This window comes from Paenibacillus sp. JT22N15 (genome assembly GCF_059383755.1).
Map to the genome: position 1 here is coordinate 346,029 of NZ_JBXENV010000005.1, position 57,671 is coordinate 403,699.

The following is a 57,671-nucleotide window of genomic DNA, read 5'->3' on the forward strand; positions in this document are numbered from 1 at the left end:
TGAGCTATTTGGGTCTAGGCCTGACTCCGCCGATTGCGAGCTGGGGTACAATGGCATCCGATGGATTGCCTGCACTTAAATATTATCCATGGCGTTTGTTCTTCCCGGCCATTATGATCTGTGTAACGATTTTCTCATTTAACGTAATTGGCGACGGATTGCGTGACGCTCTCGATCCGAAAATGCGCAAATAATAGGAGGGAAGCATAAATGGAAAAGCTGCTCGAAGTAAAAGATTTGTGCGTTTCCTTCGGTACGCACGGCGGCGAGGTACAGGCGGTCAGAGGCATTAGCTTTGACCTGTACAAGGGCGAGACGCTTGCCATCGTAGGGGAATCGGGTTCTGGCAAAAGTGTCGCTTCACAAACGATTATGAAGCTCATTCCGATGCCGCCAGGCAAAATTACGAATGGCGAAATTTTGTTTGATGGCGACGATTTGGTGAAAAAGACCGATAAGCAAATGGAGAAGGTACGGGGCAAGGATATTAGTATGATTTTCCAAGATCCGATGACCTCGCTCAATCCAACAATGAAAATCGGACCGCAAATTATGGAGGTGCTGAAGAAGCACCAAAAGCTTTCCGGCTCCGCTGCAAAAGAACGTACGATTGAACTGCTTCGTCTCGTCGGTATTCCGATGCCGGAGACGCGGATTAACCAATATGCCCATGAGTTTTCCGGCGGTATGCGCCAGCGGGCGATGATTGCGATTGCGCTTGCGGCCAATCCAAGATTGCTCATTGCCGATGAGCCGACGACGGCGCTTGACGTAACGATCCAGTCGCAAATTTTGGAGTTGATCAAAGATTTGCAGCAAAAAATCGGCATGTCCGTCATTTTCATCACGCATGATTTGGGCGTTGTTGCAAATGTAGCTGACCGTGTAGCCGTTATGTATGCGGGGCAAATTGTCGAGGTTGGAACTGTGGATGAAATTTTCTACGATCCGCGCCATCCTTATACATGGGGACTTCTTGCGTCCATGCCGAGCCTTGATATGACAGATAAAGCCGAGCTGCTGGACATACCAGGCACGCCTCCTGATTTGACGAATCCGCCTAAGGGCGATGCGTTTGCCCCACGCAACCGCTACGCGCTGGCGATTGATTTCGAGGAAGAGCCGCCGATGTTCCAAGTATCCGAAACGCATTATGCCAAAACATGGCTGCTGCACCCGGATGCGCCGAAGGTGGAGCTGCCGGAGCAGGTTAAACGGAGAGTTCGTAAATTGGCAGCGTCTTTCGATAAGCCGGTGCTTGCGGAAGGAGAGGCTTAAATGGCGAAGAAGCTGCTAGAAATCAAAAACCTAAAGCAATATTTCAATGAAGGCCGCCCGAATATGGTGAAAGCTGTCGACGACGTCAGCTTCGATATTTATGAAGGCGAGACGCTTGGTCTCGTTGGGGAGTCAGGCTGCGGCAAATCAACGACCGGCAGAACGATTCTACGGCTGTATGACGCGACGGACGGCCAAGTGCTGTTCAGCGGTGAGAATGTTCACGGACACAAGTCTAGAAGCGAACTGAAGCGTCTGAACCGCAAAATGCAAATGATTTTCCAAGATCCATATGCCTCGCTCAACCCGAGGATGACTGTTGGCGATATTATTGCCGAGGGCATTGATCTTCATGGGCTTGCGAAAAATAATAAGGAACGCATGGCGAGAGTGCATGAGCTGCTGGAGACAGTAGGCTTGCACAAGGACTATGCGAGCCGCTACCCGCATGAAGCGTCCGGCGGACAGCGCCAGCGGATCGGTATTGCCCGCGCGCTTGCGGTCGATCCTGACTTTATTATTGCCGATGAGGCGATCTCCGCGCTGGACGTATCGATTCAAGCGCAAATTATCAATCTGATGAAGAAGCTGCAGCGGGAGAAAAACCTGACTTATTTGTTTATTGCCCATGATTTGTCTATGGTTAAATATATTAGCGACCGTATTGGCGTGATGTACTTTGGCAAGCTCGTTGAGCTTGCTACTGCGGATGAGCTGTACAACAATCCAATGCATCCTTATACGAAGTCGCTGCTGTCGGCCATTCCAATTCCCGATCCGGAGACGGAGCGCGTGCGCAAACGGACACCTTATGATCCGAATGTGCATCAGTATACACCGGAGGACCTTCCGGAAATTCGTGAAGTGAAGCCTGGACATTTTGTGTATTGTTCGAAACGCGAGATGGAGCAGCTGCAAGCTTCTCATTAAAATGGGTTTAAGCCACTGGGCTTAAAGCTTGCATGAATACAGCTTGCAGCTCTAGTAGAAAGGACTGTTCCAAATCAGTAAAGCCTTACGGCTGCACTGGTTTGAGGGCAGTCCTTTTTTTGCGTGGAGAGCTCTCGATTCCTATCGTTATCTTCAGGTTGGAAGGCGGCAGAAACAGCACACAAAAAGCGAGCTTTTTACCAAAATGGTATTAACATCAATTCATAAACCTAATTTCGAAAACGCTATTGACTAAACAAAATCACGCTGGTAGAATCCTTCCATAACCAACTAAGCGGGTAGGAATAATATTTTATCTACCGGACCACCGGCGGCAAAACGTTACTCATTTATCCAGGACTGCAGGAGCAAAAAGAAAAAAATCAGGGGTGTGAGGATTTATGTTAAAGGGGAAATGGTCGGTTTCATTATTGCTCGTATTGGTGCTCATCTTGTCCGCTTGCGGAGCAAACGGAGGCAACCAGGGAACTGGAGCAGGAGCAGGAGAGTCGCCAGCTGCATCAACAGAAGCGGGCGCCGCAGGAGAGAAGCCAGCAGAACCAGTCAAGCTGCTAAATGTATCGTATGACCCAACTCGTGAGCTGTACGTGGAGTATAATAAAGCTTTTTCAACGTATTGGAAAAATAAAACCGGCCAGGACGTAACGATTAGCCAGTCCCATGGCGGATCAGGCAAGCAAGCCCGCGCAGTCATTGACGGTCTGAAAGCAGATGTCGTCACGCTGGCGCTTGGCTACGATATTGATTCCTTGGTGGAGCCGGGCCTGCTGAGTGCAGACTGGCAATCCAAATTCGAGCATAACAGCTCGCCGTATACGTCAACAATCGTGTTCCTTGTACGCAAGGGCAACCCGAAGGGCATTAAAGACTGGAATGATCTGATTAAAGACGGTGTAGAGGTCATTACGCCAAACCCGCAAACGTCGGGCGGAGCGCGTTGGAACTATCTTGCAGCATGGGGCTATGCGCTCAAGCAGAACAACAATGACGAGGCGAAAGCGCAGGAGTTCATCACACAGCTGTTCAAGCATGTGCCAGTGCTCGATACAGGTGCGCGCGGAGCAACAACGACCTTTGTAGAAAAAGGAATTGGCGATGTGCTGCTGGCTTGGGAAAATGAAGCGTTCCTGTCCATCAAGGAGCTTGGACCTGATCAATTCGAAATCGTCTATCCTTCGGTCAGCATTTTGGCGGAGCCGCCTGTAGCGGTCGTTGATAAAAATGCCGAGGCCAATAAAACGACAGAAGTAGCCAAAGCATATCTGGAGTATTTGTACTCGGATGAAGGCCAAGAGATTGCAGCTAAAAACTACTACCGTCCTATTAATGAGACGATTGCTGCAAAATATGCAGATACGTTCAAAAAGCTGGATCTGCTGACGATCGACGGAGATTTTGGCGGCTGGAAAGTGGCGCAGGAGAAGCATTTTAATGCGGGCGGCATATTCGAAAAGATTTACACGCCAGGCTCGTAATGATCGCTAGGCACAGCAAAATGTGGAATGGAGCTGACTTCACATGAAAGGTTCCAGTAGGAGCAAAGGAAGAAGCAGAGGCGGCAAAGCGCGAAACGTTTTGCCCGGCTTCGGCCTATCAATGGGATTTGCAATTGTGTATTTGAGCTTGATCGTTCTAATCCCGCTGGCCAGCGTATTTATTAAGACGACAGGACTCAGCTTTGCCGAATTTTGGGGCACGGTAACGAATCCAAGGGTTCTGGCTTCTTATCGCATCAGCTTCTTTACCGCTTTCAGCGCCGCAGCCGTCAATATGGTGTTCGGCCTGCTCATTGCGTGGGTGCTGGTCCGCTACCGTTTTCCCGGCAAAAAATTTATCGACAGCCTCGTCGATCTTCCATTCGCGCTGCCGACAGCGGTAGCGGGAATTGCACTGACGGCTATTTATGCGCCGAATGGCTGGGTAGGCAAGCTGCTCCAGCCTCTCGGGCTCAAGGTAGCCTATACGCCACTGGGCATTACAATAGCCCTTATCTTTATCGGCATTCCCTTCGTCGTTCGCACGGTGCAGCCTGTGCTGCAGGATCTCAATAAAGAAATAGAAGAGGCCGCGGTTATGCTTGGCGCCTACCGGATGCGAACTTTTTGGAAAGTGATTTTGCCTGAGCTGATGCCGGCTCTGCTTACGGGCTTCGCTCTAGCTTTTGCTCGCGGAATTGGGGAATACGGCTCCGTCGTATTCATCTCTGGCAATATGCCGATGAAAACCGAAATCGCCCCGCTTCTCATTATGACGAAGCTGGAGCAGTTTGATTACGCAGGGGCTACCGCAATCGCGCTCGTTATGCTCGTCGTTTCGTTCCTGCTGCTGCTGTTCATTAATTTCATGCAGTGGCGGATTAACCGCCGCGTCGTAGAAGGAGGCTAAGCAAGATGGCTGGAGCAATTACAACGCATTTATCGAGCGAGGCCTCCAAGCGGCCTAAGCATATTACGGAACCGGCAATCGTACGGATTGTACTCATAACGGTAGCGCTTATTTTCCTCGCGCTGGTCGTCCTGCTGCCGCTCGTTTCTGTATTTGTTGAAGCTTTTAAGAAGGGCTTTGACGTTTATCGTGCCGCGATCACCGATCCCGATGCTTTATCGGCACTGAGACTGACGCTGCTCGTAGCTGTAATCGCCGTTCCGCTGAATACGCTGTTCGGCATATCCGCTGCGTGGGCGATCAGCAAGTTCCGTTTTCGCGGCAAGCAGTTTTTAATTACACTCATTGATTTGCCGTTTGCCGTATCTCCGGTCATATCTGGACTTATTTATATTTTGATGTTTGGCGCGCAGGGCTTTTTCGGCCCATGGCTCGATTCCCATGGCATTCAGCTCGTCTTCGCACTGCCGGGCATCGTGCTGGCGACCGTATTCGTAACGGTGCCTTTCATTGCCCGCGAGCTCATTCCGCTCATGCAGGCGCAGGGAGTGGCAGAAGAGGAAGCAGCGGCAAGCCTTGGCGCAAAGGGCTGGCAAATTTTTTGGCGGGTCACCTATCCGAACATAAAGTGGGGCCTATTGTACGGCATTATTTTATGTAATGCCCGGGCGATGGGCGAGTTTGGAGCAGTGTCTGTCGTATCAGGCCATATTCGCGGGCAGACAAACACGCTGCCGCTGCATATTGAGATTTTGTACAACGAATACCAATTTTCAGCTTCGTTTGCCGTGGCATCGCTGCTCGTCATGCTGGCGTTCATTACGCTTATCGTCAAGTCGCTGATGGAATGGCAAATGAACAAGCGGGCTTCTGCCCAAAATGCCTGACACTTACGATAAGGTGGATTAAAAAAAGGAGGAGAAGACAATGGCAAAACCTTTGGAAATTGATCAGCAGTGGCTTAAGCGGATTGCGGATCAGGTGGGCGGGCTGCAATATGGAAGTGTGAATATTACGGTGCATGACGGCAGAATCGTCCAGATTGACCGGACCGAGCGGACGCGCTACGATCAGCCCTCCAGCAAGCAGCAGGAATCCCAAAGCGTCAAGCAGCAGGCAAGCAATAGCCATAATAATAGCAGCAACAAGCACCAATCGGCCTGAATAAATAAAGAAAAGAACCTTCGAATCATCCGCCTAATAGCGGGTTCGAAGGTTCTTTCTTTTAAATATAGGTCATTTATAAGTTTCTCTCTTATAAATGGCCTATATTTCTCGGAATGAAACGCGCCACGCCGCCAAAGGACGGCGAGAGCCGTTTCACCTTGAAATATAGGAAAGGATATGATTTCGCCATCCGTTCTCTCTATTTCTCGGAATGAAACGCGCCACGCCGCCAAAGGACGGCGAGAGCCGTTTCACCTTGGCTGCAAAGCTTGCTATTTGTTTACGATATGATAAATTTCACGATAACAGCAGCAGCAAACATGACAGTCATTAGACCGAGCATGCCGCCGAAGCCGAACACTACGTCCATCAAGTCGTGGCGCGGTTCTTCATTATAATGCTCGCGCGGGTCTCTAACGTTCTCCATAACAAGCGTCCTCCCTTGAAAACGATTTAGCTATCAACAGTATACCCAACTATCCGAATAATTGTAAAGCAAAACACGGCAACTATTGTAAACTTGAGGACTCGGCTGCCGGCACCAATCTATGTTACAATAAGGCATGGGAACAAATGTCCGCAAGGGAGGTTTGGAAATGAATCAGCATGAGGGGAAACAGGCAGCCAGCCAGGCTGAAGCAGCGGAATTAATTCGTCATAAGCTAGCGCTGCTTCCGGACCAGCCTGGCTGCTATTTAATGAAAAACAGCGAAGGCACAATCATATACGTCGGCAAAGCCAAAATATTAAAAAATCGCGTCCGCTCGTATTTCAACGGCTCTCATAATGGCAAGACGCAGCGCCTCGTTGCGGAAATCCGCGATTTTGATTTTATATTGACGAAGAGCAACATGGAGGCGCTCATTCTGGAGTGCAATCTCATTAAGCAGTATCACCCGCGCTATAACGTCTTGCTGAAGGACGACAAGTCCTTTCCTTATATAAAAATTACGCATGAGCAGCATCCGAAACTCGAGGTAACCCGCAGGATGGCCAAGGATAAGGGGAAATATTTCGGCCCTTATCCGAATGCTTATGCCGCCCAGCAGACGAAGAAGCTGCTGGACCGGCTGTATCCGCTGCGCAAATGCAAGACGCTGCCTGACAAGGTATGCCTGTACTATCACATGGGGCAATGCATTGCGCCTTGTGAATATGAGATTGAACCCGGCACCTATGAGGCGATGGTTCAGGAAATTACCCGTTTCCTCAATGGCGGCCATGATGTGGTGCGGGCGGATTTGCAGCGCAAAATGGAGGCTTCCGCCGAGCAGCTGGAGTTCGAGCGGGCGAAGGAGTACCGCGATCAGATCATTGCGATTGATGCGGTGATGGAGAAGCAGAAAATTACGATGTCTGACGCCTTGGACCGCGATATTTTCGGCTATGCGGTCGAGAAGGGCTGGATGTGCGTCCAAATTCTTTATATGCGCCAAGGCAAGCTTATTGAGCGCCATGGTACGACCTTCCCTTATTATGGCGAAGAGTACGATGATTTTATGACCTTTGTAACCCAATACTACAGTGAAAATCCTGCGCTGCCGAAGCAGATTTTGCTGCCGTTGCCGCCAGAGCAGGCGGAGAGCGCACAGACAGCGGGCAAGCCGGCCGCAGGGAAGCAGGAGACGACTGCTGCCCATCTTGACCAGGAAGCAGCGTCAAGCGCAAATGAAGCAGCAAGGGATATGGTTGATGCAGCAAGCTTAGTTGTAGTAGTTGACGAAGAGGCGCAAGAAGAAGCCCAGCCGCCCAAAGAGAAGGAGCTGTCCGTTGCGGAGGAGGCCGCTGCTGCGCTGCACCACTGGCTTAAGGTCAAGGTGCTGCTGCCGCAGCGCGGACGCAAGAGCGAGGTCGTCTCGATGGCGACGGAGAATGCCAAGGTAACGCTTGCCGACAAGTTCCGGCTCATCGAGCGGGATGAGGAGCGCAGCGTCAAGGCGGCGGCAGGGCTGGCCCAATGGCTTGGTTTGCCGCAGGCAACCCGAATTGAGGCGTTTGACAACTCCAACATACAAGGTACGAATCCCGTATCGGCTATGGTCGTATTTACGGACGGCAAGCCGGATCGCAAGGAATACCGCAAATACAAGGTCAAGACGGTCGTCGGGCCAGATGATTATGAGACGATGCGCGAGGTCATTCGCAGGCGCTATGAGCGCGTGCTCAAGGATCAGCTGGCTGCTCCAGATCTGATCGTCGTCGATGGCGGCAAGGGGCAAATTTCCGCAGCGATTGATGTGCTGCAAAATGAGCTGAACCTGTTTATCCCGGTATGCGGTCTCGTCAAGGATGCCAAACACCGGACCGCACAGCTCATGACCGGCGATCCCGCTGAAATTATTCCGCTGCCGCGCGACAGCCAGGAGTTTTATTTGCTGCAGCGCATACAAGACGAGGTTCACCGCTTCGCGATTACGTTCCACCGCGAGCAGCGCGGCAAGTCGATGGTCGTCTCGCAGCTCGATGCTATTCCGGGTATTGGCGAGAAGCGGCGCAAGCTGCTGCTTAAGCATTTTGGCTCCATTAAAAAAATAAAAGAGGCCACGGTGGAAGATTTCCGGCCTCTTTCAATAGGAGATAAGCTTGCCGCACAAATTATTGCGGCACTTGGGGAGGAGGCGTCGCCGTAAGCTGCGGCGGCCTTCCTCCTTTTTTGACGTATAGGAAAGGATATGAATGTTCTCATCCTTTCTCTATACGTTTCGCCAAAACGATGGCGTCTAATAGGAAGGACGCCGCCAGGCGTTTTTCTTACGATGCCATACCCGAATGATATAGGCAATTGGAACAGGCAGAACAGCGTAGAAGATCGCTGCTCCGATATTTAAAGCACCGCCTACAGAAATGAGTGAGAAGCCCATTAACAGCGAATCAAATATCGCATGAACGAATATGGCGGTAATGAGGCTGTAACGCAGGAAAATGTAGCTGAAGATCATCCCAATAATAATTAGCTCAATCAGCCTGGTGTAGTACGGGAAGATCGGATAGGAGACATGACCAAGCGCCCACAAGATGGTCGGAATCAAGGCGGCGACATAAATATTTTTGAACCATCTGCGGAACAAGGCAATGCCGAAAAATCGGTAAATGGCTTCCTCGGAAATCGCAGCGCACCAAGCCAGCATCGGCATGAGCCACAGCCATTTGATATTGTAGGGAGACTGAGTCGCATCGCTTGTGCTCCAACTGCCGATCGCCGTTTCGAGCACTAGAAAAATGACCGACTGCACGCCTAGCAAAATAAGGGCAATCAAATAACCGAGTCCCATGCTGCGCCAAACATGCTCGCCGTAATTTTTTTCGCGAAAGCCTGGCCATATCGGACGTTTCCACGAGCGCCACATGCCGTCACCGGCCACGAAGGAGAAATAGACGGCTGCGCCAACCGGGATGAGCAGAAGCGCAGTAAACCATGCCATAAAGGACACCTGGGCATCGCCCATTACCTGTTCGCCTTGCTGGGCAATAACGCCGTCCATAATGCCAAGATTGTTAATAATATAAAAAACGGTGAAAATAAGGCTGATGGCGATCCCGCGTTTGAATGTCGTATGACGGCGGTATAATATCGCATAGATAATAGCTAGCACCAGCGTGATGAAAGTCATGTAAATGAGGCTGATCAACGATAAAGCGTCGGCCGTGCTTTTTTGCTGCTCAATATTGGCTACATAGTCTGCGGGTGGAATAAAGGCTGGCTTATAAGTAGAAATGACGGTTTTGTCGCCATTTTGACTAAAGCCCACACGAAGCTCAAGCTGGGAACTGCCTGCTGCATACCCTGTTGGATGAATGACGACCTGTCCTAGCGAGTTAACGGCAGCGTCGTTCAAATCTTTGGCTTGAAAGCCTTGCGTAGTCGCAAAGCTGGCCGCTGCATCGAGAAGCTGCTTCTGTTCATTAATGGTGTTCACGCCCGAGCCTGCTCCAAGGAGATTCCAAGCGACAACGCTGCCGCTTTGCATATGGAGGTAGACGAACGCGGTGCTGCCATTGTCAAGCGTTACTTGCGTTTGATAGGTGTCGAGCGGAAACTGCTGCATATATTTGGACGCATAATCCTCGTACAGCTTTTCCTTTATCAAATAGCCGGTTTCATCGCTGTCAGTTTGATAAACCGTATGAGCGTCCGTAACGTTAACGCCGAACTGCTTGGCGGCAAATTCCGTTGCTTTTTGCAGGGCTGCTTCATTTCCTATAACGTTGCCCTGGGATTCCGATGCGCCTGAATCAGGACCGCCAAGCATAGGGATGATTTGCAAAAATATAAAAATGACAGCGCTAATAACGGCGGCCCATACAAATTTCTTCCACTCGCGTGGAGCAATAAATTCAATCATAACTCACCTCAATTTCAGTTTAATCGAAAATTTAAGCATAGTACTCATACGATACCATATTAAACCATATGATCGCCAATCTAACAGCTTGGTCACCCTTTAGGCGGCTTGTCAGCGTTGTCCGCATTCATAAAACAGAGAAATAACGATATCCGGCAAGCTAATGGGCGGCTATCCTCCTCGCACGGCTGTTTTTGAATGAAATCAGCTGTTTTTATTGCAAAAGGCTGTTTTATACGCAGTGTGCTTTAAGCTTATAATCGTTAAGTCATGTGTAATGGAAATTGGAAATACAGCTGCTGCAAGTGAAAAGAATAATAGGCAATATGAAGGTGGATGCAATGAATATTTCGTTTTTTTCGTTACTAAAATGGTCCCCGCCACGCATATTGGTCGTTGGCTTTGCGATTATTATTATGCTGGGAGCTCTGCTGCTATCCCTGCCTTTTGCATCGGCCGACGGAAGCGGGCTGCGTTTTCTGGATGCTTTGTTTACGGCTACCTCGGCAACGAGCGTGACGGGGCTTGTAGTCGTGGATTCTGGCACTTATTTTTCGGTGGCTGGTCAGGTTATTATTATGCTGCTTATTCAAATTGGCGGGCTCGGCTTTATGACGATGGGCACGCTGTTCGCGCTTGTGCTGAAAAAGCGCATTTCGCTGCGGGAACGGCTTATTTTGCAAGAAGCCATGAATCAAGGCAGCATGGAAGGCATTATTCGGCTCATACGCAAGGTCATTGTTTACTCCTTATCATTTGAGCTCGTTGGCACATTGCTGTTCACGATGCGCTTTGCCTATGATATGCCGTTTGGTAAGGCGCTGTATTTCGGCGTGTTTCATGCTGTGTCGCTGTTTAATAATGCAGGGTTTGATATTTTTGGCGACTACCGCAGCTTGACGATGTATGTGGATGATCCGATTGTGAACCTGACTGCCATGCTGCTTATTATATCCGGAGGCCTCGGTTTTATCGTAATCTCGGATTTGCTGGAATTCCGCCGCCGCAAAGGGCTGTCCCTGCACAGCAAGGTGGTGCTGGTGATGACTGGCTCGCTCATTGCAGTCGGGGCGGTCGTAATATTTATTTTTGAGTTTTCGAATGCGCGAACGCTTGGCTCGCTCGACTGGGGCGGGAAAATTCTTGCATCCTTCTTCCAGTCCGTCTCTCCGAGGACGGCGGGGGCTAATACGCTGAACTATGCCGATTTGCGGCAGGCGACTTTATTTTTCACCATTATATTAATGTTTATCGGCGCATCTCCCGGCTCAACGGGGGGCGGGATCAAAACGACGACGTTTATGACGCTCATAGGGGCGGTTGTCGCAATGTTTCGGGGGAAAGAGGACATTGTACTGTTCCGCTATCGCCTCGGCAAGGAGCGGGTGCTCAAGGCGCTTACGATTACGATGCTGTCGCTGGCGCTGGTCGTCGTCGTAACGATGCTATTATCCGCGACCGAGGATCAGCGGTTTATTAAAATTTTATTTGAAGCAACATCCGCCTTCGGGACGGTAGGCCTGTCGATGGGCATAACGCCAGAGCTGAGCGATTTCGGGAAAATTATTATTTCGATTACGATGTTCGCTGGTCGTCTAGGCCCGCTGACGCTTGCTTATGCGCTCAATCCGAAAACCAGCAAAGAGCTTTACCGGTATCCCGAGGGCAAAATTACAATTGGATAGGGGAAACACAGATTTATTATGAAAAAGAACCAGTTCGTCATCGTAGGGCTTGGGCGTTTCGGCTCAAGTCTGGGCAGAGAGTTAATTCAGCTAGGCTATGAGGTGCTAGGCATTGATAAGGATGAGGAAGCCGTTCAGGAGCTAAGCGATGAGCTCACCTATACCGTATCAGCCGATTGCACAGACGAGGAGACGCTGCGCTCGATTGGCGTACGGAATTTTGATGTTGGTGTTGTCGCGATTGGCAATGATATTCAAGCGAGCATTTTGACGACGATTTTGCTTAAGGATTTGGGTGTTAAGACCGTAGTGGCGAAAGCGGTGGACGAGCTGCACGGGCGGGTATTGGAAAAAATCGGCGTGGACCGCATTATTTATCCAGAGCGGGATATGGGCATTCGAGTCGCACATCAGCTGGTATCGCCGAATCTGCTCGATTATATCGAGCTGTCCAAGGATTATACGATTGCCGAGATTGTCGTCACGGGCAAAATGCATGGCAAGACGCTCAGCGATCTCGACCTGCGCGCCCGCTTCGGGTGCAGCATTGTAGCGATTAATAAGCCAAATGGCATTATTATTGCCCCGACAGCAGCCGATGTGCTGCACGAGCGTGATGTCATGGTCATTATCGGGACGAATGAGCAGATTGAGCAGTTTGAAGAGGCAGCAACAAGGTGACAATAAAAACAGCAGCGCATGCGGCTATTCACACCTGCGCTGCTGTCTTCTTGTTGTTTCGCTGCTCAGGCCTTCGAGCGGGAGGCAAGCTCCTCAATCCACAGACGGACGGCTGGATGCAGTTGGGCCGGATCGGCATGAATGAGCGAAGTCGTGCGCTTCGTCTCCGCAAGCTCTCTGATCGGAATGACGGTGAGATCATTGTCGGCCAGCAGCTGTTCACGCACATAAGATTGGGGAAGCAGCGTCGCAGCCCGGCAAGTGTGCTGAAGCCGGACGATCGCCTCGAAAGAGTCAATCTCCATGCGTACATCTGGCTGGAGATTGTATTTGGCAAACAACTCATCGGTTAGCATGCGATACCAGGTACCTTTGGAGAAGAGGAGAATCGGCAAGCCGTTTAGGTCCTGAATGCCGAGCATGCCCTTGTCCGTTACCACCATGCTTTTCGGCAGGACGAGCAGCAGATGATCCTCGAACAGCGGGACACAGTGCAGCTGGGCGTCTTCAATCCGCGAGGCGACAATGCCGATATCGGCTTTGCCTTCTCTTACATAAGTAACGATTTCATGGGTTTTGCCCGTGACCGCCTTAATATCGAATTCAGGATGGCTGCTATTGAGCGCCTTGATAAAATCGGGCAGCGTCGTTTGCAGCGTCGTCAGGCTCGCTCCAATCGTAATGGAGGTCCGCCCTGCCGACTCATAATCGGCAACCTTCTGCAGGTAGCGCCGGTGCAGCTGGCGCAGCTCCAGTGCGTATTCATAGGTCATCTGGCCGATCGGTGTCAGCTCCAGCCTCTTGCCGATGCGCCGGAACAGCTGCGAGCCGATATCCTGCTCAAGCTTGGCTACTTTACGGGAGAGGGCAGGCTGGGACAGATTCAGCAGCGCTGCAGCCTTGTTCATGCTGGACTGCTCGACGATGGCGGCAAACATATGCATTTCTTCAATCAAAATAGCCAGCTCCAGTCTGCTTATGTTAAATTGTTATAACAAATTATAAAAAATAAGCAATTCCATTATAAGCCGAAAAGGAGTACGATGGGAAGTGTGACTAAACTGTGTCAACTTTTGTTGACGGAGAAAGAACCGAAGAGTAAAATGTAGAATGATTTGTAGACAAGCATTTGAGGAAAGCGTAACCACAGTCTGGAAAGGAGACACAAAGGCATGAAAGGAAATTCGTATTTTTCCCGTAAGCTTCACTCGCTGCTTGGTATCATTCCGCTCGGAATGTTTATCGTTGTGCATGCGCTTACGAACTATCAATCGTTCGAGAGGGGGGCAGAGGGGTTCAGCAGCGGCGTTAGTCTCATTAACAGCTTGCCATTGCTGCCGATTTTTGAAATTTTCGGTATTTACCTCCCGCTGCTTTTCCATGGCGTGTACGGCTTATATGTAGCCTATCAGTCAGACAGCAACCTGGGTCGTTTCAAGTATGGCCGCAACTGGGCGTTTACAGCACAGCGTTTAACGGGTGTTATCACGTTTATCTTCGTGTTCTGGCACGTATACCAAACCCGTTTTCAAGTGTACTTGGGCTATATCACACATGAAGAGCTAGGCTCCACGATGCACAATATTGCGACTAATCCGCTTTATTTTGTATTTTATGTGGTCGGAGTATTGGCAGCTACGTTCCACTTTGCCAATGGCCTATGGGCATTTTTGATCAGCTGGGGCATTACAGTAGGGCCTCGTGCACAGCGGATTTCATCCATTGTATGCATGGGTGTTTTTGTAGTCGTAGCGGCATTGTTTATTCTTTCGCTGGTTGCCTTCCGCGGCGACGAATTCAAGGAAGCAGCCGATCTCGCATTGGCTTGGAATACTATCGGATAGTTTGAAGACAAGGAGTGAAGCGTGATGGCTAACAATAAAATAATCGTCGTAGGCGGCGGCCTTGCCGGTCTTATGGCTACGATAAAAGCAGCAGAAGCTGGCATGCACGTTGATCTGTTCTCGATCGTGCCGGTGAAGCGTTCCCATTCCGTCTGCGCGCAGGGCGGCATTAACGGGGCGGTTAATACAAAAGGTGAAGGCGACTCGCCTTGGGAGCATTTTGACGATACGGTATACGGGGGAGACTTCCTCGCTAACCAGCCTCCTGTTAAAGCAATGTGTGAAGCAGCACCAGGCATTATCCACTTAATGGACCGTATGGGCGTTATGTTCAGCCGTACGCCGGAAGGCTTGCTCGATTTCCGCCGTTTCGGAGGCACACAGTATCACCGTACAGCATTTGCAGGTGCCACAACTGGACAGCAATTGCTATACGCTTTGGATGAGCAAGTTCGCCGCTGGGAAGCAGCCGGCCTCGTAACGAAATACGAGCACTGGGAATTCCTTGGCGCCGTTCTGGATGACGAAGGCATCTGCCGCGGGGTATCTGCACAGGATTTGCGTTCGATGGAAGTGAAGACGTTCGTGGGCGATGCGGTTATATTGGCATCGGGCGGCCCTGGCATTATTTTCGGCAAAACGACGAACTCGGTTATTAATACAGGTACAGCAGCAAGTGCGGTGTATCAGCAAGGCGTTAATTATGCGAACGGCGAATTTATTCAAATTCATCCAACCGCGATTCCTGGCGATGACAAGCTGCGCTTGATGTCCGAATCAGCTCGTGGTGAAGGCGGCCGCGTATGGACTTACAAAGACGGCAAGCCTTGGTACTTCCTTGAGGAAAAATATCCAGCATACGGCAACCTTGTGCCGCGTGATATTGCGACTCGTGAAATTTTCAGCGTCTGTGTCGATCAGAAGCTCGGCATCAATGGCGAAAACATGGTTTACCTTGATCTTTCCCATAAAGATCCGAAGGAGCTTGATGTGAAGCTCGGCGGCATCATCGAAATTTATGAGAAGTTCATGGGCGATGATCCACGGAAGCTGCCAATGAAAATTTTCCCTGCGGTTCACTATTCGATGGGCGGCATGTGGGTAGATTACAACCAAATGACGAACATCCCTGGATTGTTTGCAGCAGGCGAATGCGAGTATCAATACCATGGCGCTAACCGTCTCGGTGCGAACTCGCTCTTGTCGGCGATTTACGGCGGTATGGTCGCAGGACCGAAAGCGGTAGAGTACATTAAAGGCATGAAGAAAGCTTCCGCTGACGTGGCTTCCTCCGTATTCGACCGTGAGCAAAAACGCCAAACGGATAAATACGAAAGCATTCTCGCTATGAACGGTACAGAAAATGCTTACGTTCTGCACAAGGAGCTTGGCGAATGGATGACCAACAATATGACGGTTGTTCGTTTCAATGACAAGCTTGAAGCAACGATTAACAAAATCAAAGAGCTCAAGCAGCGCTACAACAATATCAACATCAATGACTCGATGAAATGGAACAACTCAAGCGTTGCTTTCACTCGTCAGCTATGGAACATGCTTGAGCTTTCCGAGGCTATGACCTTGGGTGCCCTGCTCCGTGACGAAAGCCGCGGCGCGCATTACAAGCCGGATTTCACAGAGCGCAACGACGAGAAGTTCATGAAATCAACGATTGCGACTTGGACGAAGGAAGGTCCGCAAATTTCGTACGAGGACATCGATGTTTCCCTGATTACACCGCGTAAACGTGACTACACAGCGAACAAGAAGAAAGGAGAATAAAGATGGCTGATACGACTACTGCTACAAAAACCGTTAAGTTCATCATTACCCGTCAGGATGGACCGGAGTCTGCGCCTTACAAAGAGGAATTTGAAATTCCGTATCGCCCGAATATGAACGTCATCAGCGGACTTATGGAAATTCAGCGTAATCCGACGATGGCGGATGGCGGCAATACAGCTCCAGTATGCTGGGAATCCAACTGTCTGGAAGAAGTTTGCGGCGCCTGCTCCATGGTCATTAACGGCAAGCCGCGCCAAGCCTGCAGCGCACTGATCGATCAATTGGAGCAACCGGTACGTCTGGAGCCGATGCGCACTTTCCCGGTCGTTCGTGACCTTGTCATCAATCGCGAGCGCATGTTTAACGCCCTCAAACGCGTTAAGGCATGGATTCCGATCGATGGCACTTATGATCTCGGTCCTGGCCCGCGCCTGGCTGAATCGAAGCGTCAATGGGCTTACGAGCTGTCCAAGTGCATGACGTGCGGCGTATGTCTGGAATCTTGCCCGAACGTCAACGATCGCAACAGCTTTGTTGGCCCAGCGGCTATTTCTCAGGTTCGCTTGTTCAACGTTCACCCTACGGGAGAAATGAACAAGGAAGAGCGTCTGGAAGCCTTGATGGAGGATGGCGGCATCGAGGGCTGCGGCAACTCGCAAAACTGTGTTCGCTCTTGTCCGAAAGGCATTCCGCTTACGACGTCAATTGCGGCAATCAACAAAGATACAACGAAGCATCTGTTCAAAAAATGGCTTGGATTTTAAATATACGGTCTTCCACCTTAGCGGTGGAAGGCTTTTTTTAAAAATATAAGCATTTATAAGTTTTACTTTTATAATCAGCTTATATTTCACCGCGAAACGGCAGCTTTGCCGCAAGAGGACGACGACAGCCGTTTACGATTGTAATAATGATAATCAGTATCAATAATAAAAGAGATTATGGCACTTGTCAATGATCAGCCGCGAATACGACATAAAGGCAGCAAAAAAGAACCGCTCTCACGGTTCTTTTTTGCTGCCTTTATGCATTTCCTACTAGTAGCTCTTAAAGCTGGCTTGTTACAGCCACTCTTCGCCCCACTTTTGAATCGATTCAATGACAGGCTCTAAATGATGGCCTTTGTCACTTAATTCGTATTCAATGCGAACAGGCATTTCTGGATATACCGTTCGTTTAATAATGGAAAGTTGTTCAAGTTCCTTCATCCGGTCGGTAAGCATCTTGTCGCTCATATCCGGAATTTGCTCCTTGATCTCCTTGAACCTCTTTGGTCCAGCTAGTAGCACCCGAATGATGAGACCGGTCCATTTCTTGCCTAAAATTTCGGCCGCTGCTTCATACTTTGGGCACATTGTTGAATAATCCAACCTGATCACCCCGTTTCTTCTTAACCCATTATAACATATCTACTTTGGAAAAGTAAGTGCATATAAACACCATATCGCCATTTAACTTTATTTTAAATATTTACTTTACAAAAGTTAGTTTATATATTAAGATGGGTTCATGAAACAGCGAGCAAGTGTTGCAGCTGTGAAACCAAACAAAAGACGAAGGGTGAGGTTAAAATGTTGGACACAGGATTATTGATTATTCGGGTAGTATTAGGCTTGTTGATGGTTGGTCATGGAGCGCAGAAGCTGTTTGGCTGGTTCGGTGGCTATGGTTTGAAAGGCACTGGGGGATGGCTGGATTCGATAGGCGTTAAGCCTGGCGTACTGATGGCATTGGCAGCAGGATTAAGCGAAGCGGTGGGCGGCTTGTTGTTTGCAGCAGGCTTGTGGACATGGGTTGGCGCGGTGCTGCTGATCATCCCAATGATTATGGCGATTGTGAAGGTGCATGGCGCTAATGGGGTGTGGTCAACGCAGAACGGCTACGAATATAACATGGTGCTTATCGCCGTATTTGTCGGCGTTGCTTTGACCGGTGCGGGAGAGCTGTCCATCGACGCCTTGCTTAAATAAGGGAAGAAGCAGTTCTGTATTGCAAGGTGAAACGGCTGTCGCCGTCTTTTGGCGGCGTAGCGCATTTCAGTCCGAGAAATATAGAGAAAGTATGGCGAAATCATAAACTTTCCTATATTTAAAAAAAGCCTGCTGCCAGCCGCTATAAGCGGATGACAACAAGCCCGATCATCATGCATGCAAATGCCGCCCACTGGGCGGCATTTAGTTTTTCCTTGTAAATCAGGATGGCGCCTGCCGCGACGACGAGGCTGTTCGTGGCGAAGATCGGCGCGGCTAGATTAGCGGGCCCCGTTGCCAGCGCAGTTGCATAAAGCTGGAGGCCGGAGTAGGAGAAGAGGCCAGCGAGCAGTCCGTAAAGCAAGCCCGTCCGATAGGCGGGCTTGCGGTTGCTGCTGTTTTTTTCTTTGCTTAACAAGGCGAACCATAGAAAGGACAGCAAATAGCCCACGAATAAAATCGGCGCGCTGGATAATCCCCATTCCTCCGTCACCTTGAGCCCGCCATTGCGGAAGGTGAAGAAGACGACCGCAGCGCCAACATAGAAAAACCACTGTTTTTGGGCAGGAGCGGTTTGTACCTGTTTTTTATAAGAAATGAGTACGACGGAAAGCAGCAGCAGCAAAATGCCGCAAGCTTGCGTAAAATGCAAAGGTTCCTTATATACAAGCGTGCCTAATACAACGACGAGCACGATGTTCATATTCGTCAGTGGAGAGGTCAGGCTGGCCGGTCCGTAATTCAGCGCCTTCATAAAGACCGCATTGCCGATGGCCGAGCCTGCTCCAATGATCGCTCCAGCGATCCAGATCCGGTAATCGGCTAACGAAGCGAGCGATCCCTCAAAGACGGCATGCACGCCAAACCCGACTGTACCAGAGGCGTAAAGCCCGAGCAGCAGCGCCGAGGTCGTACCGCCGCTCATCTGGCTTCTTTTCATCCACCAGCCGGCTAATCCGAATAAAATGGCGCTAGAGATGGCAACCGTTAGCCACATGATGTTCAACTCCCTGATTGTTTACGGTATTGTTGCATTTGTTACACAAATGAAATGATTCTGTTATACCCCTATTACAATACTCGGTTATTATAATAAACAAGACCCCCTTTTAATATATCGAATTCGGACCTGCGCTCGGTGCAGGTCCACTTTTTTTGTCCATTTGTTCGATGGCGGCGTTCCGCATACGTTCTCCATACAAAAAAAGAGGCTGCTCTGCTGATAAACAGCAAAGCAGCATGATTTGTTCAGATTCCATAAGCAGACGGCTTAAAGCGGTACGATGATCTGCTTGCGCTGGCGGTAGAACACCCATTTGTTGAAGCCAATTTCCTTGAGGCGCTTGCTGACGCGATCCCAATCGTCCCCGACCCTTGCTGGAACGTGAGCGTCGGAGCCAAAGGTCACATTAACACCGAAATGATGGGCACGCTCCAAAATTTCATCGGACGGATACCAGCCGCCTACATATTTTGTGCTGCCGGACGTATTAATTTCAATCGAAACGTCGTTTTCGGCAATGATGCGGAGCGTATCATCAATTTCGGCATCGGCTTTAATATCAGAGAAAGCGGGGTAATAACCTTTCATTGCATCGATATGCCCCAGCACATCAAACATGCCGCTGCGCGCCGATTGGCTGATGAGGTCATAATAACGGCGCTTATCCTCAAATTGCTGCTTCTCGGTCAACTTTTCCCAACGATTACGATTAAAAATGCTCACTCCACTTACCTGATGGACAGAGCCGATAATGTAGTCGAATGGTACACCTTCATAGGCGTCGCGATAAGCTGGAAGCCGTTCAGGGAAAAAGTCTGACTCCATGCCGAGCAGTACTTCAATACGCCCCTCATATTTAGCTTTAAGCTCAAGTACTTCCTTTATGTAGTTGTCAAATTCAGATTGAGCCATGGCGATGCCGGGAAAAGGACGGTCGTCCTTATGGCCGAAATAAGGCGAATGATCAGAAATGCCGATGGCCTGCAAACCTGCGTCCAAAGCGGCAATAATGTAGTCTTCAATCGTTCCGTCGGCATGGCCGCAACGTTCGTGATGGGTGTGCAGATCAAATTTCATAGCTGTTTCCTCCTTGAGTTGAAAATGCGCTGTCAGTCTATTCGCTGCTAATAAATTGATGCTCCGGCATGCCCTTAAGATCGCTTAAAAACTGCTGCATCGCCGTATTCAAATATCTCCCGGACTTGTAGACGACGCCGACCGGATGGCTGATTTCGAGCTCATTCACCTTAATCATCTTGAGCGAGCCCCGCCGCAGCTCCTCGGCAATGGAAAGTTTGGAGACGACGGCGGCGCCAAGATTAATTTCAACCATGCGCTTAACCTCTTCGCTGCTCGAAAGCTCCATCATAATGTTCGGCTGAATGTTGTACTGGCGAAAAATTTTGTCTACGAAGCGCCGTCCTAGTGTGTCGGGTGCAAGCATGATCATAGGAATATCCTTGAGTGCCTCTACGGTAGTATGCTTCAAATCGCTCAGCGGATGCTCCGGAGATACAACAAGCTCAAACGTATCGTAATAAAGAGTGGACGAGTGCAGGTTTGGATTTTTCTCAAATAAATAAGAAATACCAATGTCAATTGTGCCATTTTCGACGCTTGCGGTCACCTGTGATGATGGCATCGTATGGATCGTTGTTTTGATCAGCGGAAACTGGTCTTGAAAGTAGGCTAATACCCGCGGCAAAATTTGAATCGCAATGGAAGAAGTTGTCCCGAGCAAAATATGGCCTTGAGGCGTCGTGTTGAGGTCTGAAAGCTTAGCCTTAAGCTCTTCGACAATAAGCAAAATTCTCTCGGCATGCTCCAGAAAAACTTGTCCATGGTCGGTGAGGGTCACAGGCTGATTGCGGTCAATCAGAACGGTCTTGAATTCCTCTTCAAGCGTTTTGACTTGTGCGGATACAGCAGGCTGGGTCAAATTAAGCAGCTCACCCGCCTTGCGGAAGCTCATCGTTTTGGAAATGGTGAGGAGTGTTTCAAGTTGGCTAATATTCACTACAATCCCCCTCCAGGTTAAGTGAAGCGATTACACGCTTATTGAAATAGGCTTGCAGGCGTAGATGCCTTTCCTCGTGATAGCTTTGCTTACTATTATAAAGCAAATCCGGCACGACGGCAAAAAGGAGAAGAAGCTTTACGTATTATTTAAAGAGGATATGAAGTGGCGTTGTCGAAGTGTGTTGGACGAAGGTACATATTTAGGGAGGCGTTACGACTGGACAGGAAAGCAATAAGAGGCTGGCTCATGTACGACTGGGCCAATTCGGCGTTTGCGACGACGATGATGGCGACCGTCATGCCGATATTTTATTCAGGTGTGGCAGCGTCTAATTTATCAGGTACGAAGGCGGAAGCCTATTGGGGTTACACCCAAAGTATTGCGATGCTGTTCGTAGCGGTGCTGTCGCCTGTTTTGGGCGCAGTTGCCGATTATATGGGCTCCAAAATCAAATTTCTGACGATGTTTATGCTAATGGGAGCTGCATCCTGTGCAGCGATGGCTTTTGTTGGGGAGGGGGACTGGCTGCTCGCCTCCATCCTGCTCATTATAGGAACGATGGGGTTTGCAGGAGGGAACACCTTCTATGATGCGCTGCTGGCGGACGGCGTGCCGATGGAGCGCAGGGATGTCGTGAGCGCGCGGGGTTACGCTTATGGCTACATGGGCGGCGGCTTGCTGCTGCTAGTTAATATTTTAATGCTTCAAAATTTCGAGCTGTTCGGTTTCCCTACCAAAACCTTTGCGACCCAAATGGTGTTTATTACGGTAGGCATCTGGTGGTTTGTGTTCTCGCTGCCGCTGCTTCGTTCGGTCAAGGAGCCTGTGAAAAAGGTCAAAGTTGGCTTCGGCACCGCGCTTGGCAAAGGCTTCACGCGATTGCGCGGGACGCTGCGAACGCTTAAGCGATATCCGGAGCTTCTTAAATATATGGCTTCGTTTTTATTTTTCAACGATGGCATTAATACGGTAGTTATTATGGCAACGATTTATGGCCAAGGGATCGGCATTAATACGGATGATATGATCAAGGCGCTATTAATTACGCAGTTTGTCGGTTTTCCGTGTACGATTGTATTTGGCAGACTGGCCGCGCGCTTTGGCTCGAAAAAGCTGTTATATGTGTCGTTATGGTTCTACGTCGTTATTGTCATTTTGGGTTATTTTATGACGACCTCGCTGCATTTTTATTTGCTTGCGATTATGGTTGGCGTTGTACAGGGCGGCAGCCAGGCGATTTCGCGCTCGATTTATTCGGGTATGGTGCCGCCGTCCAAATCGGGTGAATTTTTTGGCTTTCTCTCGCTGTCCAGCAAGTTTTCCTCCGTTGTAGGACCGCTGCTGTTTTCGGTAGTCGCGACGGTTACAGGCTCTACCCGTATCGCCATCCTCTCGCTAATTGCGTTATTCGTCATCGGCATTGTGCTGCTCATGTTCGTCAATTTGACGAAGGGCAGAGCAGAGGCGCTGGCAGGGGATGATGGGGCAGCTGAAGCATGAACATACGAGGCCCGGCGCTAATCCAATGAAAAGGACTGGCCGCCGGGCTTTGCGTTTTATTTTCAAAGGAACTATAAAGCTGATGACAGCATTTTTAGACAAGTTCTTCTTGTATAAAGGATGGGTCTGGGTCAGCCCGAAAATGACAACATATAAAAGTTTCAAAGCAATTCCAAAATAAACTAAACAAGCCGTTATTAGCTTTCTTTCAAATGGGCGAAATGATACCTTCTTTATGACCTCCCTCTCCTTATCTACTACTTGAAATTCATTTCCTTGTTACTGGATCATATCCAATTCTTAGATTAGGGAATAGTTCTAACTTGTATAGAACTAAAGTTAAGTACACATTCATGACTCGATGATTTTAACGTAGTAGGAGGGGGGGAAGCATAAAAATGGTGTTTGTACGATGGTTTAGTAAACGAGGTTGTCCATGAGCATATATGAAAAGCGAATGCACTCCATAAATAACCGGCACAAAAGCAAATAAAAGCTTTTAAGCCGTAAAAAAGTAGAAGCCTGATGGAAAAGGCGAGCGGAGTAAAAGGTTTGAGATGGAGGAGCGCAGCGTTCGCCTTTGCATCTGCATTTTTACCGCAGCGCTGTATCCATTCAGAAAAATGCAGAGGCATCCCGGAATCCAAACTTTTTACGCAGCGACGGATCTTTTCCATCAGGCTTCTACGACAAGGTCTTAATAGCATTTATATGGTTGTGCCCTACGGTCACAACCATTCCTTTTTACGGAAAATAAAAAACATTCCACAGCCCAGCGCAAGCATAATGCCGAGCAAAATATACGATCCGCCGCGCATATGCAGGCCGGGTATAAAGTCGAAGTTCATTCCATAAATACCGGTTATGAAGGTCAGCGGCATGAATATCGTCGTCATCGCGGTAAACACGCGCATAATTTCATTGGCTCGCGCCGATATACTGGACTGGTAAGCTTCTCGCAAGTTGCCCATCAGCTCGCGGAACGTATCAAATGTCTCGGCGATTTTGACGGCATTTTCATAAATATCGCTAAAATATTTTTGCAGCTGATCATCAATCAGCTTAAGATCGCGTTTGTTCAGCGTAGCGATAACGTCCTTCTGCGGGCCAAGCACCTTCTTGAGCCACAAAATTTCACCGCGCAAACCGATAATTTCGTTCAGATGCGATTTTTTCGTATGCATTAGGATATCTTCTTCGAGCGTTTCGATCCTCGTATCAATTCGATCGGCGACGAGGAAGTAGTTATCGACGACAATGTCGACGAGATTGTATAAAAAATAATCGGGGCGGCTGACTTCCTGCTCCCACAGGACAGGCTTCAGGGAGCGCAGCTCATTAATTTTTTGCTTCGTAACGGTAATAATATAATGGCGGCCGAGAAAAATGTTCAGCGCGCGCAGGAAAATTTCCTCATCATCAAAACGAATGCTGTTAATAACGATAAAATAATGGCTTTCATAAATTTCGATCTTAGGGCGCTGCTCCTCCTCGGTGAGGCAATCCTCTACCGCGAGGTCATGCATGTGGAACAGCGGCTGCAATACAGCCAAATCCTCCACATCGGCATCAATCCAATAAAAGCCCTCCGGCGATGGAATGAGTGTATCAGCAATATCTTCAATAGGGGTAAACAAGCCGTTGTTGACCAGACGGATTTTCATCTGTGCATCTCCTCTCTGAAATGGACAGGAGGCCGCCTTTGCCGCTTGCACAGAGCACTGTTATTTATAGAAAAACAGGGCGCATTACGCAGTGGCTGGGCAGCCGCCATATTCGGTTGTGTTCAGGCCTTGGTCGGTCGCCTTCCATGTCCGTATGCACTCCTTTATCATGTGGATTTTTGGATAAAAAACACCAATTTTTTCACTCGGCGTTTCAATCCTTGTCTAGTATACTCCCGCAGCAGCTTTACATTCAAGCGAAAAAACCGTAAATGAAGCCGAAAGATCAGCCTTCTATAGTATATGCAGTTCACAGGCTTGACGCGCCTGCCCGAATCCATTAAAGTAGGCTTATAAGCAGCAATTCCATAATTGAATAGAACTACTTTCTTATCAAGAGCAGGCGGAGGGACTAGCCCGATGAAGCCCGGCAACCGGCGTAAGCACGGTGCTAATTCTTGCGGAGACATTTCGATGTTTCTGAGAGATGAGAGAGGCGACCGCTTATTTTTTGAGCAAACGACCTTTTCTCTCGACAGAAAGGGTCTTTTTATATTTGGGAATGCTGATAATCTCATTAAAGGAGTGATTCTGCATGCCAATTAAAGTTCCCGACCATTTGCCAGCCAAAGAAATATTAAACAGTGAGAACATTTTCGTCATGGACGAAAGCGTTGCTTATCATCAGGATATTCGGCCGCTGCGTATAGCGATTCTGAACTTAATGCCTGAGAAAGAAACGACGGAGACCCAACTGCTGCGCTTGATCGGCAACACGCCGCTGCAAGTGGAGGTTGTGCTGCTTCGTCCGAAGACGCATACGTCGAAAAATACGTCCTACGAGCATCTGCATGCTTTTTACAAAACGTTCGACGAAATTTCCCATGAGTTTTACGATGGATTAATCATTACAGGCGCTCCTGTCGAGCATCTTGATTTTGAAAACGTGAACTATTGGGAAGAACTGAAGGACATTATGGACTGGAGCGCACGGCGGGTTACTTCGACCTTCCATATATGTTGGGCCTCGCAGGCAGGACTTTACCATCATTATGGCGTTCCGAAATATGAATTGGATGATAAAATTTTCGGCGTGTTTCATCATACGATTGAGAAACAGAACGTCAAGCTGCTTCGCGGCTTTGATGAAGCGTTCCTCGTGCCGCAATCCCGTCATACGGAAGTGCGTCGCGAAGATATTGAACAGGTGGAACGTCTGGAAATTTTGTCGGAATCGGCGGAATCGGGCGTTTACATTGTCGCTTCCAAAGATGGCCGTCAAATTTTCGTCAGCGGGCATTCGGAATACGATCCCTTCTCGCTGAAAAACGAGTATGACCGCGACAAGGCGAAAGGGCTCGACATTGCATTGCCGAAAAACTATTTCCCGGGTGATAACCCGGAAGCGATACCGTACTCCTCGTGGAGGGCGCATGCGAATCTGCTTTTCTCGAATTGGCTCAACTATTACGTGTACCAGCAGACGCCATTTGATTTGGGAGCAAACATCTAACTATATAATAGAAGGAGCAACAGCCCATGTTGAAAATCGAAAGTGAATTAGCGCAAATTGGTTCGCAAAAGGATACGGAAACCGGAGCCGTAAGCTTCCCCGTGTATCAGGCGACGGCATTCCGCCATCCGAAGCTTGGACAAAGCACAGGCTTTGACTACGCTCGTACAAAAAGCCCAACCCGTGCCGTATTGGAAGAGGCAGCTGCCAAGCTTGAGTCTGGCGACGCTGGCTTCGCATGCAGCTCAGGCATGGCCGCTTTGCAAACGGTATTCGGCCTGTTTCACCAAGGCGATCATTTGATTGTATCCCTTGATCTGTACGGCGGCACTTACCGCCTGCTGGAGAAGATTATGTCGAGATATGGTGTTACAGCATCCTACGTGGATACGAACGATATTGATGCGATGAGCGAGCTGTGTACACCGAATACGAAGGCGGTACTAATCGAGACGCCAACCAATCCGTTAATGATGATTACCGACATTGAGCGTGTCGCATCATGGGCGAAGTCCAAAGGACTGCTGACGATTGTAGACAATACGCTGCTGACGCCGTTTTTCCAGCGTCCAATTGAGCTGGGGGCAGATGTCGTTGTCCACAGCGCGACTAAGTATTTGGGCGGCCACAATGATGTGCTCGCTGGCCTTATTGTGACGAAGGGACAAGAGCTTTCGCAGGAAATGGCGTTTTTGCATAACTCCATTGGCGCCGTTCTCGGACCGCAGGATTCGTGGCTGTTAATGCGCGGCATGAAAACACTAGCGCTGCGGATGGAGCGTCATGAGTATAATGCAACTAAAATCGCCAACTACTTGCTGGAGCATCCTTCTATTGAAGAGGTTTATTATCCGGCTTTGCCGCATCATCCCGGACATGAGGTGCAAAACCGCCAATCTTCGGGCAATACCGGCATTTTCTCCTTCCGCGTGAAGGACGCCCGTTACATTGAACCCATTCTGCGCCATATCGAGTTGATTGCTTTCGCTGAGAGCTTGGGCGGCGTTGAATCGCTGATGACCTATCCGGCTGTGCAGACGCATGCCGATATTCCTGAAGAAATTCGCCGTGCAGTCGGCGTTGATGATAAATTGCTTCGCTTCTCTGTTGGCATTGAGCATGCAGATGACCTGATTGCCGATTTGGAGCAGGCGCTTGCCGCAGCTAAGCAAGAGATTGGGGAGGTATAGCAGCATGAGCGACAGACATAACAAAGAGGAATATGCCAAGCGTCATTTTGCAACGAAATTGCTTCATTTTGAAGGATCATTTGATGAGCAGACGGGTGCATCCAGTACCCCGATTTTTCAGGCATCTACGTTCCATCAAAGCGATTTGTCCCAAAATCCGCCTTACGATTATAGCCGGTCCGGCAATCCGACCAGGCAGGCGCTGGAGGATCAAATTGCGCTGCTGGAGGGCGGTACGCGAGGTTTTGCCTTTGCATCCGGCATGGCGGCGATTTCAACGACATTCCTGCTGCTGTCGGCGGGTGACCATGTAATTGTGACAGAGGATGTGTACGGAGGTACATACCGTCTGCTTACGACAGTGCTGAACCGTTTAGGCATGGAAACGACGTTCGTCGATATGACGGATTTTGCAGCTGTTAAAGCGGCATATAAAGCAAATACGAAAGCGGTATTTATAGAGACCCCTTCCAACCCGACGCTGAAAATCACCAACATTTCGGAGGTGGCTTCGTGGGCGAAGGAGCATAACCTGCTGACGATTCTGGACAATACGTTTATGACGCCTTATTACCAGCGTCCGCTAGAGCTTGGCGTAGATATAGTCGTGCACAGCGCGACTAAGTTTCTGAGCGGGCATAGCGACGTGCTTGCGGGCCTTGCTGTAACGGCTGATCCAGAGCTGGGACGCAGGCTGTATCAGCTGCAAAATGGCCTCGGCGCTGTACTGAGCTCCCATGAATGCTGGCTGCTTATGCGCGGCATTAAGACGCTGCAAGCCCGCATGGAGCATAGCGAGCGCAGCGCGCGCAAGCTGGCGGAATGGCTGAATGACCATCCAGAGGTAACGAAGGTTTATTATCCTGGCCTTGCCGATCATCCGGGCCGTGAGGTTCATGAACAGCAATGCTCCGCCTATGGCGCAGTCGTGTCCTTTGATGTGGGCAGCGGCGAGCGGGCGAAAGCGATGCTTGGCCGTGTGAAGCTGCCGCTTGTAGCTGTCAGCCTGGGCGGCGTAGAAAGCATTTTATCGTATCCGGCCATGATGTCGCATGCGGCAATGCCGAAGGAAGTGCGCCATGAACGCGGAATAACGGACGGTCTTGTCCGTTATTCGGTAGGCCTTGAGCATATCGACGATTTGCTCGCAGATTTGGATCAGGCTTTGCGCGGCTAACAGCCTCGTAAAGTGGAGGAAAAGACGGCTGTCATTACTGACAAGCCGTGTTTTTCCTTTTTAGCGGCTATAATGACTGTAAACGAAAGATGACGAATATGAGCATAGTATGATAAAATTGGCCTATACTTAATTAGTTTGTGAAAAAAAGCGCAACATCAAAACTACAGCTATAGATAAGGAGGTCTTGCGTAATGGCAACGTTGGACCAGATATTGGATAAGGCCCTGCGGGGTGAACGAATCAGCTTGGAAGAATGTATTATTATGTTCGAATCCGACGAGATTGAGAAAATGGGTAAAGTCGCGAATGAAATTATGCTGCGCAAGCATCCCGAGCCTGTAACGACTTTCGTTGTAGGAAGAAACGTCAACTACACGAATGTGTGCGACGTTTATTGCAGGTTCTGCGCCTTTTATCGTGCCCCAGGCTCCAAAGAGGGCTATGTGCTCGATAACGAGACGATTATGAACAAAATTCAAGAAACGATTGACGTTAACGGAACCGAAATTTTGATGCAGGGCGGAACGAACCCGGATCTGCCTTTTACTTATTACACGGATTTGCTGAAGGAAATCAAGCAGCGCTTCCCGGACATTACGATGCACTCCTTCTCGCCTGCGGAAATACAGAAGATGAAGGAAGTATCAGACGGATTGTCGCTGGATGAGGTTGTTCGCCAGCTGCATGAGGCGGGACTGGATTCGCTGCCAGGTGGCGGCGCGGAAATCCTCGATGACCGCACACGCCGTAAAATCAGCCGCAAGAAGGGCTCTTATACGGACTGGATCGACGTAATGAAGTCGGCTCATCGCCATGGCATGAATACGACGGCTACAATGGTTTATGGCTTTGGAGAAACGATGGAGGAGCGCGCCCTGCATTTGCTGCGCATTCGTGACGTTCAAGATGAATGCAAAGCGAATGGCTACGACTCCGAAGGGTTTACAGCCTTTATTTCCTGGCCGTTCCAGCCAGACAATACGAGAATGCCGATGGAGAAAGCGAAGCCGGAGGAATATTTGAAAATTGTCGCGGTAAGCCGCATTTTCCTCGACAATATTGACAACCTGCAATCTTCCTGGGTCACGATGGGCCCTGATATGGGTAAACTTTCGCTGGCCTATGGCTGCAACGACTTCGGCAGTACGATGATTGAAGAAAATGTAGTGTCTGCTGCGGGCACAACGCACAAGGTCAACATTGAGCTGATTTTGAAGCTTATTCGCGAAGCGGGCAAAGTTCCGGCGCAGCGCAATACTCGCTATGAAATTTTGCGGATGTACAATGAAAGCGATAAGGCTGAGCAGGATTTTGTAATGCAAAATTAGGTTTTAGTGATCAGCTAATTCGGAGCTACTTTCGGTAATTAAACTTACTAACGCTTGTCTAATATTTTATCCGTTACAGGATAGATATTAGACAAGCGTTTTTGTGTTCTTGCCTCTAAAGCAGCATTTCACACTTCAGACACCTCGACCGATATTTGTATAATATAGTCGTTCGGATTTTTTACCGAAAGGTAGCTGAGCACTTCTACCGCATACGCATTTCCGCATATGGACAAGCCGTTACTTTCCATATATTTTTTTATTATAGCGTACGTTTCGGACATCGTTTCATAAGATCCTCGATGATTCATGACAACATAAAGCCCTTTGGGTTTGATAATTATTCGATCTCCTACTATCGGAGCTTTTAGCTTATTGGCAATGAAGTCCCCATAATAATCGCCTGATTCAAAATGATCCTTGCCTAAAATAGTCCCAATCGGAAAATCGGTTTCAATCAAGTGATTTTCACAGTAGCTGCGATGTTCATTTAATTTGTGAGCAAACTCCTTGTCACCATCGCCCTGTTCCAGTTGAGTGACAATAAAATATTCCTCATCACCTTCCGCCACTGACGGTCCCTCTTGAAGTACTCCTGCAGCTTGCTCCGACATTTCGATGGCGCCTTTCAAAAGTCTTTGCATCCTTTGTATTCTAATCTGTTCCATCTCTAGTTCATGCAGTTTCTGTTCGAGCAGTTCTATGAACAGAGGAGTGTTCTGATTCTGAATAAACCCTTTGATTTCCTGTAGGGAGCTCCCCGCTTTTTTCAGTACATTGATAATATCCAGTACGTAACATTGCTGAACGGAGTAATAACGATAACCTTTTGAGTTTACATATTCTGGTTTTAAAAGCCCGATCTCATCATAATGAAACAGGGTATGTTTGGTAACCCCGCAAGTTTTGGCAAATTCGCTGGTCGTAAGATATAAGCTGCGGCTCTCGGACATCGTTCATTCCTCCGTTATAAGCTAACAAAATGAATCAACCCTATTGTAGCCTAACAATTTAGGCTTGACTATGGGGTAACCCGATACTTTAGTGTTTGAAGCAAGTTAACTTGTATTCATGGAGGAATAACATGTCTAAATTCAAACGTTGGTTGGTTCTGGTTATCGTTTCAAGCGCACTTTTACTTATTGTGATGGATATGACCATCCTGTATACGGCATTGCCCAGCTTAACCCACGATCTCGGTGCGTCCGCTTCGGAAAAATTGTGGATTTTGAATGGCTATTCGCTCGTTATGGCGGGCCTGCTTCCTGCAATGGGAACGCTAGGCGACCGCTGGGGGCATAAAAAAATCTTTTCCGCCGGCTTGCTCGTCTTTACTGCCGCTTCACTACTTGCCGCTTTTTCTCCCGCTCCCTATGTGCTAGTGGCGGGACGGGTTCTGCTTGCCATCGGAGCATCCATGATGATGCCTGCCACATTGTCGATTATCAGAATTACCTTTACAGATGGACGCGAGCTTGGATTGGCAATCGGCATTTGGGGCTCTGTTGCTTCTGGAGGTGCAGGGCTAGGTCCCATCGTAGGCGGACTTCTTCTGGAGCATTTCTGGTGGGGTTCAGTGTTTTTAATTAACCTTCCTATCGCCATTATTGCACTTGTATTGACATTGCTATATGTGCCAAATCATCCGGGCAATAAAGAAAAGAAGTGGGATTTAATTAGTTCGATTCAAATTATGATAGCGATGGTAGCGATTATCTATTCCATTAAGGAGTTTGCTCGGCGCGAAGGGTCGCTGACTTTTGCGGTCATAGGGGCTGTTATCGGCATCGTGGCTTTAATCATCTTTATTCGTCGGCAAAATAGAAATGAAAATCCACTTATTGATCTTTCGCTATTTAAAATAAATGGTTTCTCGGCTGCATTTATTACGGCTTTGGTAGGTACATTTGCGCAGATGGGGGTTCAGTATATGGTGACCCAGCGTCTTCAACTGGTGGAAGGCCTGAGTCCGCTTCTAGCGGGGCTGTATACGTTAAGCATACCGCTAGCAGCACTCATTGCGGGTCCGCTGACTGGATCGATTCTGCATCGCTATGATGTCATTCGTATTAAGAGCGCCGCCCTTCTAATCGCGGCACTGGGAATGGGTGTGTATCTTCTGCAATTTGATTCGGGCATTGCCGGGCAGATTGTTGGACTGGCTCTCCTTGGTGCAGGCCTAGGAGCAGGGATGACAGCAGCATCGCATTCTATTATGAGCTATGCTCCCCCTGAGAAAGCGGGTATGGCTGCATCGATTGAGGAAGTAGCCTATGAGATGGGCGGAGCGTCGGGTATTGCGATCATCGGAAGTATGTCAGGCCTTGTATACACTTTGACTATGAAAATCCCTGCTGGACTCCAAGTTCCAGGTAATGTGAAAGACAGTTTGGATGAAGCGCTTCTAGTTGCAGAAGGATTGCCTGCACAGGCTGCCGAGGCGCTAAAAGCAGCAGGCCGTGCTGCTTTTGATCAGTCCTTTTTCACGATTATTGCGGGTGTTACCTTATTTTTAGTGGCAGCTTCGGTAAGCGTTGGTTTGACAAGAACGCGTTCTAAGAAAAGAAGCTCCGCTCGGTCCTGATCCGGTTAAGCAGCAAGGCATGGTTATTAATTGGGACGAGGGGAGGGTTCGTAGATGATTAATCAAATAATAGTGATTGTATGCATGGTAGGCGGGATCGCCTATTTCATTCTTGCAGGCAGAAACATCATTAAAGAAGACAGCAAGCAGCATGATTTGCTGCTTGAAAAGTTAAAGCAAAGGGACGAGGAACGGATGAGGGTTGGTAGAAATTTGGTCGAGGAATAGATGAAAACCAAGAAAAGAGGTCGGAAAAATAAAATTTTAATCGGAAATGCAAATTTTCCATGCAAATAGACTATTCAAACTGTAATCTTTTGTGTTACAATACGATTTAATCGAATATGAATCTTCAGGGCAGGGTGCAATTCCCTACCGGCGGTAAGGATGCGTTCGGAGCATCCAGAGCCCGCGACTCCTAGCTGCTTGCAGCCGGGACTGATCTGGTGAGAATCCAGAGCCGACGGTATAGTCCGGACGGGAGAAGATCAGAACCAGCTTGTTAAATGACATTCATTTATCAGGTTTGTTGATGATGCCCTTGTCAGTTTACTGACAGGGGCATTGTTTCTTTTTCATAGTGAAAAGAAGGTTCAATTCAAAACTTTCTCAGGAGGTTTTTGAATTGCAGAACACATTAGAGCTGGCTAGCGAGAAAGCGGGCTGGCGAACATCACGCATTGCAGGCATTAACGGGATATGGTATGTGGCGCTTGGCGCGACACTTTGGGGTCTTGACCCGCTGTTCCGTATTTTATTGCTCAAAAGCTTTACCTCGGCGCAAATTGTATTTATTGAGCATATTTTGCTCGCTTTTTACGCAGTCCCTGTATTGTTTAAATTCCGCCGTACATTAGTCGGCAAGCTGTCAATTGGCGTCATCGGGGCGTTGCTGTTCATTTCCTGGGGCGGCTCAGCTGTAGCGACGGTGCTGTTCACCGCAGCCTTCTCCCATGGCAGTGCCAATGCGGTGCTGCTGCTTCAGAAGCTCCAGCCGTTATTTGCGATTTTGCTCGCCAGAGTTTTGCTGAAGGAAAAGCTGCCGCGGAAGTTTTTCGTCTTTTTGCTGGCGGCGCTCGCAGGCACCTATTTGCTGACCTTCGGGTTCGGCTCGCCGTTAGTTGGCCTGCATGATCTTGCTTTGCTCAGCTGCCTGTTCTCAATCATCGCGGCGGCATTGTGGGGCGGCTCGACCGTCATGGGCAAATATTTGCTGCAAAAGAAATTGTCCTTTTCCATAGTGACGTCCCTCAGGTTTCTGCTTGCCCTGCCGCTGCTCAGCGTGATTTTGCTGGCAAGCGGCGACGCGTGGAGCCTCAATGCTGAGGGCAGCCAATTGTCGCTGATTGCCGTCAATTTATTGTTTCAAGCTTTTTTCCCAGGTTTAATCAGCATGCTTCTGTATTACAAAGGGCTTTCCTCAACTAAAGCTGTATACGCGACGCTTGCTGAGCTTTCCTTCCCTGCCGTCGGCGTATTGATTAACTGGCTCGTATTTGGCCAGACGCTGACGTTAGGGCAGCTTAGCGGCTTCCTGCTCATTTGGCTGACCTTATGGCTTATGAGCCGCAGCAGCAATGAACAGGCTGTTCAGCAGCCACAAGCTGCCGCTTAAATCCAGCACATTCATAGCCCCCTTCATTCCCAATGTCTTCATCGTATATCGTTGCTTCGTGCACCATATACTGTTTAGAGGGGAATGAAAGGGGTTGGCTTTTTTATGGAACTATTCACCGTTACGCTGCCTTCCAAGCTTCAATCTACGGCAGCTGGATTAGCGGCCTTAATGGCGCAATATACGAATGAGGATCTACATATTGAAGCAGCATCACAGGGGCGTTTGGTGCAGTTCGATCTGCAGCCTGCCGGCACCATTATGTGCCAGTCGGCAACGCCTTATTTTCAACTGAATAAGCATGGAGAAATGCTGTACCACAGTGCAGCCAAAGCGCTTGCTGAATTTGTTGTAACCAATTTGGAATCGGAAATGCTCATCAGCATCATTAAGAAAAAATATCAGGGCGGCCATTCCACGGACATCTCCGTTATCGAAAAATATTGCAGCCAGCTGATGCAGGATACCGATCTGGATGGCTTGAATGCCAAGTTTCTGGATGCGGACAGAAAGCGCCGCAAGCTTAAGGTAGCCGAGGAAATCGAACTGTATTTAAGTGAAAATACACAGCTCGACCTTGGCGGTATCGCCACCTTCAGACTTCATGGATATCGTCACGAGCTAGGCGATATTGTGGAATATGCCTTGGATGAATATGTGCTGGATAAGCAATATCAGGAGTTTATTTCGCTGCTCAAATATTTTGTTGGGCTGCAGCAATCGAAGGTCGCCATGGTCCATTTGGTTCATAAAGGCAACCATGAATTTATATTGTATAATGACAAATTTCAATTGTTTGAGCCGAAGCCGCATTCCGACCGCTTGGTGGCTGAAATGCTGGAAACGGAAATGAACATTGAGGATATGGTCATCAGCTCGCTTATTGCTGCATCACCGAAGCAAATTGTCGTTCATACGCAGCAGGTCGATATGCAGGTCATTCGGACGATTGAAACGATTTTTGACAACCGGGTGTCGGTGTGCAGTGATTGCGTGTTGTGCTCCCACGCAATGGGGGAATGGAATGATGGTGTTACTCAGCCTTAAAAAATCAGTAATATGAATCAGCAATATGAACTAGCCAAATAAACTAGCTGCAGGCTCGCCGATCAACGGCGAGTTTTTTTCACTTCCATACATAAAAAATACAAATAAGTGTATTACACTATGACATAGAACTGTACTTAAAATCGGGAAGAAGGAAGACGCATGACGACCGTACTCGTAGTAGATGACGATCCGCATATCCGCCAACTGCTCCGTTTATATTTGGAGGACGAAGGCATGGAAATTATAGAGCAAGGCAACGGAGCGGATGCATGGGATTATTTTTGCAATCATCCGGTTGATCTCATTATTCTGGACATTATGATGCCGAAGATGGATGGCTGGGAGCTTTGCCGCCGGGTGCGGGAAGCGGGGGACAAGCCCATTATGATGATTACCGCTAAAGGGGAGGCGCCGGAGCGAATTAAAGGTTTTCGGCTGGGCACCGACGATTATATGGTTAAGCCTTTTGACCCGATGGAGCTGGTGATGCGGGTGAAGGCGCTGCTGAAGAGGTACCGGATTTCAATCTCGCAAATCGTCAGGCTCGGCCAAGTGACGCTCGATAAAACAAGCTATCAAATCCGCTATAAGGATGCAGGCTCAAGTGAGTCCATACCGCTCAAGGAATTTGAGCTGCTGTTTTTGCTGGCAAGCTATCCGGGCAAGCTGTTCAAGCGCGATGCGTTAATTGAGCAAATATGGGGCTACGATTACGAGGGCGACGAGCGGGCGGTGGATACGCATGTTAAACGTCTGAGGGAGCGTTTTGCCGCGTATGATCAGGATTTTAAAATCGTGACGATCTGGGGGCTGGGCTACCGGTTGGAGGTATACCGTGATTAAATCGCTGTATGTCCGTTTAATTTTGGTGTTTGTCGCATCGGTTTTGGCGAGCGTCGTTTTAAGCTTTTTCATGACCCATTTTTTATTTAGCTACAAGCTTCGCACCTACGTACAGGACAATTTAATCGCCAGCGGCAAAACGATTATCGAATCCTACAAACACTCTTATCCGAACAATTTGGATGCTTTAATGGAGGGGATTACTGCGCTGCCGATTTTTACCTTTATCGTTTATGACGAACAAGGCATACCGCTTCATGAAACCGACAAGGTTGCCAATCATAAGCTGCACGTAGAGGGGGAAAGTCTGCGCAGCGTGCTGAACGGCGGCGTTTACCGGGGCGGAATGGATAAAGATTATGACCGGCTCGTCGTAGGGCTTCCTTTTCAAATTGAAGGACATGCTTATGCCTTGTTTATAAAGCCTGAAACGAATGGCGTTGCCAATCTGGCTTTCGGCTATTTCCGCATGCAGCTTATTTTGGTGCTATTAGTCGGAACGCTTCTCGTTATCGTCACCTCCCGTTATATGGTGCGGCCTTTGAAGCATTTAACCTTGGCTACGCGCAAAATGGCTAAAGGCGATTTCAGCATCAGGCTTGCTACGAAACGCAAGGATGAGATCGGAGAGCTGACAGCAAGCTTCAATCAGATGGCGCAGGAGCTCGATTCGCTGGAGCGGGTGAGAAGGCAGTTCGTCTCGGACGTTTCTCATGAAATCCAGTCTCCGCTTACTTCGATTAAAGGCTTCACAATGGCGCTTAAGCAGAAAAAAATGGATGAGGAAAGCCGTCTCCGCCTGCTCACCATTATCGAGGAGGAAAGCGACCGCCTTTCCCGGCTGACGCAGGATTTGCTCAAGCTGTCCGCGCTCGAGCAGGACCAAATTCAGCCGAATATGAGCCATTATCGCTTGGATGAGCAGCTTAAAGATGTCATGATTGCCAGCGAGCCGCTTTGGTCCAACAAAAACATTCAGCTCGATCTGAACCTGGAGCCTGTAACGATTTCGGCTGATGAAGATAAGCTGAGCCAGCTTTGGACGAACCTGCTGAGCAATGCGATTAAGTTCACTGGAGCTGGAGGCGTCATTGCGATTCACTTGTCGGTAAGCCAGCATAGCGTGACCGTGTCGGTTGCCGACAATGGAGTGGGCATTCCGGAGGAGGAGCTACACCATATTTTCAAACCCTTTTATAAAATAGATCAAGCCCGCGAGCGTGCCGTTGGCGGAAATGGCATCGGCCTCTCGATCGTTAAGCGGATTGTCGAGCTCCATGCGGGGGAAATCAGGGTAGAGAGTACAGTGGGCAAAGGGACGACGATGACCGTTGTGCTGCCGCTCGCTCCACCAGATAAATCCAATTAGGGCAGACGGCGGCCCTGTACATAATTAGTACAAAATTACTCGTTATGATGAAGGAGGTTATACAGCGAGAGGAGAGATACACAGTGAATCGATTGACCAAATTTAGTTTGAAAAATAGCGTTGCCGTCATTTTATTATGCGCTTTGGTGCTAGGGTATGGCTTGTATACCTCCACGCAAATTAAGCAGCAGACGTTTCCGGATTTGGATTTCCCGGCCGTATTCGTGCAGGCGGTTCAGCCCGGCGCCTCAACGGAGGAAATCGAGTCGGACGTTGCAAAGCCGATTGAAGACAATTTGAAGCGCGTGCAGGGCTATGAGTCGCTAACGAGCACCTCTTCTGAAAATGCAGCCAGCATTTTTATCCAGTTTCCCTTCGGCACCGACATGGACAAAAAATACAGCGAAGTTGAAGCTGAGGTGAACAAGCTGAAGCTGGCTGATAATGCGAGTGTAACGGTGCAGCGCTTGTCGGCAAATAGCCAGCCTATTTATCAAGCGGCTGTATTTGCTGCCGAAGGAGATTCGGCAAAGCTGGCTGATGAGCTGCAAAACAGCGTCGTTCCTGAGCTGCAAAAGCTAGCCGGAGTAGGAAACGTAACACTGAAGGGCGGTACGTCAAATGAGCTAAGCATTGTTGTAGATAAAAATAAAGCGGCGCAGCATGGCATTACGCTTAGCTCCATCCGCACGGTGCTTCAGTCGCTAGATTACGCCCTGCCACTGGGCTCGGTGTCGCAGGAGGAGACGGTCATACCGATCAGGCTGACCGGCAGCCTAGACAGCTTGAAGCAGCTTGAAGCGCTGAAGCTGACGGCAACGACTGGCGGCGGAGCCGCAGGTTCTGCAACAGGCAGTGCGAGTAGAGCGGGTGCAGGTGGCGTGGAGGGCAATCCAGGCGGAGCGGGTGCAGGTGCTATGCAGGGCAATGCAGGCAATCAAGCCGCTGCTGGCAGTGCCGCAGGTTCTGCATCAGGAAACGCTGTAGGCGCAGGAGCATCAAATGGTTCTGTAGCTTCAGGCGGCGTGGGTGCCGCAGCCGCTATCACGCTTGGTGATATTGCCGACATTAAGACGGTATCTGAGCAAAATGAAATTACCCGCTTTAATGGCGAGCCGAGCTTTGTAATTTCGATTCAGAAGACGCAGGATGCCAACACGGCGGATGTGTCTGACAATGTGAGCGAGCTGCTCAGCACTTATCAAGGCAAAGGCGAGCTGGACTATCATGTCATCGTTGACCAAGGGCAGGAAATTAAAGAATCCGTATCCGGCCTCATTCGTGAAGGGTTGTATGGCACATTGTTTTGCGTGCTCATTATTTTCCTGTTTTTGCGCAATGTAAGGGCGACGATTATTTCGATTTTGTCGCTGCCGATTTCTATTTTTGCCACGATTGCGATTATGGATCAAATGGGCTATACGCTTAACATTATGACGCTGGGCGGCATCGCCGTGTCCGTCGGACGGATCGTCGATGACAGCATCGTCGTTATTGAAAATATATATAGATGGCGGCAGGAAAAAGGCGAGAAAATGAGCGGCAAGGAGCTGGCCTACCAAGCAACCCGCGAAGTGATCGGGGCGGTAGCCTCATCCACGGCGGCGACAATCGTCGTTTTCGCACCACTCGCTTTTGTCAGTGGGATCATTGGACAGTTTTTCCGTCCGTTTTCGATTGCTGTCGTTCTCTCCATTACGATCTCGCTATTGGTTTCGATGATGCTGATTCCTGTGCTGGGCGGCCGCTTTTTCAGAAGCGTGAAGCCGCATACGAAGGAAAGCAGACTTTCGAACGGTTTTGAAAAAATCATCCGCAGCGCTCTAAAGCGCAAAGCGCTCGTATTAGGATCAGCTGTTGTGCTGCTAATAGGCTCGCTAGGGATGATACCTTTAATCGGTGTCGCTTTTCTGCCGACTAGTGCGACTCCGAGCTTAGCTATTGATGTTGCATTGCCAGCGCAAAGCAGCTTGACGCAGACAGACGAAGTCAGCGGCAAGGTGGAGGCATATTTAAGTAAGCTGGAAAACGTAGAGAGCTATGAGGTCTCCGTTGGCGGTGCGGGGGCAAACCCGCTGCAGTCCAGCGGCGGCAATAATAAAGCGACTATTACGGTCCAATTTGCTGAAGGAAGCGATATGGCGCAATTGACTTCGAAGCTGCAGACCGAGCTGCCGGCAGTCGTCACTGCGAAGCAGGCAGGCACAACGCTCAATATTAAAGCAGGCGAACAGCAGGGGCCGCCATCGGGAAACAATATTGATGTCAGCATTTATGCGGACAGTTCGGACAAGCTGGCGCAAACTGCCCTTCAAGTTGAAAATCTAATGAAGGAAAGCAGCGATTTAAAGGATATTACAAACAATATGGATGAGGTAACGCCAAAATGGGTCGTTTCCCTTAACCAAAGCGGAATCGATGCCAATATTAGCCCTTATCTCATTATGCAATTGACCGGCGAGCAGCTGCGACCAGTCGATGCTGGCACTTACAAAATCGATAATAAGGAACAAGCGATAACCTTATCTTATAAACAGCAAATTGCCACAAAGCAGGAGCTGGAAAATATCCAGATTCCAACTGCAGCGGGCATGAAGAAGCTGAAGGACATCGCTGATATAACGGAGCAGAAAGCTTGGATCAAGGTCAGCCACGATGATGGCAAAATGTATGCCCTCGTCAGTGGAACGGTTAAGGATGACAGTGCGGTATCAGCTGTTACAAAGCTCGTGCAGGCGGATATTGATAGTCTGACGCTGCCTTCTGGAGTAGAGCTTAAGGTCGGCGGCGGGCTGCAAATGATCAATGACGGCTTCTCAAGCCTCGGTATCGCTATGGCGGCAGCGATAGGCCTTGTATTTATTATTATGAGCATGACGTTCGGTGGTTTGCGGACGCCGCTTATTATTTTAGCCTCGCTGGTGTTTATTCCGATTGGCTCACTCAGCGCTTTGCTTCTGTCAGGGCAAGCCCTGTCTATGAGCGGCATGATTGGCATGCTGATGCTGGTCGGCATCGTCGTCACCAATGCGGTCGTGCTGCTTGATCGGGTGGAGAAAAATCGCAAAGCAGGCATACCGATTACCGAAGCAATCGTGGAGGCGGCAAGAACAAGGCTAAGACCGATTCTAATGACGGCTTTTGCGACAATGCTTGCGCTTGTACCGCTTGCATTATCGGGCTCCTCGACTAGCCTCATTTCAGGTGGCCTTGCGATCACGGTTATTGGCGGGCTGTTCAGCTCAACGCTGCTCACTCTGATCGTCATGCCAGTCATTTATGAAATGGTGTGGAAAAAGCACAAGGTTAATGAAGCAGATATATTCAATGACTAGGAATGAGGAAGAGGGAGTGAGACCAATGAATGGACGTAAAGGAAGAAGATTTATGGTGTTTGGCGTGGTTGCTGTACTGATGCTTGGGGCTGCTTTTGCTGAGGTGCCCACACGGCAGGGCAGCGAGGTAGCGTTGATGCCGCTCTTCCTCATTTTGCTTACGATCAGCGTGTACCGGATCGTTCGCGTACGCCGCCGCAGCATATATAAAGGAAAAGGCTTGTCGTGAGCGCAGCGGGATAAAAGGGGCTTATGGCAATGTATGTCTTAACTCTTGACCTGCTTGCTATTGAGGACTATAATTATGCTGATATATGCTGAAAAAGCAATGATAAAGACATGTATTTACACGTTCAACTGGTCCAGAGAGAGGAAACAAGGCTGCAATTTCCTTCCAGATATATGTAAATATACCCCTTTGTAGCTGTATAGCCGAACAGGCTTCCATTTGTGAAGCGCCATTAAGCTGTACCGGAAATCTCCGTTACCAGATAAATTAAGGATTGGCTGCTGCCGGGATGAAATACGCTGATTAGCGTTAGGCGAGCAATCGAATTAGGGTGGAACCACGAGCTTACAAGCACTCGTCCCTTCGCGGGATGCGTGCTTTTTTTGCGTTCAGAACGCAGCAGCTTGGAAGCTTAGCGAATGGAAAGGATGATAACAATGGCGATTAAAGTAACTTTGCCGGATGGCGCAATAAGGGAATATGTTGCAGGAACAACAATTGAAGAGGTGGCTGGCTCGATCAGCAGCGGACTGCGCAAAAATGCAATCGCAGGTAAAATTGACGGAAAAACCGTTGATGTTTATACACCTATTAATGAAGATGCAAAGGTTGAAATCGTCACTTTGGATTCAGCTGACGGGCTGGAAGTTTACCGTCACAGCACAGCGCATTTGATGGCTCAAGCGATCAAGCGCCTGTATGCTGATGTAGAGCTTAAGCTCGGTATTGGCCCCGTTATTGAGGATGGCTTCTACTATGATATCGATATGGAACAGTCGATCACGCCGGAAGATTTGGTGAAAATCGAGAAGGAAATGGATAAAATTGTCCAGCAAAATCTCGACATCCGCCGCCGCGTTGTCAGCCGTGATGAAGCGATTGCCGTATTTACCGATATTGGCGACACGCTCAAGCTGGAGCTGATCCGCGACCTTCCTGTGGAAGCGGAAATTACCATTTATGATCAAGGCGAATTTTTCGACCTCTGCCGTGGGCCTCACCTTCCGTCTACAGGACGGATTAAAGCATTCAAGCTGCTCAGCGTAGCAGGCGCTTACTGGCGCGGTGATTCCAAAAATAAAATGCTCCAGCGTATTTACGGAACAGCGTTTCCGAAAAAAGCGCAGCTCGATGAGCATCTTCACTTCCTTGAGGAAGCGAAAAAACGCGATCACCGCAAGCTGGGACGCGAGCTGAAAATGTTCACGTTCTCGCGCGAGGTTGGCCAAGGCTTGCCGCTATGGCTGCCGAATGGCGCGAAAGTTCGCCGTACATTGGAGCGCTACATCGTGGATATGGAAGAGCGTCTGGGCTATGAGCATGTATATACGCCTGTTCTGGCTAACGTAGAGCTGTACAAAACATCCGGCCACTGGGAGCATTACAGCGAGGATATGTTTCCGAAGATGGTGCTGGATAACGAAGAGCTCGTGCTTCGCCCGATGAACTGCCCGCATCATATGATGGTTTTCAAAAGCGATATGAGAAGCTACCGCGACTTGCCGGTGCGTATTGCTGAAATGGGAACGATGCACCGCTATGAAATGTCCGGCGCCTTGACTGGCTTGCACCGCGTTCGCGCGATGACGCTGAATGATGCGCATATTTTCTGCCGTCCGGACCAAATCAAGGAAGAGTTTGCGCGTGTGGTCAACCTCATCCGCAAAGTGTATGAAGATTTTGGCATTAAGGAATACCGTTTCCGTCTATCGTACCGTGATCCGCAGGATACCGAGAAATATTTCCAAAATGATGAAATGTGGGAAATGTCGCAGCGTATGCTTCGCGAAGTTGTCGAGGAGCTTGACCTGCCATTTTTCGAGGCAGAAGGCGAAGCAGCTTTCTACGGTCCGAAGCTGGACGTTCAGATCAAAACCGCACTGGGCAAAGAAGAGACGCTGTCCACAGCACAGCTGGACTTCCTGCTTCCAGAGCGCTTTGAGCTGGAATACATCGGCGAAGACGGCAAGAAGCACCGTCCAGTCGTTATTCACCGCGGCATCATCAGCACAATGGAGCGCATGACGGCATTCCTGCTGGAGAATTTTGCTGGCGCTTTGCCGCTATGGCTGTCGCCGATTCAAGCGAAGGTTATTCCAGTGTCCACTGTATATGAGCAATATGCGCGTGAAGTGGCTGAGAAGCTGCAGGAAGCGGGCATTCGTGTAGAAAGCGATCTTCGCAATGAGAAGCTTGGCTACAAAATTCGCGAGGCGCAAATTGAGAAAGTGCCTTATATGCTCGTAGTTGGCGAGAACGAAATGCAAGCAGGCTCGGTCTCGATCCGCAAGCGCGGCGAAGGCGATATCGGTGCAAAATCGATTGCCGAGACAGCGGAAATGTTAGAGCAAGAGATCAAAACAAAAGCGTTATAAGAGCAGCTAACAGCGGCTCGTCTGCATAAAGCTTGTACCACTTGGGTAATCTTCTTCAGAGGAGGAAGTGCCCAAATGGTTACAAGCTTTTTTCATTATAAAAAAATGCTGCTCGCAATTGCGGCGCTCGTATTGCTTGCGATCTGTTTCAAGCCTTTCCCGGGCAAGACGATGAATCAGGAAGCCCCGCTGCAGCATATGCCCGTCATTGTCGCACCTGAATCGGTTAAGCTGACAGCGGCATTAGTTCACGAAGAACGTACTGAAACCGTCAAGCAGCAGCTAACGCCGCAAAAACCGGCATATGATAAAGTGAAGGTCGTTGCAACGGGCTACACAGCCGGAATAGAATCGACAGGAAAGCGGCCTGGCCATCCGAGCTATGGCATTACGTATTCAGGCGTGAAGGTTCGCCGGGATATGGTTTCCACGATTGCAGCTGATCCGAAGCTGTTTCCGATTGGTTCTCTGCTTTATATTCCCGGATACGGGTATGGCGTCGTCGCAGATACAGGATCGGCTATTAAAGGCAGCCGAATCGATTTGTATTTCGAGACGACGGCGGATGTATTCAAGCAGTGGGGCAAACGCACAGTGGAGGTTGAAGTCATTCGCAAAGGCAGCGGGAAGCTGTCTCAGGCTTGGCTAAATAAGATCAACAAGGCCGCGGAGGCAGGAAAAGGCTTGCCTGAGGCTTATCTGGAATCGTAACAACAGCATGCATATTAGAACCTTAACCCGCCATACTAACATGGACGGGGAGGTGAAAAACCAACATGGCCAAGAACAAAAACAATAAAGCAGCTCAATCGAACCAAAAGCTGAATACCGAGTTTGCAGAAGAATTTGGACAAAATAATGAAACGAGCAACACAGCCGCTAAATCGACACAAAAAAAGCAGAAGTAACAGGCTGTCCCAATAAAGAAGTGAGAAAAGGAGCCGCTACGGCTCCTTTTCTCTAACCTGGCGGCTAGGCATAGAAATAAGGAGATAAAAAACAGTTTTCAAACGAACCTGTTTTATTGTATGATTACGGTGTAACGAATAATCACATGATAAGACAGGTGAACTCTCATGACTGATCCTATAACATTCACAAACTATTCGGCTTCCGAGCATCGCAGAGCTGCTGAGGTGCTTCCGTTCATTGACGCTTATATCGGCAAGAAGGAACAGGAAATTATCGAAATCGAGCAAATGGTTGAGCGTTACGAGAAGCGCCGTCTCAAGGAAGAGCGGGCTTATCAATCGATGTCTGCTTTCAGGCGCATGTTGTCAGGGAAGAAGCCGGATCATCATTTGGCCGTGGAGCATATCCATTTCGTTCGCAAGCCGATGGAGAAAGTTCGTGCGCTAAAGCTTGAAATTGAAAATGTACGTAAGATACAGAACAGCTCAGCTCCAACGGATATGGTCACTGTTCCCTTCGAGCTGGCGAATGATTTGCTCTAAGACATAGAAGAGAAGCTTCATTCCTTTCAAATAAAACAAAACCTCCACATTCCCAGATGCATGGCATCGCTGGAATGTGGAGGTTTTTTGTTAAACTTATATAGCTATGAATTGCCGCTCTTCAGGTGGTCTACATCAAGAAAATCCGTATCGTAGCTGTAAGCGGGAACGCCGTGAATGCCTACATCAAGACCAATTAGCTCCTCGTCTTTGGAGACGCGTACCGGCATGATTTTGCGAATGAGCCATAATACGGCCCATGTAAAGACAAAGCCCCATACAGATACGGTGACGAGGCCAAGTGCTTGTACACCAAGCAGCTTCAAGCCGCCGCCATAAAATAAGCCGTAATAGCCTTGTCCGACCTCGCTAGCGAGCTCTGGCTTGGCAAATAATCCGAGTGCCAGCGTACCAATGCTGCCGCTAATGCCGTGTACGGCGAAGGCGCCGACGGGATCATCGATTTTTTTGCTCTCCATGTATTCGGTTGCGAGAACCATCATAATGCCGCAAAGCGCGCCGATGAAGATTGCAGCGCCGTCCGAGACGAAAGCGCAGCCAGCGGTAATGCCGACAAGTCCAGCTAGCGAGCCGTTAATAACCATCGGAGGATCAGCTTTTTTATAACGAAACATCGTAAACAATATGCAGGTGGCTCCGCCCGCTGCAGCGGACAGCATCGTCGTTACGGCGATATGCCCGATCGATGTGTTCGTGGCGCTCAGCGTACTTCCGGCATTAAAGCCGAACCAGCCGAACCAAAGGATGAAGGCGCCAACGGATGCGAGCGGCAAATTGGATGGCGAAACGATGTTCACCTTGCCATCCGGGCTGAACTTGCCAATGCGGGGCCCGACGAAAATCGCTGCAGCCAGAGCGGCAAATCCACCGAGGGCATGGATAACAGCTGAACCGGCGAAGTCGATCATGCCAAGCTTGCCAAGCCAGCCGCCGGTTGACCATACCCAGTGGCCCGCTAGCGGATAAATGAGTCCGGTCATGGCGATCGTCAGCAAAATGTAGGCACGGAAGTGGATGCGTTCAGCCACGGCCCCGGATACGATGGAGATGACCGCGATAACGAACGCGCATTGGAACAGCCAATACGTTTCATGGGAAATATTAAGTACAATATGAGAAAGGTCGCCGCTTAGCAGGAAGCCGCTGGTGCCAAGCAGGCCGCCTACATCTTTGCCGTACATAATAGCGAAGCCGAAAAAATAAAAAACGAGAGCTCCGAATGCAATATCAACGAACACTTTCATAATGATGCTGACGGCATTTTTCTGGCGGACGAAACCTGCCTCCAGCAGCGCAAAGCCGCCCTCCATCAGCAAAATCATAGCCGCTGTCAAGACAACCCAGATTGTATCGAGACCTCTCGACAGTTCTGACAACTCCATTGTGTAGGCCAACCCCTTATAATCAGATATAAAATGATGTTACATTGCTAATTCGTTGATCATTATAATGATTTCGAGTTAACAATGTCAACGCTTTTATGTAATGTTTAGTGACGCATGTCAGGTTTGTCTGGTGTAATATTCCTTTGTCTCAGTCTAGAGACCGAGCTGGATTTCAATCGGCCGTCCCTTTCTTGTGTTTGGCGGGTCCGTTATACTTAGACGTATGAAGAATAGAACCAATTGAAGGCAGGAGTTGATGATCTCATGAATGGCAGCTTTTTCAATCGATTTATAACAGCTGGCATCGTTATTGCGATAGGTGTTGTCTTTTTTCTCAATCAAACGGGTATCATTTCCACCCAGCTCAGCATTGGAGAAATCATCTCCAACTTCTGGCCGCTTATTTTAATCGTTATTGGGCTAAAAGGAATATGCTCGAGAGACTCCTACAAGCATGGCGTAGGATTTTGGGTGATGATGATTATTGGCGTCGTGTTTCTTGCCCGGAACATGGGCTGGTCGGATTGGTCCTTAGGCGATATTATTCCGTATATTTGGCCGATTATTATTATTTTAGTCGGCATCAATATGCTGCGTAAGCCGAGCCGAAGCAAGCGGAAGAAGCATGAGCCGCCATCCGATGATTGGAAGTCTTATGATGGTTATACGGAAGGTGAAATTCCTCCAGCGCCGCCGCTGCATCCCGGCCCAACGGATCCTTTTCCTCCAGAGCATGCGCAAGAACAAGCTGGGCCTGTTAAAGGGGCGCCGTTTCAGCAAAACAGCTTTGAAGGCGGGAAATCTAAAGTGAATTTAGAGAAGGAACAGCCTATAGGCAACGTATGGAAAGAACAGGCCAAGCAGCATTACCGCGATCAACGTAAAGAATGGAAGCAGCAATTTCGGGAACAGCGCAAAGAGTGGAAAAATGAAAAAAATCACTACAGCGGCAAAAGCGAGTGGTGGAACAATGATCCGAATACGCAGACCCGCTCCAATTTCATAGGCGATATTCATATTGGCCATGATTATTGGGAGCTGCAGCCAATCAACATTTCACATTTTATCGGCGACACCGTCATTGATTTAACGAAAGCGCAAATCGCTTACGGGGAAACGAAGATTACGGTATCTTCTTTTATCGGCGATGTGAAAGTGTATGTGCCTAATGATTATGAGGTGGGCATCCATGTGCAGAGCAGCGTTTTTATTGGCGATGTGAAGTTTCTTGGCAAAAAGGAGCAAGGCATGTTCAAGTCGATGGATATGGCTTCCCCTTCCTATGCAGATGCGGATAAAAAAATCAGGCTGGTCGTTAGCTCGTTTATTGGCGATGTGCGTGTGACGAGGGTGGGATAAGCGTTTATGATGGTTCGGTTGCTTCGCAGTGGGAAATGGGAATTGATTTCTATGTTTGTGTTCGCTGCTGCTCTGGCTTATGGAGCAGCGGCGATAATCGCTTATGGGCTTATGCCTCATGCAGGGAGATGGGAAATGTGGCTGACTGCCGCAGCCGTCTTCCTGCTTGTTGCTGCGTCTTGCGGTTATTGGGCCGGCAGGCGCATACAGCGCAGAGTAGATACGCTCCAGCTCGCGATGAAACAGGCCGTTAACGGCAACTTTGAAATTCGGATTGCCGAGCGGGGCGGCTTGTCCTTTACCGAGCTTTATGAGGAATTTAATGTGCTTGCGAGGCAAATGGAGGAGCGGATGACTTACATCCAGCGTACAGGCGAGGAGCAGGTGATGGCCGAAGCTGCCTCTAATGAAGAAGCGGTGCTGGAAGAGCGCAAAAGGCTCGCTCGCGACTTGCATGATACGGTAAGCCAGCAATTGTTTGCGATGCATATGTGCGCCTCTTCGCTGCCTAAGCTTCAGCAGGTGGATAGCGAACGCGCGGCTGAGGTGCTGGGCCAGTTAATTGAGATGTCCACGCTTGCCCAGAAGCAAATGCGCACCTTCATCGCTCAGCTTCGTCCGATGGAGCTTGAAGGCCGCACGCTGCTCCAAGCGCTGGATAAGTGGTTTCCGGATTATTGCCGGCAAAACCATTTGCAAGGACAGCTGGAATGGCGGCTGGTTGAGCCGCTGTCGGAAGCGAAGGAGCATCAGCTTTTTCTCATCGTGCAGGAGGGGCTGGCCAATATCGTCAAGCATGCAAAAGCAGAGGGCTGCTCGCTGACGTTATCGGAAAATGAACGGCAAATTGTGCTGAGCCTGCAGGATGATGGAACGGGCTTCCGAGTAGATGAGGTCAAACGCGGCTCCTACGGGCTGTCAACGATGCACGAGCGTGCCCAGAAGCTTGGCGGAACGGCAGAAATTATAAGCAAGCCAGGCAGTGGAACGAGGGTCAAGGTGTCTATTCCAAAAATATGGCGGGGGAGCGATAAAAAATGAGCAGCCAGGAAATGTTGAAAATTATGATTATTGATGATCATGATATGGTTCGAACAGGATTGCGCACTTATTTAATGCTGGAGCCGAAATTTGAAGTTGTTGCAGAGGCGGGCAGCGGGCAGGCTGCGCTTGATAAGCTTGAAGCGGGCATACCGAAAGGGATGCCTGATGTCCTGTTGATGGACTTAATGATGCCCGGCATGGATGGCATTGAGACGACGAGGCGCGTGATGGCGAAATATCCGGATGTGAAAATCGTCATGCTGACGAGTTTTTTGGAGGATGATAAAGTGTATGCTGCCATTGAGGCAGGAGCGGTCAGCTACGTACTGAAGACGGTATCGGCGGAGGAGCTGATTTATGCGCTGAACGGCGCTTCGAAAGGCATGCCTGTCATGACAGCTGATGTATCTCAGGCTTTGACGCGTGGACTTCGGCAGCGTACAGCACAATCAGGAGATGAAGGGCTGACGGAGCGGGAGAAGGAAGTGCTGCTGCTTATTGCCGAGGGACGGTCAAATAAGGAAATTGGCGAAGAGCTCCACATCAGCATTAAGACGGTCAAGACGCATGTCAGCAATTTATTAATGAAATGCGAGCTGGATGATCGGACACAGCTGGCGGTGCTTGCTCATCGCAAAGGCTGGGCCAAAAGCTTATAATCAACAATAAACCAAATCACATTATTAGTTATCACATATTGCAGCAAAAGGCGGGCTATACTAACGATGTACAGCGGCGAGATGAGCCGCACTAAAGCGTACATAAAAGGAGCGTCTTGCTATGATTTTGCTGTCATCAGAGCTGGAAGCCAGCCATCAATCCTTCATTGAAACCCGCGATATGCTGACGCAGCATACGTTCGCTTTAGGCGGCAATTGGGATTATGCAGCTGGTTCGTTCGATCGCCCATTGGATGAAGCCCATAAAGTATGGCTGCGGATTCCTTTTGAAGTGACGGATGGCGCCATCGATAATAGCTCTTCGGATACAGATGCCACTATTAAGCTGGGAACGCCATATGTGCTTAAGCATTTATATAAAGAAGGCAATGATGAGGAAGCTTCGGTGCGGCTGGTAGGCGCCTTATTCGACCAATTTCAAGCGCCGACTGACCCCGATGCTGACATTGAAAGCGAATGGGTCGAGCGGGCCAAGGACATTATGCAGCAGGTAGAACGGGCATTGGCATAAGCTTAAAGCAGTCTTTTGAAACTTAAATAGTGGATGAAAAACTCTCTGTCACCAGTGATAGGGAGTTTTTTTATGTATGTTTAAATGTCTTTTAAGATTGTTTTAAGGTAGAATGTGCATGATAGGAGTACAACAATTAACCAGCAAGCAGCCTTTAGAGACTGAATTGCTTCATTGTATACCGATGAGGAGGAAACGGGAATGGACGATCAGAATAAAAAGAACGGCTTTGATGATTTTTTCCAAAATCGTGAGGATGGGCAGCGGAAGCAGGAGGATAACGTTCAGCCAGCCCACGCTGATGAAGCATCAGCTGATTCTTCTGAACAGGCAAGCAAGCCTTCCTACTACTATTCTTACGGACCGTTTAAGTCAGGCGCACCGGACAATCATACGCTGTCTGATAGCGCTGGAGCAGGCAATCATTCGATGTCAACTCCGGCACCAACATCCAGCCAGGAATCAGCTGCCGCATCCCAGCCGTACAGCCAGCAGCAGGGTGAACAGGCAAACTTCGCTGAAAGCATGCCTCCTGCCCCAGTAAGGCCGTTCAGCTCATCGCAGTCATCCGCCAGAGGCGGTTGGCAGGTGAAGGAGCCGCAGCGCAAAACGTCATTCAAAGCGATGTTTTCTTCGTTTATTGCTGGGGTTCTAGTAGTTGGATCTTTAATGTATGCTTCGGATGTGAACAATTGGTTCAGCAAGCCGGCGGAAGCGACTGTATCTCAGCAGGGAACGGCTACAGCAACGGGACAAAACAGCGGGCTAACTGCAGCATCTGATAGGCCGGACGATATTGCTAAGCTGTTCGAGGCTTCAAGCCCGGCTGTTGTGAAAATTGAAACCTTTGCTTCGCCTACAAGAAGCAATGGCGGATCATCGGCTGATTCCTTCTTCGAACAGTTTTTCGGCCAGGATTATCCGGGAGCAGGCAGCCAGGAGCAAAACAATAACAGCAATGGATTACAAGCAACAGGCAGCGGTACCGGATTCTTTTTTGACTCCACCGGCTACATTTTGACCAACCAGCACGTCGTGGGCGGAGCAGAGAAAATCGAAGTCACGGTGCAAGGCTATGACAAGCCGCTAACAGCGGAGCTGCTGGGCTCTGATTATAATCTGGATTTGGCTGTGCTTAAAGTAACGGATACGAAAGCTTTCCCTACTTTGAAGCTAGGTAACTCCGACAGCATCAAAATCGGTGATTGGGTCGCAGCAATCGGCAATCCTTATGGCTTTGACCATACGATTACCGTTGGCGTGCTTAGCGCGAAGGAGCGCCCGATTTCCATTCCGGATGAGCAAGGAACACGCAACTACGAGCATTTGCTGCAAACGGACGCATCGATTAATCCAGGCAACTCTGGCGGACCGCTGCTCAACGTAAATGGTGAAGTGGTCGGCATTAACACAGCTGTAAGCTCGCAGGCGCAAGGAATTGGATTTGCGATTCCAACGAGCACAATCCAAGGCGTATTGGAGAATTTGAAAAATAACGTTGAGGTTCCGAAAGATCCGATTCCTTTCATCGGCGCGGAACTAGCTGATGTAACGGATGCTATGGCGAAGCAGCTAGGCATGGATAAAGCGGAAGGCTCCATCGTCAGCAATGTGTATTACAACTCTCCTGCCTACCTGGGCGATCTGAAACAATTTGACGTTATCATCGGCATTGACGGCAAAGTGTACAACAATACGCAGGACTTGATCAAGGCGATTCAGAAGAGAGCAGTTGGCGATGAAGTACAGTTGAATATTATCCGCAAAGGTGCGAAAATGGATTTGTCGGTCACCATAGGCGACCGCAATAAGTTCAACGCAGAATAATGAAGCAGCCAGCATATCGGTGCAGCTGGTGCTGAATGGTTACAATCAGGCGCAGAGGCGAACAATCTCTCTGCGTCTGTTTTTATGAAGCTAAAGAACATGGGGGCGTACCGATGAGAACACAAATTATAGTTGTAGATGACGATGAGAAAATCACCTCTTTATTAAGGCGGAGCCTGATTTTTGAAGGATATGAAGTGACGACTGCAAGCAATGGCTTGGAAGGGCTGAAGCTGCTAATGACAGCGGAGCCACAGCTTCTCATACTCGACGTGATGATGCCGCATGTAGACGGCTGGGAAGTATGCCGTAGAGTGCGAGAAGGAGGAAGCACGGTTCCGATTCTGATGCTGACAGCGAAGGATGATATTGCCGATCGGGTGAAAGGGCTGGATACAGGAGCTGACGATTATCTAGTGAAGCCATTTGCACTCGAAGAGCTGCTTGCCAGAGTTCGTGCGCTGCTGCGTCGCAAGCCGGATAAAATCGAGGATACGGGCAGCAAAATCGTCTATGAGGATCTTGCGCTTGATCAAGATGCCCGCGAAGCGATTCGGGGCAGCCGGCGTATTGAGCTTACGGCAAAGGAATATGATTTGCTGCTGCTCTTTATACAGAACCCGCGCCGCGTATTGACCCGTGATGTCATTATGGAAAAAATATGGGGCTACGACTTCAGCGGAGAGTCGAATGTTCTAGAAGTTTATATTGCGATGCTGCGCCAGAAAATGGAGGAGGGCGGCGGCAAGCGCATGATTCAAACCGTTCGTGGTACAGGCTATGTGCTGCGGGGAGAGGGCTGATCAGCTATGACCATACGGCTGCGTTTAACTTTGTGGTATTCAGCTTTGCTTGCGATGACGCTGCTGATATTTGGTTTTGCCATCTATATATTTGTTAATTACAATACGTACGGGCAGATGAAAGATCAGCTGAAGGGCGAAGCGGATAGCTACAATGTAGTTGTCAACGAGCTCAACTTATTGATTGCCCCTTCGCAAGGGCGGTTTTATGAGCGTTCCTTTTATTTGCAAATTGTCAGATATAAAGAGGGCATTATTAATGCGAGCAAGGAGCTGCTTAGTACAGGCATAAAATATCCAATTCCTGATGTTAAGGATAATGTGCAGGCTGGCTTTATAAAGGCTAACATTAAGGTGAATGATGCGAATATAACCTTTTTAATTTATCAACGTCCTATTTACAGCGATAGTGCGAAAACCGATTTAATCGGTCTTATTCAGGTAGGCGCAATTGTTACGAGTGAGGAAAGTTATTTGAAAGCTTTGCGGACGATTTTGTTTACCGCATCGCTTATCGCTGTCCTAATAGCCTTTACAACAGGTTTGCTTTTGGCCCGTCAGGTGCTTCGTCCAATTGAGCGTGTCATTAAATCAACGGAGAAAATTCAAAACGGTTCTGATCTTAGTGTACGCATTCCAATGGATGGCCCTAATGACGAAGTCGGCAGGCTTGTCTATAACTTGAATGTCATGCTGGCCCGTTTGGAGACAGCTTACAATGAGCTGGATGAATCCTATAAGGCGCAGCGAAGGTTCGTCTCGGATGCGTCGCATGAGCTGCGGACGCCGCTGACGACGATTCGGGGCAATATTGAGCTGCTTCAGCGAATGTGGGAAAAAACGAAGGACCCGGATGCATTTGACGGCATCGTGCTGGCGCTTGATAACCAGCGCTTTGGCCTTACGGTTGAGGCGATGCAGGATATTGCAGCGGAATCCCGCCGCATGTCGACGCTTGTTAATGATTTGCTGGCGCTCGCCCGTGCGGATGCCGGTTATGAAATGGAGAAAACAGTAGTATCGATGCAGCCGCTTGTCGAAGAGGTGGCACGCCGTGCCCAGCTGCTCCCGCGTACCGCTGAATGGCGCGTAGGCGACCTGTCTCCGCTCAGCGGCATTGAGGTCAGAGGCAATCAGGATTATTTGCAGCAGCTGCTGTTCATTTTTATTGAGAATGCTTTCAAGTATACGGTAGAAGGCCATATTGAGCTTAGCGTGCGCAGCAAAGACAATCAAGTTGGGATTACGGTCAGTGATACGGGCATGGGGATGGACCCTGAGGAAGTGCCGCATATATTCGACCGTTTCTATCGGGTGGACGAATCGCGCGGCAAAACGGTTGGAACGGGGCTCGGATTATCTATTGCAAAATGGATAATAGATGAGCATCGCGGTTCCATTGAAGTGCTTACGCGCACGGGTGAAGGGTCGGAGTTTACGATCTGGCTGCCCATAGTCTTTTCTGAGACGGCAGATTCGTCTATAATAGAAGGAACGGATCGAACTTTGGGCTAATGCCCACGGTTCAGAAAGCAGGTGCACCTACATGCAAATTGTTAAAATTTCACCGCGGGGCTATTGCTACGGCGTTGTTGACGCTATGGTACTCGCACTGCAAACAGCTAGAAATCTCGAGCTGCCGCGGCCAATATATATTTTGGGAATGATTGTGCACAATGCGCATGTGACGGAAGCGTTCGAGCAGGAAGGCGTTATTACGCTGGATGGGGAGAACCGTCTGGAAATATTGGAGCAGGTCGAGCAGGGGACGGTTATTTTCACTGCCCATGGCGTTTCCCCCGAAGTTCGGAGACGTGCCAAGGACAAGGGATTGACGGTTGTCGATGCCACTTGTCCTGACGTGACGCGCACGCATGATTTGATTCGCGAGAAAATGGCCGAGGACTACCATATTATTTATATTGGCAAAAAAAATCACCCTGAGCCAGAGGGTGCCATTGGCGTCGCTCCAGATCGCGTTCATCTCATCGAGCGTGTCGAGGATATCGATTTGCTAGAAGTGCCGGAAGGCAATATCGTCATCACAAATCAGACCACGATGTCGCAATGGGATATCCGCCATATTATAAGCAAGCTGATTGAAAAGTTTCCAACGGCGGAAGTCCACAATGAAATTTGCCTGGCAACCCAGGTTCGCCAGGAGGCCGTAGCCGGACAGGCTGGCGAGGCCCAGCTTTGTCTTGTCGTTGGTGATCCGCGCAGCAACAACTCCAATCGCCTTGCCCAGGTGTCGGAGGAAATTGCAGGCGTTACTGCTTACCGTGTCGCAGATGTATCTGAGATTAAACGGGAATGGCTTATTGGCATTGAACGTGTGGCGGTAACTTCCGGCGCTTCGACTCCTACGCCGCTTACCAAGGAAGTTATTACGTATTTGGAGCAATACAACGACGATGACCCTACAACGTGGGAAATCGTTCGTACCGTCAATATGGAGAAGCTGCTTCCCAATGCCCGCAAAAAGTCAGTTGTTGCGCGCCCAGAAGTGCCAGAGACGCCGTAAGGCGTCTTTTTTCTATAGTTCCGTTATCAGTCACGTTATTAGCGAGGGAAAATGGCATGAAACGGGAAGAGCGCGGGCCTAAAGTTTTTGCTTGACGGGCAGCGCTGCTTCTTATATAATCACTTTAACGAGTAAAAGCATAAAAGCCACAAAGCATAGAAGCGTCGAAGCGAACAAGCGTTTAAGTGGAAAAGGGGAGATTGACATGATCGTAATTACTAATCCGCATATTGAAGAAGCAAGAATTGCTGAAATTGTTACCCATATTGAAGCAGCAGGCGTTCAAGCCCATGTATCAAGAGGAACAGACCGTACCGTAATTGGTATTATTGGGAGTGCAGCACCTACATTAGCCGAGCATCTTCGCCAGCTCAAGGGCGTTGAAAATGTTATTAAAATTTCCAAGTCCTACAAGCTTGCAAGCCGTGATTTTCACCCAGATGATACCATTATTGACATTAAAGGCGTTAAAATTGGCGGAAATAATTTAGTTATTATGGGCGGCCCATGCGCAGTCGAAACACCAGAGCAAATTGATGAAATCGCCCGACTGGTTAAAGCGGCTGGCGGCCAGGTGCTTCGCGGTGGAGCCTTTAAGCCTCGCACAGGCCCATACAGCTTCCAAGGCGTTGGCGTTGAAGGCTTGGTTATGATGGCGGAAGCGGGACGCAAGCATGGCTTGCTGACGATTACCGAAGTAATGACGCCGGAATACGTAGATGTATGCGCCGAATATGCGGATATTCTCCAAGTCGGCACGCGCAATATGCAAAATTTCGACCTGCTCCGCAAGCTCGGAACGATTCAAACGCCTGTTTTACTGAAACGGGGCTTCAGCTCAACGTACGATGAATTCCTAAATGCAGCGGAATATATTCTTGCTGGAGGCAATCCGAACGTTATGCTGTGTGAACGCGGAATCCGAACATTCGAGACCTACACAAGAAATACACTTGACTTGTCAGCTATTCCTGTATTGCAAAGCCTCAGCCATTTGCCAGTCATCTCTGACCCAAGTCACGGCACTGGCCGCCGCGAGCTTGTAGAGCCAATGTCGAAGGCGTCAGTAGCCGCTGGAGCGAATGGACTGATCGTGGAAATGCATACAGATCCAGATAATTCGATGACTGGGGACGGGGTACAATCACTGTTTCCGGACCAGTTCGCTAATTTATTAAAGGATTTGGAAAAGCTCGCACCAATTGTTGGGAAAGAATTTAACACGGAGAAGGCGCCAGCAGAAGCTTTCAAAGAGTGGAAAATATAATCGACCTATAAAGCCGTTAATTCCTATGTAAATAAGGGGATTACGGCTTTTCCTTTTGCCGTGTAGGAGGAATTGTGAACAAATGTGTAAACCTGTAAGTATAGCTAACATGCGAATAAAAAATACCTCACATAACTATTGACGATGATAATATCGTAGTTTTATAATAACGTCATGGTTTGGAACGATAGGAGAACGTTACCCGTTCAATACTAAGCAAATGTTCGGAAATGGAGGAAATATCTGATGTCAGTTCAAAATGTTTTGGACACAATTAAAGAAAACAACATTCAGTTTGTAGATTTCCGGTTCGTGGATCTTTTTGGTCATGCGCACCACATTACCCTTCCTTCGACAGAAGTTGACGCCGATACTTTCGTAAATGGTGTAGCTTTTGACGGTTCCTCGATCCCGGGTTTCCGTGGAATCGAAGAGTCGGATATGGTTATGATGCCAGATCCTGAATCGGTATTTATCGATCCTTTCACTGATCACCCAACTCTAAACGTAATGTCTAACATTCATACGCCTGATGGCGAACGCTACGAGCGCGATCCGCGCAGCATCGCTCAAAAAGCGGAAGAGTTTCTGCAAAAATCCGGTGTGGGCACGACTGCATTTTTCGCTCCGGAATCCGAATTCTTCATTTTCGACGATGTTCGCTACGAAAGCTCGATGAACACTTCCTTCTATTCGGTTGATTCCGAAGAAGCTGGCTGGAACAGCGGCCGCAAAGAAGAAGGCGGAAACCTTGGCTTTAAAGTTCCAGTTAAAGGCGGTTACGTTCCAGTAGCTCCGGTTGACTCCCAACAAGACATCCGCAGCGAAATGGTTCGCCTGATGCAAGAAACAGGTCTTCGCGTTGAGCGTCATCACCACGAAGTAGCGACTGCTGGTCAAGCAGAAATCAACTTCCGTTTCGACACGCTGACTAAAACAGCTGACAACCTGATGAAATACAAATATATTGTTCACAACACAGCTCGCCAATATGGAAAAGTTGCAACTTTCATGCCTAAGCCGCTGTTTGGCGATAACGGTAGCGGTATGCACGTTCACTCCTCCATCTTTGATGGCGACACGCCTTTGTTCTTTGAAAAAGGTGCTTACGGCAACCTGAGCCCGCTGGCTATGAACTACATCGGCGGAATTTTGCACCACGCTCCAGCGTTGATCGCGCTCACTAACCCGAGCACGAACTCGTTCAAACGTCTGGTTCCTGGCTACGAAGCTCCAGTTAACCTGGTGTTCTCCAAAGGTAACCGTTCGGCTGCGATTCGTATTCCAATCGCTTCCGTTACACCTAAAGGCTGTCGTATCGAGTTCCGTACGCCTGACTCCACTGCCAACCCTTACCTCGCGTTTGCAGCTATGCTGCTTGCAGGTCTTGACGGTATTAAGCGCAAGCTTGATCCAGTTGCTTTGGGCTATGGTCCTTTCGACAAAAACATTTACGAATTGCCAGAAGAAGATAAGAAGGATATCCGCAGCGTACCAGGTACGCTTGACGAAGCGCTTAGCGCTTTGGAAGCAGATTCCGAATTCTTGACTGAAGGCGGCGTATTCTCTGAAGATTTCATCGCTAACTACGTTGCATTCAAACGTAATGAAGCAAAAACAGTATCGATCCGTGTTCATCCGCACGAGTACAGCCTGTACTTCGATTGCTAGAATGAACGTTGAAGGAGCTCCCTATATGGGGGCTCTTTTTTTCTGCCTATTCGCTAGAGTGAAATGACAAAAAGTCTAATTTATCGCCTCACGCCGTTAATAATGAAAGCGGCAGCAAAACACCTTTTATTGAAGAAAACCGAATATTAACAAGAAATCAATAATAAAGTGTTCGACTTTTGTCACGAAAAGACACCAGACTACTTGAAGCGGGCCTTTAAAATTGCTATTATAGCGT

The 57,671-nt window shown here is 49.0% G+C and carries 52 protein-coding genes and 2 riboswitches (1 of these 54 only partly in view); of the genes, 42 read left to right on the forward strand and 10 right to left on the reverse strand.

Annotated features, from left to right (window positions below):
- The 7 genes from AC50X8_RS12380 to AC50X8_RS12410 all read left to right on the forward strand — a co-directional run.
- On the forward strand, positions 1-194 hold the final stretch of the coding sequence (locus AC50X8_RS12380; RefSeq protein WP_494879967.1) for an ABC transporter permease. It extends 724 nt beyond the left edge of the window; only the last 194 of its 918 coding nucleotides appear in the window; its start codon lies off the left edge, out of view; the stop codon is at positions 192-194.
- A gap of 16 nt (positions 195-210) precedes the next feature.
- Positions 211-1,278, forward strand: a complete 1,068-nt coding sequence (locus tag AC50X8_RS12385; protein WP_056039469.1) for an ABC transporter ATP-binding protein — start codon at positions 211-213, stop codon at positions 1,276-1,278.
- Positions 1,279-2,208 carry an ABC transporter ATP-binding protein gene (locus AC50X8_RS12390; RefSeq protein WP_056039472.1) on the forward strand — a complete coding sequence of 310 codons (930 nt, stop codon included), beginning with the start codon at positions 1,279-1,281 and terminating at the stop codon, positions 2,206-2,208.
- A gap of 401 nt (positions 2,209-2,609) precedes the next feature.
- Entirely contained in the window at positions 2,610-3,704 is a 1,095-nt protein-coding gene (locus AC50X8_RS12395; RefSeq protein WP_494879968.1) for a sulfate ABC transporter substrate-binding protein, read from the forward strand.
- A gap of 43 nt (positions 3,705-3,747) precedes the next feature.
- Entirely contained in the window at positions 3,748-4,614 is an 867-nt protein-coding gene (cysT, locus tag AC50X8_RS12400) for a sulfate ABC transporter permease subunit CysT (protein ID WP_056039478.1), read from the forward strand.
- A 5-nt stretch (positions 4,615-4,619) separates the two neighbouring features.
- Positions 4,620-5,501: a sulfate ABC transporter permease subunit CysW gene (gene cysW / locus AC50X8_RS12405; protein WP_494864121.1), complete on the forward strand. Its 882-nt coding sequence runs from the start codon at positions 4,620-4,622 to the stop codon at positions 5,499-5,501.
- Positions 5,502-5,541: 40 nt separating this feature from the next.
- A complete protein-coding gene (locus AC50X8_RS12410) occupies positions 5,542-5,778 on the forward strand; it encodes a YezD family protein (RefSeq protein ID WP_099516603.1) in 237 nt (78 codons plus the stop codon).
- 283 nt (positions 5,779-6,061) lie between these two features.
- Here AC50X8_RS12410 and AC50X8_RS12415 read toward each other — a convergent pair whose 3' ends face one another.
- A complete protein-coding gene (locus AC50X8_RS12415; RefSeq protein ID WP_099516602.1) occupies positions 6,062-6,208 on the reverse strand; it encodes a YqzM family protein in 147 nt (48 codons plus the stop codon).
- Positions 6,209-6,377: 169 nt separating this feature from the next.
- Between AC50X8_RS12415 and uvrC the strand changes: the two genes are divergently transcribed.
- Positions 6,378-8,411, forward strand: coding sequence for an excinuclease ABC subunit UvrC (gene uvrC / locus AC50X8_RS12420; RefSeq protein ID WP_494879969.1), 2,034 nt, complete (start codon positions 6,378-6,380; stop codon positions 8,409-8,411).
- Between the two features lie 90 nt (positions 8,412-8,501).
- Here uvrC and AC50X8_RS12425 read toward each other — a convergent pair whose 3' ends face one another.
- Positions 8,502-10,124 carry a CPBP family intramembrane glutamic endopeptidase gene (locus AC50X8_RS12425; RefSeq protein ID WP_494879970.1) on the reverse strand — a complete coding sequence of 541 codons (1,623 nt, stop codon included), beginning with the start codon at positions 10,122-10,124 and terminating at the stop codon, positions 8,502-8,504.
- Between the two features lie 341 nt (positions 10,125-10,465).
- Between AC50X8_RS12425 and AC50X8_RS12430 the strand changes: the two genes are divergently transcribed.
- Positions 10,466-11,809: a TrkH family potassium uptake protein gene (locus AC50X8_RS12430; protein ID WP_056039493.1), complete on the forward strand. Its 1,344-nt coding sequence runs from the start codon at positions 10,466-10,468 to the stop codon at positions 11,807-11,809.
- Positions 11,810-11,827: 18 nt separating this feature from the next.
- Positions 11,828-12,490, forward strand: a complete 663-nt coding sequence (locus AC50X8_RS12435; protein WP_056039495.1) for a potassium channel family protein — start codon at positions 11,828-11,830, stop codon at positions 12,488-12,490.
- A gap of 65 nt (positions 12,491-12,555) precedes the next feature.
- On the opposite strand, the gene AC50X8_RS12440 is transcribed toward AC50X8_RS12435, so the two are convergent.
- Entirely contained in the window at positions 12,556-13,446 is an 891-nt protein-coding gene (locus AC50X8_RS12440; protein WP_494879971.1) for a LysR family transcriptional regulator, read from the reverse strand.
- A 216-nt stretch (positions 13,447-13,662) separates the two neighbouring features.
- On the opposite strand from AC50X8_RS12440, the gene AC50X8_RS12445 reads away from it, so the two are divergent.
- Genes AC50X8_RS12445 through sdhB form a run of 3 tightly spaced genes read left to right on the forward strand, consistent with a single transcriptional unit; the run spans position 13,663 to position 16,883 of the window.
- Positions 13,663-14,334 (forward strand): succinate dehydrogenase cytochrome b558 subunit, encoded by a 672-nt coding sequence (locus AC50X8_RS12445; protein WP_056039501.1) that lies wholly within the window; start codon positions 13,663-13,665, stop codon positions 14,332-14,334.
- Positions 14,335-14,358: 24 nt separating this feature from the next.
- Positions 14,359-16,116, forward strand: coding sequence for a succinate dehydrogenase flavoprotein subunit (sdhA, locus tag AC50X8_RS12450; RefSeq protein ID WP_056039503.1), 1,758 nt, complete (start codon positions 14,359-14,361; stop codon positions 16,114-16,116).
- 2 nt (positions 16,117-16,118) lie between these two features.
- Positions 16,119-16,883 carry a succinate dehydrogenase iron-sulfur subunit gene (sdhB, locus tag AC50X8_RS12455; protein ID WP_056039506.1) on the forward strand — a complete coding sequence of 255 codons (765 nt, stop codon included), beginning with the start codon at positions 16,119-16,121 and terminating at the stop codon, positions 16,881-16,883.
- Between the two features lie 297 nt (positions 16,884-17,180).
- On the opposite strand, the gene AC50X8_RS12460 is transcribed toward sdhB, so the two are convergent.
- A complete protein-coding gene (locus AC50X8_RS12460) occupies positions 17,181-17,489 on the reverse strand; it encodes a winged helix-turn-helix transcriptional regulator (protein WP_056040108.1) in 309 nt (102 codons plus the stop codon).
- 201 nt (positions 17,490-17,690) lie between these two features.
- On the opposite strand from AC50X8_RS12460, the gene AC50X8_RS12465 reads away from it, so the two are divergent.
- A complete protein-coding gene (locus tag AC50X8_RS12465) occupies positions 17,691-18,089 on the forward strand; it encodes a DoxX family protein (protein WP_494879972.1) in 399 nt (132 codons plus the stop codon).
- Between the two features lie 142 nt (positions 18,090-18,231).
- On the opposite strand, the gene AC50X8_RS12470 is transcribed toward AC50X8_RS12465, so the two are convergent.
- From AC50X8_RS12470 to AC50X8_RS12480, 3 genes are all read right to left on the reverse strand, one after another.
- Entirely contained in the window at positions 18,232-19,086 is an 855-nt protein-coding gene (locus AC50X8_RS12470; RefSeq protein ID WP_494879973.1) for an EamA family transporter, read from the reverse strand.
- 273 nt (positions 19,087-19,359) lie between these two features.
- Positions 19,360-20,169, reverse strand: a complete 810-nt coding sequence (locus AC50X8_RS12475) for a histidinol-phosphatase (RefSeq protein WP_494864115.1) — start codon at positions 20,167-20,169, stop codon at positions 19,360-19,362.
- Between the two features lie 37 nt (positions 20,170-20,206).
- The gene (locus tag AC50X8_RS12480) at positions 20,207-21,109 is read right to left on the reverse strand and encodes a LysR family transcriptional regulator (RefSeq protein ID WP_430154855.1); all 903 of its coding nucleotides are present in this window, start codon (positions 21,107-21,109) and stop codon (positions 20,207-20,209) included.
- A gap of 249 nt (positions 21,110-21,358) precedes the next feature.
- On the opposite strand from AC50X8_RS12480, the gene AC50X8_RS12485 reads away from it, so the two are divergent.
- Together AC50X8_RS12485 and AC50X8_RS12490 are read left to right on the forward strand one after the other, a co-directional pair.
- Entirely contained in the window at positions 21,359-22,612 is a 1,254-nt protein-coding gene (locus AC50X8_RS12485; RefSeq protein ID WP_494879974.1) for an MFS transporter, read from the forward strand.
- The gene (locus AC50X8_RS12490) at positions 22,590-22,793 is read left to right on the forward strand and encodes a hypothetical protein (protein ID WP_494864113.1); all 204 of its coding nucleotides are present in this window, start codon (positions 22,590-22,592) and stop codon (positions 22,791-22,793) included. Before AC50X8_RS12485 ends, AC50X8_RS12490 begins: the two co-directional genes overlap by 23 nt.
- A gap of 547 nt (positions 22,794-23,340) precedes the next feature.
- Here the strand turns inward: AC50X8_RS12490 and corA are convergent.
- Positions 23,341-24,276 carry a magnesium/cobalt transporter CorA gene (corA, locus tag AC50X8_RS12495; protein WP_494864112.1) on the reverse strand — a complete coding sequence of 312 codons (936 nt, stop codon included), beginning with the start codon at positions 24,274-24,276 and terminating at the stop codon, positions 23,341-23,343.
- A gap of 387 nt (positions 24,277-24,663) precedes the next feature.
- A riboswitch (SAM riboswitch) is annotated at positions 24,664-24,770 on the forward strand.
- Positions 24,771-24,871: 101 nt separating this feature from the next.
- Between corA and metA the strand changes: the two genes are divergently transcribed.
- The 4 genes from metA (at position 24,872) to mqnC (ending at position 29,487) form a co-directional block, all read left to right on the forward strand.
- Positions 24,872-25,789, forward strand: a complete 918-nt coding sequence (gene metA / locus AC50X8_RS12500) for a homoserine O-acetyltransferase MetA (protein WP_056039522.1) — start codon at positions 24,872-24,874, stop codon at positions 25,787-25,789.
- 26 nt (positions 25,790-25,815) lie between these two features.
- Complete coding sequence (locus tag AC50X8_RS12505) at positions 25,816-26,979, forward strand: PLP-dependent transferase (RefSeq protein ID WP_056039525.1); 1,164 nt, start codon at positions 25,816-25,818, stop codon at positions 26,977-26,979.
- A gap of 4 nt (positions 26,980-26,983) precedes the next feature.
- A complete protein-coding gene (locus tag AC50X8_RS12510) occupies positions 26,984-28,156 on the forward strand; it encodes a trans-sulfuration enzyme family protein (protein ID WP_494879975.1) in 1,173 nt (390 codons plus the stop codon).
- 194 nt (positions 28,157-28,350) lie between these two features.
- A complete protein-coding gene (gene mqnC, locus AC50X8_RS12515) occupies positions 28,351-29,487 on the forward strand; it encodes a cyclic dehypoxanthinyl futalosine synthase (RefSeq protein ID WP_056039530.1) in 1,137 nt (378 codons plus the stop codon).
- Positions 29,488-29,615: 128 nt separating this feature from the next.
- On the opposite strand, the gene AC50X8_RS12520 is transcribed toward mqnC, so the two are convergent.
- Positions 29,616-30,440 carry a MerR family transcriptional regulator gene (locus tag AC50X8_RS12520; protein WP_494879976.1) on the reverse strand — a complete coding sequence of 275 codons (825 nt, stop codon included), beginning with the start codon at positions 30,438-30,440 and terminating at the stop codon, positions 29,616-29,618.
- Between the two features lie 131 nt (positions 30,441-30,571).
- Here AC50X8_RS12520 and AC50X8_RS12525 point away from each other — a divergent pair, with 131 nt between their 5' ends.
- The 12 genes from AC50X8_RS12525 (at position 30,572) to AC50X8_RS12580 (ending at position 44,341) form a co-directional block, all read left to right on the forward strand.
- A complete protein-coding gene (locus tag AC50X8_RS12525; protein WP_056039539.1) occupies positions 30,572-32,071 on the forward strand; it encodes an MFS transporter in 1,500 nt (499 codons plus the stop codon).
- Between the two features lie 54 nt (positions 32,072-32,125).
- On the forward strand, positions 32,126-32,299 hold the full coding sequence (locus tag AC50X8_RS12530) for a hypothetical protein (RefSeq protein WP_494864109.1): 174 nt from the start codon (positions 32,126-32,128) through the stop codon (positions 32,297-32,299).
- Positions 32,300-32,415: 116 nt separating this feature from the next.
- A riboswitch (FMN riboswitch) is annotated at positions 32,416-32,564 on the forward strand.
- Positions 32,565-32,696: 132 nt separating this feature from the next.
- Complete coding sequence (locus tag AC50X8_RS12535) at positions 32,697-33,686, forward strand: DMT family transporter (RefSeq protein ID WP_056039542.1); 990 nt, start codon at positions 32,697-32,699, stop codon at positions 33,684-33,686.
- A gap of 105 nt (positions 33,687-33,791) precedes the next feature.
- Entirely contained in the window at positions 33,792-34,733 is a 942-nt protein-coding gene (locus AC50X8_RS12540; protein ID WP_494879977.1) for a putative sporulation protein YtxC, read from the forward strand.
- A 162-nt stretch (positions 34,734-34,895) separates the two neighbouring features.
- Positions 34,896-35,579, forward strand: coding sequence for a response regulator transcription factor (locus tag AC50X8_RS12545; RefSeq protein ID WP_494879978.1), 684 nt, complete (start codon positions 34,896-34,898; stop codon positions 35,577-35,579).
- Positions 35,572-36,948: a HAMP domain-containing sensor histidine kinase gene (locus tag AC50X8_RS12550; RefSeq protein WP_494879979.1), complete on the forward strand. Its 1,377-nt coding sequence runs from the start codon at positions 35,572-35,574 to the stop codon at positions 36,946-36,948. The genes AC50X8_RS12545 and AC50X8_RS12550 overlap by 8 nt, the downstream gene beginning before the upstream one ends.
- Before the next feature lie 83 nt (positions 36,949-37,031).
- A complete protein-coding gene (locus AC50X8_RS12555; protein WP_494879980.1) occupies positions 37,032-40,283 on the forward strand; it encodes an efflux RND transporter permease subunit in 3,252 nt (1,083 codons plus the stop codon).
- Positions 40,284-40,308: 25 nt separating this feature from the next.
- Positions 40,309-40,512, forward strand: coding sequence for a hypothetical protein (locus AC50X8_RS12560; RefSeq protein ID WP_494864104.1), 204 nt, complete (start codon positions 40,309-40,311; stop codon positions 40,510-40,512).
- A 437-nt stretch (positions 40,513-40,949) separates the two neighbouring features.
- The gene (gene thrS, locus AC50X8_RS12565) at positions 40,950-42,887 is read left to right on the forward strand and encodes a threonine--tRNA ligase (protein ID WP_056039563.1); all 1,938 of its coding nucleotides are present in this window, start codon (positions 40,950-40,952) and stop codon (positions 42,885-42,887) included.
- A 75-nt stretch (positions 42,888-42,962) separates the two neighbouring features.
- Entirely contained in the window at positions 42,963-43,598 is a 636-nt protein-coding gene (locus AC50X8_RS12570) for a 3D domain-containing protein (protein WP_056039567.1), read from the forward strand.
- A 65-nt stretch (positions 43,599-43,663) separates the two neighbouring features.
- Positions 43,664-43,795: a hypothetical protein gene (locus tag AC50X8_RS12575; protein WP_268795458.1), complete on the forward strand. Its 132-nt coding sequence runs from the start codon at positions 43,664-43,666 to the stop codon at positions 43,793-43,795.
- Positions 43,796-43,963: 168 nt separating this feature from the next.
- Entirely contained in the window at positions 43,964-44,341 is a 378-nt protein-coding gene (locus tag AC50X8_RS12580; RefSeq protein WP_056039570.1) for a hypothetical protein, read from the forward strand.
- A 104-nt stretch (positions 44,342-44,445) separates the two neighbouring features.
- Here AC50X8_RS12580 and AC50X8_RS12585 read toward each other — a convergent pair whose 3' ends face one another.
- Positions 44,446-45,744: an ammonium transporter gene (locus AC50X8_RS12585; protein WP_056039574.1), complete on the reverse strand. Its 1,299-nt coding sequence runs from the start codon at positions 45,742-45,744 to the stop codon at positions 44,446-44,448.
- A gap of 267 nt (positions 45,745-46,011) precedes the next feature.
- On the opposite strand from AC50X8_RS12585, the gene liaF reads away from it, so the two are divergent.
- The 10 genes from liaF (at position 46,012) to glnA (ending at position 57,433) form a co-directional block, all read left to right on the forward strand.
- A complete protein-coding gene (liaF, locus tag AC50X8_RS12590) occupies positions 46,012-47,106 on the forward strand; it encodes a cell wall-active antibiotics response protein LiaF (protein WP_494879981.1) in 1,095 nt (364 codons plus the stop codon).
- Between the two features lie 6 nt (positions 47,107-47,112).
- Positions 47,113-48,147, forward strand: a complete 1,035-nt coding sequence (locus AC50X8_RS12595) for a sensor histidine kinase (protein WP_056039579.1) — start codon at positions 47,113-47,115, stop codon at positions 48,145-48,147.
- Positions 48,144-48,809, forward strand: coding sequence for a response regulator (locus AC50X8_RS12600; protein WP_056039581.1), 666 nt, complete (start codon positions 48,144-48,146; stop codon positions 48,807-48,809). Before AC50X8_RS12595 ends, AC50X8_RS12600 begins: the two co-directional genes overlap by 4 nt.
- 121 nt (positions 48,810-48,930) lie before the next feature.
- Positions 48,931-49,341, forward strand: a complete 411-nt coding sequence (locus AC50X8_RS12605; protein ID WP_056039584.1) for a YugN family protein — start codon at positions 48,931-48,933, stop codon at positions 49,339-49,341.
- Between the two features lie 201 nt (positions 49,342-49,542).
- Positions 49,543-51,168, forward strand: coding sequence for a S1C family serine protease (locus AC50X8_RS12610; protein ID WP_494879982.1), 1,626 nt, complete (start codon positions 49,543-49,545; stop codon positions 51,166-51,168).
- A 113-nt stretch (positions 51,169-51,281) separates the two neighbouring features.
- Entirely contained in the window at positions 51,282-51,971 is a 690-nt protein-coding gene (locus AC50X8_RS12615) for a response regulator transcription factor (protein ID WP_494879983.1), read from the forward strand.
- A gap of 54 nt (positions 51,972-52,025) precedes the next feature.
- Positions 52,026-53,486, forward strand: coding sequence for a sensor histidine kinase (locus AC50X8_RS12620; RefSeq protein WP_494879984.1), 1,461 nt, complete (start codon positions 52,026-52,028; stop codon positions 53,484-53,486).
- A 31-nt stretch (positions 53,487-53,517) separates the two neighbouring features.
- On the forward strand, positions 53,518-54,495 hold the full coding sequence (locus AC50X8_RS12625; RefSeq protein WP_056039596.1) for a 4-hydroxy-3-methylbut-2-enyl diphosphate reductase: 978 nt from the start codon (positions 53,518-53,520) through the stop codon (positions 54,493-54,495).
- 205 nt (positions 54,496-54,700) lie between these two features.
- A complete protein-coding gene (aroF, locus tag AC50X8_RS12630) occupies positions 54,701-55,762 on the forward strand; it encodes a 3-deoxy-7-phosphoheptulonate synthase (protein ID WP_056039600.1) in 1,062 nt (353 codons plus the stop codon).
- Positions 55,763-56,008: 246 nt separating this feature from the next.
- Positions 56,009-57,433, forward strand: coding sequence for a type I glutamate--ammonia ligase (glnA, locus tag AC50X8_RS12635; RefSeq protein WP_056039603.1), 1,425 nt, complete (start codon positions 56,009-56,011; stop codon positions 57,431-57,433).
- Positions 57,434-57,671: the final 238 nt, after the last annotated feature.

Coding starts and splice junctions, on each gene's coding strand:
- AC50X8_RS12385 (WP_056039469.1), top strand. CDS start 211: ATGGAAAAGCTGCTCGAAGTAAAAGATTTGTGCGTTTCCTTCGGTACG.
- AC50X8_RS12390 (WP_056039472.1), top strand. CDS start 1,279: ATGGCGAAGAAGCTGCTAGAAATCAAAAACCTAAAGCAATATTTCAAT.
- AC50X8_RS12395 (WP_494879968.1), top strand. CDS start 2,610: ATGTTAAAGGGGAAATGGTCGGTTTCATTATTGCTCGTATTGGTGCTC.
- cysT (WP_056039478.1), top strand. CDS start 3,748: ATGAAAGGTTCCAGTAGGAGCAAAGGAAGAAGCAGAGGCGGCAAAGCG.
- cysW (WP_494864121.1), top strand. CDS start 4,620: ATGGCTGGAGCAATTACAACGCATTTATCGAGCGAGGCCTCCAAGCGG.
- AC50X8_RS12410 (WP_099516603.1), top strand. CDS start 5,542: ATGGCAAAACCTTTGGAAATTGATCAGCAGTGGCTTAAGCGGATTGCG.
- AC50X8_RS12415 (WP_099516602.1), bottom strand. CDS start 6,208: ATGGAGAACGTTAGAGACCCGCGCGAGCATTATAATGAAGAACCGCGC.
- uvrC (WP_494879969.1), top strand. CDS start 6,378: ATGAATCAGCATGAGGGGAAACAGGCAGCCAGCCAGGCTGAAGCAGCG.
- AC50X8_RS12425 (WP_494879970.1), bottom strand. CDS start 10,124: ATGATTGAATTTATTGCTCCACGCGAGTGGAAGAAATTTGTATGGGCC.
- AC50X8_RS12430 (WP_056039493.1), top strand. CDS start 10,466: ATGAATATTTCGTTTTTTTCGTTACTAAAATGGTCCCCGCCACGCATA.
- AC50X8_RS12435 (WP_056039495.1), top strand. CDS start 11,828: ATGAAAAAGAACCAGTTCGTCATCGTAGGGCTTGGGCGTTTCGGCTCA.
- AC50X8_RS12445 (WP_056039501.1), top strand. CDS start 13,663: ATGAAAGGAAATTCGTATTTTTCCCGTAAGCTTCACTCGCTGCTTGGT.
- sdhA (WP_056039503.1), top strand. CDS start 14,359: ATGGCTAACAATAAAATAATCGTCGTAGGCGGCGGCCTTGCCGGTCTT.
- sdhB (WP_056039506.1), top strand. CDS start 16,119: ATGGCTGATACGACTACTGCTACAAAAACCGTTAAGTTCATCATTACC.
- AC50X8_RS12465 (WP_494879972.1), top strand. CDS start 17,691: ATGTTGGACACAGGATTATTGATTATTCGGGTAGTATTAGGCTTGTTG.
- AC50X8_RS12470 (WP_494879973.1), bottom strand. CDS start 19,086: ATGTGGCTAACGGTTGCCATCTCTAGCGCCATTTTATTCGGATTAGCC.
- AC50X8_RS12475 (WP_494864115.1), bottom strand. CDS start 20,169: ATGAAATTTGATCTGCACACCCATCACGAACGTTGCGGCCATGCCGAC.
- AC50X8_RS12485 (WP_494879974.1), top strand. CDS start 21,359: ATGTACGACTGGGCCAATTCGGCGTTTGCGACGACGATGATGGCGACC.
- AC50X8_RS12490 (WP_494864113.1), top strand. CDS start 22,590: ATGATGGGGCAGCTGAAGCATGAACATACGAGGCCCGGCGCTAATCCA.
- corA (WP_494864112.1), bottom strand. CDS start 24,276: ATGAAAATCCGTCTGGTCAACAACGGCTTGTTTACCCCTATTGAAGAT.
- metA (WP_056039522.1), top strand. CDS start 24,872: ATGCCAATTAAAGTTCCCGACCATTTGCCAGCCAAAGAAATATTAAAC.
- AC50X8_RS12505 (WP_056039525.1), top strand. CDS start 25,816: ATGTTGAAAATCGAAAGTGAATTAGCGCAAATTGGTTCGCAAAAGGAT.
- AC50X8_RS12510 (WP_494879975.1), top strand. CDS start 26,984: ATGAGCGACAGACATAACAAAGAGGAATATGCCAAGCGTCATTTTGCA.
- mqnC (WP_056039530.1), top strand. CDS start 28,351: ATGGCAACGTTGGACCAGATATTGGATAAGGCCCTGCGGGGTGAACGA.
- AC50X8_RS12520 (WP_494879976.1), bottom strand. CDS start 30,440: ATGTCCGAGAGCCGCAGCTTATATCTTACGACCAGCGAATTTGCCAAA.
- AC50X8_RS12525 (WP_056039539.1), top strand. CDS start 30,572: ATGTCTAAATTCAAACGTTGGTTGGTTCTGGTTATCGTTTCAAGCGCA.
- AC50X8_RS12530 (WP_494864109.1), top strand. CDS start 32,126: ATGATTAATCAAATAATAGTGATTGTATGCATGGTAGGCGGGATCGCC.
- AC50X8_RS12540 (WP_494879977.1), top strand. CDS start 33,792: ATGGAACTATTCACCGTTACGCTGCCTTCCAAGCTTCAATCTACGGCA.
- AC50X8_RS12545 (WP_494879978.1), top strand. CDS start 34,896: ATGACGACCGTACTCGTAGTAGATGACGATCCGCATATCCGCCAACTG.
- AC50X8_RS12560 (WP_494864104.1), top strand. CDS start 40,309: ATGAATGGACGTAAAGGAAGAAGATTTATGGTGTTTGGCGTGGTTGCT.
- thrS (WP_056039563.1), top strand. CDS start 40,950: ATGGCGATTAAAGTAACTTTGCCGGATGGCGCAATAAGGGAATATGTT.
- AC50X8_RS12570 (WP_056039567.1), top strand. CDS start 42,963: ATGGTTACAAGCTTTTTTCATTATAAAAAAATGCTGCTCGCAATTGCG.
- AC50X8_RS12575 (WP_268795458.1), top strand. CDS start 43,664: ATGGCCAAGAACAAAAACAATAAAGCAGCTCAATCGAACCAAAAGCTG.
- AC50X8_RS12580 (WP_056039570.1), top strand. CDS start 43,964: ATGACTGATCCTATAACATTCACAAACTATTCGGCTTCCGAGCATCGC.
- AC50X8_RS12585 (WP_056039574.1), bottom strand. CDS start 45,744: ATGGAGTTGTCAGAACTGTCGAGAGGTCTCGATACAATCTGGGTTGTC.
- liaF (WP_494879981.1), top strand. CDS start 46,012: ATGAATGGCAGCTTTTTCAATCGATTTATAACAGCTGGCATCGTTATT.
- AC50X8_RS12595 (WP_056039579.1), top strand. CDS start 47,113: ATGATGGTTCGGTTGCTTCGCAGTGGGAAATGGGAATTGATTTCTATG.
- AC50X8_RS12600 (WP_056039581.1), top strand. CDS start 48,144: ATGAGCAGCCAGGAAATGTTGAAAATTATGATTATTGATGATCATGAT.
- AC50X8_RS12605 (WP_056039584.1), top strand. CDS start 48,931: ATGATTTTGCTGTCATCAGAGCTGGAAGCCAGCCATCAATCCTTCATT.
- AC50X8_RS12610 (WP_494879982.1), top strand. CDS start 49,543: ATGGACGATCAGAATAAAAAGAACGGCTTTGATGATTTTTTCCAAAAT.
- AC50X8_RS12615 (WP_494879983.1), top strand. CDS start 51,282: ATGAGAACACAAATTATAGTTGTAGATGACGATGAGAAAATCACCTCT.
- AC50X8_RS12620 (WP_494879984.1), top strand. CDS start 52,026: ATGACGCTGCTGATATTTGGTTTTGCCATCTATATATTTGTTAATTAC.
- AC50X8_RS12625 (WP_056039596.1), top strand. CDS start 53,518: ATGCAAATTGTTAAAATTTCACCGCGGGGCTATTGCTACGGCGTTGTT.
- aroF (WP_056039600.1), top strand. CDS start 54,701: ATGATCGTAATTACTAATCCGCATATTGAAGAAGCAAGAATTGCTGAA.
- glnA (WP_056039603.1), top strand. CDS start 56,009: ATGTCAGTTCAAAATGTTTTGGACACAATTAAAGAAAACAACATTCAG.